Consider the following 57,671-nt stretch of genomic DNA (forward strand, 5'->3'; position numbering starts at 1 on the left):
TTTCGACCTCTGCCCAAAGCGAACACCCGACCGAGCAGAACTGGCAGATCGTCTTGTGATACGTCATGCCCAGCTTTGGCGGCATGGCACTTTGCGCCTGCGCGACGCGTCCGGCCGTTGTGGCCCCGATGGACCCTAGCGCCAAACCAGCAAGGCCAGAGTTGCGCAGAAAATCCCGGCGCGTCGTGCCCGTGCGCGGCGCGGGGGCGGTTATAGTGGTCGTGCGGCGGCGAAGCATCGCGGTCTTCCTCTTAGGGTCAGCTGCGGGCCAGCTTGTAATAGGTGGCGACGTGATCCGTCGTGTTAAACAGCGGCTGCTTTGGGTCTACGGGCGCGGGCTCTTGCACAGCAGCATTGGCCGTGCCCGCCAGCGCCAAACTGGCAGAGGCAAGCGGGACACCCGCAAGAAGGCGGCGGCGCATGGGATCGGGAGTATCGGTCATGGTGTTAACCTTGTCAGGACTAGACTTAGTTCTAGACCGGACGACGCGCGCAACAACCCTTGCGCCGATCACAACTTCTTACGGCCTTAACCTGCCGCAAGTTGCGCCGCTTTTTTCAGTGATCGCCTAGAAACTAGAAACCTGTCAAAGATCTAAGATACACGCCGTGCGTAAATCGGAACTGAAATGCACAACGTCGCAGGCCTGCCCGGCTACCAAGCGCCCCGCAGTTCCAGCCATACGCAGCACGCTGGCGGGGGCAGATGTTGCCATGGCAATTGCACGCTCGCACGTCACAGCGCCCTGCGCGACCATAAAGGCAATCGCCTGCGGCAGGCTTAAATCGGCGCCCGCCAAGGTGCCGTCCGCCAGCGTCAATTGACCTTTCGCACGTGTGATCAGACGGCCATTCAGCGCAAAGGCCGTCTGATCCGTGCCCGCAACCGCCATTGCGTCGGACACCAAAAACAACGCGCCCCGCGCCTTAGCCCGCACCGCCGCCCGCACGGCGGCAGGATGCACATGGATACCGTCAGCAATGATCCCCGCTGCCCCGTCCCCGTCAAGCGTCGCGCCGACAAGCCCCGGCGTGCGGTGGCCCAGTCCGCTCATGGCGTTGAACAGATGCGTTGTGCAGCGCGCGCCGGCGGCAAAGGCCGCCGCGCAGGTGTCGAAGTCCGCGTCCGAATGACCAAGCGAGACAATCACGCCTGCCGCCGTCAGCCGCGCAATCTGGTCCGGCGTGACCGTCTCTGCCGCGACCGTCACCATCAGGTTACGCAGCTCACCTGCGGCATCGCAAAGCTCGTTCAGGTCGCCCTGTGTCATCGGGCGGATCAGGCCGGCAGCATGGGCCCCTTTGCGGGCGACGCTAAGATGCGGCCCCTCTAGGTGCAGACCCAGCAGGCCAGACAATGAAACCCCGGCGGCAATCGCAGCGCGTGTCACATCGGGTGTGTCCGTAATCAGCGTCGGCAGCATCGCACTGGTGCCAAGTCTGCGGTGCGCGGCGATCATAGTACGCAGGGTATCTGCCGTCGGCGCATCGTTGAACATGACGCCCCCGCCGCCATTGACCTGCAAATCAACCAGCCCCGGTGCAAGGATGCCCGGCGGCATCGCCCGCACCTGCGCGCCCTTTGGCACCTGCGCTGCAATACCGCCGCAAACGCCGTCCTGTAACACAAGCACGGCAGCGGGATGCAACCGCGTGCCGTCATGCACGTCGCATCCTGTCAGCGCAATCAACCCCATGCGCCGCGCCGCGCCAGCAACAGCGCCCCGTCTAATGCGCTGCCCGCCGGATCAGAAAACTGCCGTCCTGCGCGCGCCATCCAAGGCCGCAATGCGTCACCCAGCCCGCCCGTCATCACCAGTGGCAAACTATCGTCATGGCCCAAGGCAAGCAGTGCCCGCTCTATCCACGTTGCCGCTTGCGCCATGATCGCGGCGGCTGCGGGATCGGCTTGCGCCGCCTCTGTCACAACCGGGGCCAACGCACCATAATCCGCCGGCCGCGCCGCCCCGGCAAAATCCACGATGGCATCCGTATCGCCATCCCAGCGCGCCAATACCGCCTGCGCCATTGGCCCCATCGACTGCATATCATCCACCGCTTCCAAGGTCGCGCTGAGCCCCGCACGCCCGACCCAGGCCGCGCTGGCGTGATCGGATAGCTGCAAGCCCCAACCGCCGACGGCCCGCACTATGCCGCCGCGCGCAATACCGACAAAGCTCCCTGTCCCCAGCGCGGCGACAGCGCCATCCCGGTCCCCCAGCGCGCCAGCGATCATCGAAGGGCGATCCTCTGTCACTGTGCAGCGTAGCAGTCCCAGCCGTGCTGTCATATCCTGCGCCTGGCACGGCTTTCGCATCCCGGCGAGCCCCAGAAAGCCCCCAGCGACATGGTTCATATCGGCACTTACAGCATCCATCGCCTGCGCAATTGCATCCGCAATATTGCTACAGGCACCATCAAAATCGCTCGTCGCGTTGGCGGGCCCGCCATGCCCCGTTCCAACGATGCGGCCCTGCGCATCGCACAGCGCCGCACGGCAGCCACTGCCGCCGCCGTCCACCCCAAGGCAGAGATTCTGTTTCACGCCTGCCGCCTCGCTTTTACACTACCGCGTATTTTGCGGCAGCGGCGCGGTGCGCACAAGCCCGCGCGTTAATACGTGGCGCGCCCGCCGGACAGATCGAACACTGCGCCTGTGGTGAAAGAGTTCTCTGGCGATACCGCCCAGACGATCATCTTGGCGGCCTCTGCCACCTCTAGAAACCGGCCGCGCGGGATCTTGGACAGCATATAGTCGATATGCTCTTGGCTCATCTGATCGAAAATCCGCGTGCGCGCGGCGGCGGGCGTGATGCAATTGACCGCGATATCCAGCGTTGCCAGTTCTTTACCCAGCGATTTCGTCAAGGCAATGACGCCCGCCTTGGACGCAGAATAGGCGCAGGCGTTGGGGTTGCCTTCTTTGCCCGCGATGCTGGCGACGTTTAGGATGCGCCCGTAACCCGCCGCCTTCATCCCCGGCACCACGGTGCGGTTGACGTTAAAGGTACCCGTCAAATTGACGTCGATCACCTTTTGCCACGCCGCCGGATCGTAGCTTTCAACAGGCGCGTTCGGCCCCGCGATCCCGGCAGAATTCACGCAGATCAGCGGAACACCAACCGCGTCGCAGGTTGCAGCATATGCCGCCTGCACACTGAACAGATCGGTGATGTCACAACTGATCGCTGTGCCGCCAAGCCCCTCCATCGCGGCGATGTTCGCCGCATCCATGTCCCAGCTGACAACGCGCACGCCGCGCGCGGTCAGCGCTTGCGCCACGGCATATCCGATGCCCTGCGCAGCCCCCGTGACGACGGCAATTTGACCCTGCATTTCCATCATCCGCGCCCGATAAAGGGCATGGCGCTGGCCATCACCGTCATGAATTGCACGTTTGCGTCCAGCGGCAGTTGCGCCATGTGCAGCACGGAAGACGCCACATGCGCCACGTCCATCACCGGCTCGACCGCCATGCTGCCATCCGCCTGCGGCACGCCCTTGGTCATCGCCACCGCCATATCCGTCAGCGCATTGCCAATATCGATTTGCCCGCAGGCGATGTTGAACGCGCGCCCGTCAAGCGACAACGTCCGCGTCAGCCCGGTAATCGCATGTTTGCTCAGCGTATAAGGTGCCGATCCCCAGCGCGGCACAGAGGCCGAAACGCTGCCGTTATTTATGATGCGCCCGCCTTGCGGGTCCTGCTTGCGCATGATGCCAAAGGCCGCCCGCGCCGCGATCACGGCCCCCATAACGTTCACGTCGATTAGGTTTCGAATGTCATCCACGGCCAGCTCGTCAATCGGCGCGCCTTTCAGGCTGACGCCTGCGTTGTTGAACAGCGCATCAATCCGGCCCCAAGCCGCCAGCGCCTTGCCGAAGGCTGCATCAACGGCCGCCGCGTCAGTCACGTCGCAGGGCAAGACCAGCGCGTTGCTGTCGCCCTTTGTCTGGGTCAAAGGTGCGCTTCTGCGGCCCACAAGACCCACATCCCAGCCCGCCGCGATAAACGCCTGCGCCGTCGCCCGGCCCACGCCAGAGCCTGCGCCCGTAATGATAATGCTTGGCATGTAAACTCCCCCTTAGTGATTGTCGCGCGGCAGATCATGGGCGATCCGCTGATAGGCCGTCGCCAGTTCCAGACAGCCGCCCTGGGCCAACTGCCCCACATGTTTGCGGTAGATTTCTTGCCAAGGCGTCTGGTGATGCAGGACCGGTTCCACCCAATCAGCGCGTCGCTGCGCCCATTCGGCGTCATCAACCAGCGCGTCCAGACGGCTTTCATTCAGGTCCAGTCGTACCCGGTCACCGGTTTGAAGCAGCGCAAGGCCCCCGCCAACAACCGCCTCTGGCGAGGCGTTTAGAATCGACGGGCTTTCAGACGTGCCGCTTTGGCGCCCATCCCCGACAGTCGGAAGATGGTTAATACCCTGCCGGATCAGCGCATCAGGCGGCTGCATATTCACCACTTCGGCGCTGCCGGGGTAACCGACGCAACCAACACCGCGAATGAATAAAACCGTCTCGGCGTCGATCCCCAGATCGGTATCGTTGATCCGGTCATGGTAATCCTCCGGCCCCTCAAACACGACGGCGCGGCCTTCGAAAATCCCCTCTGCCCCCGGCGTCGACAAATAGCGCGCGCGAAAATCAGGAGAGATCACAGAGGTCTTCATAAGGGCGCTATCAAACAGGTTGCCCGACAGAACAAGGAACCCCGCCTTTGTCCGCATCGGATCGCTCACAGGGCGGATCACGTCCAGATCCTCGCTCTCGATCCCGGCCAATGCATCGCCCACCGTTTGGCCGCTGGCGGTCATCGCGCCCATATGCAGCATCCCGGCTTTGGCCAACTCGCCCATCACCGCAGGCACACCGCCCGCGCGGAAAAAGCTCTCTCCTAGGTATTCGCCGGCAGGCTGCATGTTCACCAAAAGCGGCGCGTCAAAGCCGACGGTTTCCCAATCCTTCACGTCCAGCGCCACGCCCACATGCCGCGCAATCGCGGCCAGATGCGGCGGCGCATTGGTGGAACCGCCAATGGCGGTATTCACGACAATTGCGTTTTCAAAGGCTTCGCGCGTCATGATGTCCGACGGCTTTAGATCATCCAGCACCATCTGCACGATGCGCTTTCCGGTCTCATAGGCCATGTTCATCCGCTCGCGGAACGGCGCGGGAATGGCGGACGATCCGGTCAAGGTCATGCCCAAGGCTTCTGCCATCGCGTTCATCGTGCTTGCGGTGCCCATCGTGTTGCAATGCCCCAGCGACGGGGCAGAGGCGCAGGCGCGCTTCATGAACTCGGGATAATCAATCTTACCTTCCGCCAGCAATCGGCGGCTTTCCCAGATGATCGTGCCGGATCCTGCGCGCTTGCCTTTCCACCAGCCGTCCAGCATCGGCCCGCCATTCAGCGCAATCGCAGGTAGGTCCAGCGTTGCCGCCCCCATCAGCATCGCCGGAGTCGTCTTGTCACAGCCCGTCGTGAGCACGACGCCGTCGATGGGATAGCCGTGCAGCACCTCGACCAAGGACAAATAGGCAAGGTTGCGGTCCAGCGCCGCTGTCGGGCGTTTGCCGGTCTCTTGAATAGGGTGAACCGGAAATTCCATCGGAATCCCGCCGCCGTCGCGAATGCCCGCCTTGATCCGGTCGGCGAGGAAGACGTGAATCTTGTTGCAGGGGGCCAGATCGCTACCGGTCTGGGCAATACCGATAATCGGGCGGTCCGCTTGCAGCTCTTCCGCGCTGAACGTGCCGTTCTGATACTTTTCCAGATACAGCGCCGTCATCCCCGGATTGTTCGGATTATCAAACCACTCCTGCGACCGGAACCGCTTGTTTGCGCGTGTATCTGTCATGGCTTCACCTCTTCCCCAGATGTCTGTTTGCAAGCTGTCAATTTGGTATACCAAATGCAAGCGTAATTCGCGCAGCCCGCGCCCGCCCCTTTTTCTCGTCAGAAATATCCCGGGGCACGGCGCACAGCGCCGGGGGCTGGCCCCAAGATTTTTCGCAGAAAAATCGTTACTTCTTTGCCTCGGCCGCCATATCGAGCCCATTCAATGCCCCGACCCTATCCGTGATCGAGGGCACAAAATCAGCACCGTGACCCGACGCTTCGGCCTGCGCGAAAAACTGCTTTGCAGCAGAGGCCATGATCGTCGTCAGCCCCGCCGCATCCGCCATCGCCCCGACGTATCGCAGGTCTTTGGCCCCATTGGCGATGGTGAACTTGTGCACCTCTTCGCGGTCAACGGCATATGTCATGAAGCTTTCGAAGAACCCGTTGGTCAAACGGCTGCTCCCGATCACTTGCCGCACCTTGGCTGGCGGGATGCCCACTGCCGCACCCAGCACCGTGACCTCGGCATAGAGCGACGCATAGCCCATAGATATAAAGTTCATCAGCAGCTTCATCTTGTGCCCGGTCCCGGGCCCGCCAACATGACTGATATTCCCCGCCCAGCATTCAATCACAGGCAACACCTGCGCAAACACGGCCTCATCCGCGCCAACCATGGCGTCGAGCGTGCCAGCCTCAGCCTCTTTCGGCGTGCGTCCCAGCGGCGCATCAACCAGCGTGCCGCCCTTCGCCGCCAACGCCTCCGCCAGCTTGGCGGTGGACACCGGATCAGCCGTCGTCGTGTCGATCACGATCAAGCCGTCGCGCGCCCCTGCCAAAATCCCGTCTGGTCCGTCAAAGACCGCCTCGACCTGCGGCGAGTTACTTAGGCACAGGTGGATGATATCGCAGACCTGCGCCATCTCGCGCGCAGTGGCGACCTCGGTCGCGCCCATGCCGATCAAGCTGTCGATTGGCGCGCGATTGCGATTGCCTTTGACCCACAACGGGTAACCTTTTTGCACTAGGTTCTTAGCCATCCCGTGACCCATGTATCCCAGGCCAATAAACCCGATCTTTGGCTTACTCATTGCTCATCCTCCCTCGAAATCCGGCGCTTACAGGCTCGCCGTAATGCCGCCATCCACGAAAATCGTTTGTCCGTTTACAAAGCTGCTGGCCTTGGACGACAGGAATATTGCCGCGCCGACCAGCTCTTCGACCTTGCCCCAACGCCCGGCAGGCGTGCGCTTTTCCAGCCAAGCGCTAAAGTCTGCATCCGCCACCAGCGCCGCATTCAACGGCGTGTCGAAATAGCCGGGCGCGATCGCGTTGCAGTTCAGACCGTGCTTGGCCCAATCTGTCGCCATCCCCTTTGTCAGGTTCGCAATCGCCCCCTTTGACGCGGTGTAGGGTGCGATCCCGGGCCGCGCCAAAGCTGTCTGTACAGAGGCGATATTGATGATCCGCCCGGCGCCGCGGGCAATCATATGCCGCCCCACGGCCTGCCCGACATAAAACGCTGAATTCACATTGGTCCGCATCAGGCGGTCAAAAGCGTCAACTTCGAAATCTTCCAGCGGGCCGCGATGCTGCATCCCGGCGTTGTTAATCAGAATGTCGATGGGCCGCTCTTGTTCGTAACCGTCAACCGCGGCCTTTACCGCCGCCGCGTCCGTGACGTCGAACACTAGCGTATCAACTGCGAACCCTTCGCCGCGCAGCACCTGCGCTGCTTCGGCCAGCCGGCCTGCGTCCCGCGCATTCAGGACGATCCGCGCCCCCGCTTGTGCCAACCCGCGTGCCAGTGCAAAACCGATCCCCAATGAGGATCCAGTGACCAGCGCGGTGCGCCCGGTCAGATCAAACAATTCCATGGGACCTCCCCCGATTCATATCATTTGGCGCGCTTGACAACGCGTCGTCAAACCGCCTTGATGAAATGGTATACCATTATTTCCCCGATGCAAGGACGGCCCCCATGCCCCGCGCCCTCTTCGCCCACGCGGCCCGCGACCTGCGCTTGACTGACACCCCGGACGCCGCCCCCGGCCCGGGACAAGTGCGCATTGCCATGAAACGCGGGGGGATCTGCGGGTCCGATCTGCATTATTTCAACCACGGCGGCTTTGGCGCGATCAAACTGCGCGAACCGATGATTTTGGGGCACGAGGTCGCTGGCGAAGTGGCAGAGCTTGGCCCTGATGTGACCGGCCTTACCGTTGGCGATCTCGTCGCCGTCTCGCCCTCTCGGCCCTGCCGCGCTTGTACCGAATGCCTGCGGGGATTGCCCAATCAGTGCCTGAATATGCGGTTCTATGGCTCCGCTATGCCCTTTCCCCATATCCAAGGGGCCTTTCGCGACACCCTGATCGCCGATGCCGCACAATGCGTCCGCGCCACGGGGCAAGACGCCTCTCAAGCTGCCATGGCCGAACCTCTCGCCGTTGCGCTTCACGCGATCAGCCGCGCGGGCGACATGCTGGGCAAGCGCGTGCTGGTCACCGGCTGTGGCCCGATTGGCAACCTCGTGATCCTTGCTGCGCGCCGCGCCGGCGCAGCGCAGATCATCGCCACAGACATCACTGAGCCGGTGCTGGCCATCGCCCGCCAATGCGGCGCCGATGTGACCTTGAACACGGCGGCAGACCCCGATGCGCTGGCCCCTTACAGCACGGGCAAAGGGACGCTGGACGTGCTCTTCGAATGTTCCGGCGCGCAGCCTGCCCTGACCTCTGGCATCGCGACCCTGCGACCGCGCGGCAAGATCGTGCAGCTTGGCCTGTCCGGCGACATGAGCTTGCCGATGATGATGATCACGGCCCGCGAGCTGTCTCTGATGGGATCATTCCGCTTTCATGACGCCTTTGCGCTGGCGGTCAAGATGATGCAGGACGGGTTGATAGACACCGCGCCCCTGCTGACCCACAGCTTCCCGCTCGCCGACTTCCAAGAGGCGTTTGCCATAGCGAACGACCGGACCCGCGCCATGAAGGTGCAACTGGTCTTCGGCCAATGCTGACCTTTGCCGCCGCGGTCCTGTTCTTGGTCGGCACCCCCGGTCCGGGCGTCCTGTCGACCGCTGGCGTTGGCGCTGGCTTCGGCTTTCGCGCTGGCCTGCGGTACTTGACCGGGCTGTTTATCGGCACCAACCTTGTGCTTCTGGCGGTTATCACTGGCCTAGCCGCATTGATCCTCGCTGTGCCGTCCCTGCGCTACCTGCTGATGGCCGCCTCGCTGGGTTACCTGATCTACCTCGCGGCCAAAATTGCCTTTGCCGGATCGCGCATCGCCTTCATCACCGCAGACCGCGCGCCCGGCACCCGGTCCGGCATCGCGCTGCAACTGATCAATCCGAAGGCCTACGCCGTCAACACGACCCTGATGGCGAATTTCGCCTACGCCCCCGAAAACCTGATGTTCGAGACGGCATCGAAGCTCCTCATCATGAACCTGATCTGGATCCCGATCCATCTGGTCTGGCTTTACGCAGGTGCCAGCCTGCATCGCCTGAACCTGACAACGCGCACGCAGCGCCGCATCAACGGCGTTATGGCCGCAGCGATGCTGGCCGTCGTCATCCTCGCCCTCGTGGCAAACCTAAACCAAAGCGGAGCGACCCCATGAATATCCTCATCATCGGCGGCGGCGGCCTGATCGGTCAAAAACTAGCGCGCGCCTTGGCACAAAACGGCACCCTGCGCGGGGTGCCGATCACCCAGTTGACACTAGCCGATATAAACGACCCGGCCCCCATCGACGCGCCATTTCCCGTCGCCACCGCGCGCTGCGATATTGCCGATCCGGCATCCGTCGCCGCGACCGTCACCGACAAAATCGACGTGATCTACCTGCTTGCCGCCATCGTGTCGTCCCATGCAGAGGAAGACTTTGACGCCGGCATGTCCATCAACCTGTTCGGCACATACAACGTGCTGGAACGCTGCCGCATCCTTGGCACAAAGCCAGTTGTCGTCTTCACCTCTTCCATCGCGATCTATGGCGGCGAAGCGGTCGATCCGCTGGGCGATCACAGCTACCCGAACCCGCAAACCTCTTACGGCGCACAAAAGGCCATCGGGGAAATCCTGATCAACGACTACACGCGCAAGGGCTTTATCGACGGCCGCGCCTTCCGCTTGCCGACAATCTCCGTCCGGCCCGGCAAACCCAACCGTGCGGCATCCGGCTTCATGTCCTCCATCCTGCGCGAGCCGCTGAACGGCCAACGTGCGACTTGTCCCGTCGCGGCGGATTTCGAACACTACTACCTGTCACCGCGCAAATGCATCGAAAACCTGATCAAAGGCGCAAACCTTGACGCGGCTGACCTTGGCCAGAACCGCGTTATGCAGATGCCCGGCCGGACGTGGAGCATCGGGCAAATGATCGCCGCTATGACCGAGGTCGCAGGCCCCGGTCCAGCCACGCTGATCGACTGGACTCCGCAGCCGGACGTGCAGCGCATCGTGTCGGGCTGGCGCTGGGACATCCACGCCGAAAAGGCAAAGCGCCTTGGTCTGACCGCCGACGACAGCTTTCAAGACAACATCCGCCACTATCTGACCGACGATAAGCCGTAAGTCTTCTTCTGGTCAAAAATACCTCGGGGGGAAGGCGAAGCCGGGGGGCAGAGCCCCCCTCTTCCTTCATAACTTTCGTCAAAAGCTGCCTAAACCGCTCAGTTCACCGGTGTCAGCAGTGCCGCACCCTTCAGCTGCGCGGCGACGTTGTCGCGCTGCAACTGCGCCATCGCCGCGCGGGTCTGCACCGTGCCAGAGCCTTGATGCGGTTGCAGTACGACATTTTCCAAGGTCAGGAACCGCGGGTTGACCTGCGGCTCTCCAACAAACACATCCAGCCCGGCGCCTGCGATTGCGCCGCTTTCCAGCGCGTCCAGCAGCGCCTCTTCGTCGATCACCGATCCCCTAGAAATGTTGACGATCACGCCCTTCGGCCCCAGCGCGGCAATCACGTCGGCAGAGACGTATTTCTCTGTCGCGGGTCCGCCGACCAAAGCGACAAACATAAAGTCCACTGCCTTTGCCAGTTCCACCGGGTCCGCGTGATAGGTCCAGCCGGGCGTGTCTTTTTCACTGCGTGCGTGATAGTGGATGTCCATCTTGAACGCCGCCAAGCGGTCGGCAATATCGCGCCCGATCCGGCCCATGCCCATGATCCCGGCCGTCCCGTCAGACAGTTTTCGATTCAATGGCACCGGCCCGTTTTTGGCCCAGTCGCCGCTGCGTACATGCGCCTCTGCCGCGCGCATCTGGCGCCCTTGCATCAGCCACATCGCAACGGCCAAATCTGCCACGTCATCGTTCAGCACGTCCGGCGTATTCGTGACCTTAATCCCGCGCGCATCAGCTGCGGCGACGTCGATCGCGTCATAGCCAACGCCGTAATTGGCAACCAGTTTCAGCCCCGGTAGCAGATCCATCTGCGCCGCGCCAAAAGCGTGATGGCCCATATAGGCAACCGCAGTGATCCCGGCGCGCACATCAGCGTCCAAGTCGGCCAAACCAGTTGGCCCGTCCAGCACGGTGGCATCGAAAGCATCGACCAGCGCGGCGCGGTCTGCAGAGTTATAGGGGCCGATGGCCAGCGTCTGTGTCATGGAAAAACCTCTGGTAAAATGGTATACCATCGGTGGCAGGACATCGCTGCGCTGTCAACTCTGACCGCATGCCTTGGGTTCGGACCATTTAGCGCTTAGATGGCATCTGAGCACTGACCATATAGAAAGCCGCACCATGAAACGCATCGCCCTTGGCGCACGCCCCGACCTTGCGCAAAAGGCCAAAGACGCTGGTTTCACGTTTCATGCCATGTATGGCGAGCCTTATTGGGACGAGGACACGGCCTATGCCTTTAGGCTGCCCCAAGTCGAAAACGATATCGAGGACCCCGCGACCGAATTGCACGCCATGTGCCGCGAAGCGGCCGCGCATATCATCGCATCCGAAGAGCTGATGGAACGCCTTGCCATCCCGCGCGCGCATTGGGATTTGGTCGCTGACAGCTGGCACACCGCCCAGCCAGAACTTTATGGCCGTTTCGATCTGATCTACGACGGCACTGGCCCCGCCAAGATGATCGAATACAACGCCGACACCCCGACTGCTTTGTTTGAAAGCGCGTCGTTCCAGTGGGACTGGCTAGAGGACATGGTCGCCAGCGGCAGCTTGCCTGCGGGCAGCGACCAGTTCAACGGCATCTTCGAGGCGCTGACCGCCCGCTTTGCGCATCTCTACCCCAAAGACACAAACATCCACTTCACCGCCGTGCAAGAGCTGATCGAAGACTATGCCACCGTCGAAACGATGGCCTACGCGGCCCGCGCCGCTGAAATGGGCGCGCATTTTGTCGATCTGGCGCAGATTGGCGTCACGGATGCGGGCCAGTTCGCCGATGCCGACTCCCGCGTGATCGGCAAATTGTTCAAGCTTTATCCGTGGGAAGACCTGCTGCGCGACGATTTCGCGGATCACCTCGCCACCTCTGGCTGCCAATTCATCGAACCTGCGTGGAAGGCGACCGTATCAAACAAGGGCTTGCTGCCCGTGCTGTGGCGCATGTTTGAAGGCCACCCCAACCTGCTGCCCAGCTTTTTCGCGGACGAGGTTGCAGCAGGCACTGATGCTGTGCAGCGCGCGCAAGACGTCCTGTCCCAAGGCACCGTCACCAAGCCAATCTTTGGCCGCGAAGGGGCGAGCGTGACCATCCAGCGCGGCGATCAGATCATCGAGAAATCGACCGATCAGGACTACGCTGACTACCCGATGATCGTTCAAGCCTATGCGGAAATGCCCAATTTCGATGGCTTCCACCCGATTATTGGCGCGTGGATTGTGGGACAAACTTGCGTTGGCATGGGTCTGCGCGAAGACCAATCGCGGATCACGCAAAACCTAAGCCGGTTCAAACCGCATTTCATTCAGCCGTAAAGCGACCTATATCACCTCGGGACACAGACCGAGCGAGCAGAGGATAAACATCATGACGCCAGCACGCGCTTTGAAACGATCACGCATCATGCCCGCCATCTTGATTGGTGCCTCGGCCTTTGCGCTGGCGGCCTGCCAAGACGAGCAGGTCGACGCGAATGCATTCCCAGATTTGGCGTCCTGTGAAGAGGCCGCCAAGGATGGCACGCAGATCTTTACCGTCGAGGATTGCGATACCGCTTTCGCTGAGGCGCTGACCGAATACGAACGCACCGCACCGCGCTATGACGAACTTGCCTTGTGCGAAGAGCAGCATGGCGGCGAATGCGTCGCGCAGCAGTCCAGCAGCGGCGGGTCGATGTTCATGCCCCTGATGGCTGGCTATTTGATGGGCAGCATGCTGAGCAACAATCGCGCACAGACCCAGCCGCTATATCGCGATTCCGCTGGCAAATACGCGACCGCATCGGGGGGCACCGTGCTGAACGGCAACAAGGGCAGCGCCAAGATGTCCGCGTCAAACTTTCGCCCCGCAGCGGCCGCCTCTGCGCCGATGTCACGCGCGTCGGTCAAGGCGACAGGCGGGTTCGGATCGTCGCGCACAAGCTCCTTTTCCAACAGCCGTAGCTTTGGCGGCTGATACTGCCCTGCATTCGGCTACCTATGGCCCGGGGCAGTTTTTGGACGAGTGGTCATTTAGCGCCTGACAAAAAAGACAGCCTTTTCGTCGTTTTTCAAAGCTTTGCTGCGTTCTGCATATTCTCTGCACATCCAGGCCTTATCGGGTCTTGGATAGCAGCATTGGATGATGACGATGACACAGCAACAAATCGCACCCAGTCTTTTTGGCACGATCAAAGCAGCGGTGGCATGCGACGACATCCACCAAGCCTGCCAGATCGTCCAGAAACTGCTTGGCGTTTGCCACGGCGGACTTTCGGGCATTCATTTTCCAGAGCTTAGCGATGCGCCTGCACCCCAAGGCGCGCCGTGGTGCAAGATGGGCGCGAGCGATCGTTTTGACCGCATGGTGGACTATATCACTGCGGAAATCGACGTTATGGATCGCACCCTTGGCGGTGAAACCCTATCCATTCGCGGCTTTAGGCAATTGCGTACTGGAACAGACAGCATAGCGCTGGCTCATCGGTTCCCGCAGGGGAGTGTTTGGCGCATCACAGCAGATGATGGCGCATCGATCCCGCGACCCGGTGATCGCGTCCGCGTGGACCACCTTGATGTTGATGGCGAAACGGTACTGTTTGCTGCGGAATATGATTGGTCCAGCTTCAGTCCAAATGCCCTGATGGCCCGGGTCGCCGCGACCTATGGTGCGCTGACTTTCGGCTAAAGCTTCAGTATTCTTACGATTTCGTGACACGCGCCCCGCGCGGTATCCGGAACTTACCAGCCAGCCGCATCGTTCCTTTAGCAATTACTGAAGGAGACGTCATGTCTACGATCACAACAACCAATCCCGCCACCGGCGAAACCATCGCGACCTACCCCCTGATGTCCGAAGGCGAAGCAACCGCAAAGCTGGAAGCCTCTCACGCTGCATTTCTGGAATGGCGCAAGCTGTCCCACGCCGAACGCGCGCCCTATCTAAACAAAATCGCCCAAAAACTGCGCGACAACGCGGACGAGCTGGCCGCGCTGATGACGCAAGAAACCGGCAAGCTGCTAATCGACGGCCAGCGTGAAGTTGAAATCTGCGCCGCCATCTTTGAATACACCGCCAAGAACGGCCCGGACGCGCTGGCAGACGAAGACCGCACTTATGGCAAAGACGGCAAACGCGGCGTTGTCAGCTATCAGCCGCTTGGCGTGATCTATTCGATCCAACCGTGGAATTTTCCGCTTTATCAGCCGGTCCGCGTGCTTGCCGCCAACCTGATGACGGGCAACGGCTGCGTGCTGAAGCACGCCAGCATCTGCACCGGATCGGGCCTGCGCCTGCGCGAGCTATGCATCGAGGCGGGCCTGCCAGAGGATCTGTTTCAAGTCATCCTGATCGACCATGACACCAGCGACAAATTGATCGCGCACCCACTGGTCCGCGGCGTGACGCTGACCGGTAGCGACGGCGCAGGTCGCCACGTCGGCGCAGTCGCCGCCAAAGCGCTGAAAAAGACAGTGTTGGAACTGGGCTCGAACGACGCCTATCTGGTGCTAGAAGACGCAGATATTGAAACGGCGGTGAAGTTTTCGGTCATGGGCCGCCTTTATAACAACGGTGAAACTTGCGTGGCGGCCAAGCGGTTTATCGTGACAGATAAGGTCTATGACGCCTTTGTTTCCGCCTTTGTCGATCAGATGAAAGCAATCAAGCTGGGCGATCCAACCGCCAAAGAAAGCCAGCTTGGACCGCTGTCCAGCGAGGATCAGTTCAAGACGGTCAAGGATCAAGTAGACGACAGCATTGCCAAAGGTGCTCAGGCGCTTTGCGGCGGCGAGGCTCCCGACCGCACAGGTGCCTACTACCCTGCCACCGTACTTGTCGACGTTGCCCCCGGCATGCCTGCTTATGATGATGAATTCTTTGGCCCCGTCGCAGCCGTGATCCGGGCGAAAGATGACGCTGACGCCATGCGCATCGCCAATGAAAGCCGTTATGGCCTTGGCGGCGGGATCTTCTCTAAGGACGAGGACCGCGCGCTAAAGCTGGCCCGCGATCATTTTGAGACGGGAATGATCCGCATCAACTCTTATGGGGCTGCCGATCCGAACATGCCCTTCGGCGGCGTCAAAGACTCGGGGTATGGCCGCGAACACGGCGGCTTTGGCATGAAGGAATTCGTCAACGTGAAAGCGATTTATCTGCCATGATCACCCTACATGCCCTGAAATACTCCCGCGCGACCCGCGTGCTATGGCTGCTCGATGACCTTGGGCAGCCATGCAACCGGATCGATTATGACCGCACCGAAGAATTTCGTGCGCCGCCCGATCTGTCCAAGGTTCACCCCTTGGGCAAGTCGCCGGTGATCGTCGACGACGGTGACATGATTGCGGAATCCGCCACGATCCTGCGGTATCTGGCGGCAAAGTTTGACGATGACACCCACACGCCGCCAAAGGGCACAGCTGACTATTGGCACCACGAGGCGCTATTCGACTATGTCGAAGCCTCTTTCGCCGAAGTCGCCCTGCAAGCAATCATGCCCGCGTTTCAAGGCAAGCCCGTGCCGGATCAAGCAAAGGCTGCGCTGGACAAACACCTAAACTACATCACGCAGGCCATTGGCGATGGCCCGCTACTGTTTGGCGAAAAGGCCATGCTGGCCGATATCCAGATGTCCTACATCATCGCCTTGCTTGCGCGACTAAACCTGCTGAATGACCACCCTCGGATCGCGGCCTATTGGGACGCGCTGCAACAGCAGCCCGGCTACATCGCCGCGACACGCTCTGCCGGGCCAATGGCCCCGCCAGCGGAATGACACAGAAGGAAAACACAATGACTATGAATATTCTTATCGCCGGTGCGACCGGCAAAACCGGCCTGCTACTAACCCAAGACCTGCTGGACCACGGACATACCGTCACCGCGCTGGTGCGCGAAAGCTCTGACACGTCGGACCTGCCCGAACGCACGGCCCTGCGCCAAGGCGACCTGAATGACCTGCAAGAAGGCGTTTGCGACGGCGCAGATGTCGTGATCTTCGCCGCAGGCTCTGGCGGTAAAACGGGACCGGACATGACCGACAAGGTCGACCGGGACGGCGCGAAACGTTTGATTGATCTGGCGAAACAGGCCGGCGCGTCCCGCTTTGTGATGCTAAGCTCTGTTGGTGCAGACCAAGAAAATCCGTCGGGCGATCTCGCACATTATCTGAAGGCCAAACACGAAGCCGATGAACACCTAAAGGCGTCTGGCCTGACCTTTGCGATCATTCGCCCCGTCGCACTGACCGACGATGATCCCAGCGGCGACGTCATCCTTGGCGAGAAAGTTGATGTTTCGGCCAAGGCCGCACGTGCAGACGTTGCAGCCGTACTGGCCGACGCCGCAATGACCGGCACCTTTGACGGCCAAGCGTTGAACATGCAATCAGCTTAACCCCTGACTACGCCCGGTGCCCCGCACCGGGCATAGTCATCCCGATACAGTGTATCAAATATCAGACTGATCCGGAAAAATGCGTATGTTTTGAAAGTTACAGACGCAAAGCCGCCAACATCTTGCCGCAAACCACTGATACTGAACCCGAAGGCTGCGGTGCGAACCTGATTGAGACGAACATGGCGTTATGTTAGTTCCTCAAGTGAACAAGACTGTGGCCCCAGACGTTCGAAGATTGATCAAGCAGGAAGTAAGCGCGTGAAAACCCCATCTTTTGAGAATGTTAAGGCATCTGTCAAACTCGTGATCTGGGATCTGGATGAAACGTTTTGGCAGGGAACGCTTTCAGAAGAAGGTATCGTTCAAATTGAATCGCACATTGCGATGATCCGCACTCTAGTCGACCGCGGAATCATGTGTTCGATCTGTTCTAAAAACGATTTCGATCAGGCAAAAGCTGCCATTGAAAAACTAGGCATTTGGGATCTATTCGTTTTCCCCCATATCGCATGGTCGCCCAAGGGGCAGGCCATCGCAAAAATGGTAAAGGACATGGGTCTGCGCGATGAAAACGTGGTATTTCTAGATGATAACCACCTAAACCTCGAAGAAGCTGTGTTCTTTAGCCCCAAGCTTATGGCAGTCGAAGCCGTTGGCGATATGACCGGTTTGCTGGACTTGCCCGAATTTAAAGGCAAAGAAGATAGCAATCATTCCCGCCTTAAACAGTATAAGGTGATGGAGCAGAAGCAGTCCGAACAGTCCGAGACTGGACTTTCTAACACTGAATTTCTGAAACAATCCGAGATTAAGATCCGCATTGTGACTGATGTGGAAAACCACATGGACCGTGTGCTAGAATTATTGAACCGCACAAATCAACTGAACTTTACCAAAGTACGCGCAAACACCGCGCAAGAGCGTAAGGATTTCGATGATCTTCTTGCCGTCTCTGGGATGCATGCGGGACTGATCGAAGTCCAAGACCGATACGGTGATTACGGTGCCGTCGGCTTCTTTGCTGTGCGCACAAAGTTTTCCGGCACAACGGTGCACCACCTTACGTTTTCCTGCCGCACCCTTAACATGGGTGTGGAACAATGGGTCTGGGATTATCTTGGTCGGCCTGAATTTAAAATCGTCGGTCCTGTAGCGGGCGAATTGACGGAGCCGGTAGATTGGATAACGCAAGTTACCGATTTCGAAACAACAGCAGACCCACAAGAAGAGCGCCGTCTTTGTATGGTTGGCGGCTGCGACTTGTTGCAAGTCTCTTTTTACTGCGGAACGAACCGTGACGAATACGTCAACAAGCAGGATGATCAGGGAATGCTTGTGCGCTACGACGATGTTGGTTTCTTTATCAATCCCCGCGACATGGCATTGAAGCACAATAAGTCCCTGCAACGCTTTATTGGCTACACTTATGAGGAAATGCTAGATCTCGATAAATCGTTGGCGGCGGCCGACCTCATACTGCTGTCTATGTATTTTTCGATCCCTTCCGACTTGCTGTTCACTTATGGCGGCAATGAATTCGGCGGTAAATACTGGGGCACTGTTCCGCCTCGCCGTTTTAAGAAGTTGATGAAGGATCCCGACACCGCGATGCGGTTCTCGAAAGAAATGTTCCATCGCCGATTAGCGCTAGAAGAAAGACTTGAACTTACGAGACAATCCTTTGTTCACGCTGATGCTTGCAGGACGCCAGGTGTGCCGTTGTTCATTCTAGGATCTGCCACACAGCATGGACAACAGGCAGAGCGTACGCAGGACATGCGCCTGGCGTTTAATGCAATGTGCCGCAATTTCTGTGAAACGACGGAGAACACTCATTTCATTGACGTAGACAATTTACTGGAAGCGGACGAATTTGCTGACAGCGATCACTATACGCGCACCGGATATTTCAAAATTGCGGACTTCGTTAATAAACAGACCGCCCTTTTAGAAAAAAAAGACATAGTAGAGACCACTAAAAGGTTAAATGAAAGCGCGTCTGCTTAACAGGATGCAAAAGTAGCTTCACTGCAGAATATCAACGATATTGTCGTGGCATGCATGTAAGTTTTTTTGCTCTGGCAGCTTAACGTTAACGTTGGGTGGCTGGGGATTAAAACCTTCCCGACGTAAGCCATGACGTTATGCATACGCTTTGCGAAGAGGACCTGACATGAGCCGCAACATCGAACAGGTCTCTGCAAAAGAAGCCTACGAGCGCGCAAAATCCAATCCACAACGTCGATACCCATCACCAAATCTTGGTGCAAACAGGTTGCGCCCTACAGCGACACCCATCGGTCGACCTTCGTTTAAAATTTCTGCTGATGAGTCATTTTTCACCATTGGGTCCTGCTTTGCGCGCAGTCTTGAAGTGGCTTTGATCAATGCTGGCATGCAGGTCACTAGCCATGAAGTCGATCTAGGCATCATTGGAGATAGCCGAGGATTTACGCCAAACTTTTTCAACAAGTACTCCGTCCACTCCATATATAACGATCTGAAATGGGCGCTTGAAAGGGAGACCTTTCCCGGCGCCGACATCCTCTATCAAGTCGAGGGAAAGAGCTGGTATGCAGATCTACAATTAGGACTGGCAAAGCTCGAATTTCCAGTCGAAGCTATATTGGCTTTTCGCACACAATATCTTGATGTACTTGCACGCGTTGCCGACGCCGATATTGTCGTCGTGACTCTCGGCTATGTAGAAACTTGGTTTGATACTAAGCTTGGCATTTACATCAACACCTCTCCACCTCTTGCGCTCGTAAATGCAGAGCCGGACAGATTTGAATTCCGAGTATTAAGTTACGAGGATGTACTAAGCGGCCTGCATGATATTCGAAAACTTTTAGAAAAACATCGCACAAAGCCGCTGCGCATGTTGCTAACCGTATCACCCGTTCCGTTACTATCGACGTTTCGTGACATGGATGTTTTGGTCGCCAATACATATTCAAAGTCAGTCCAACGCGCTGCAATTGATGCTTTTACTCGGGATTCCGATAACATTGATTACTTCCCATCCTATGAATTTGTGATGCTTTCAAATCCAGACGTTGCATGGCAGGATGACGATTTTCGTCATGTTTCGCCAGACCTTGTTGCATCCATTATGGCAAACGTCATTGATCAATACATAACGGACCCGACAAACATCGACGGCGAACAAAGTATAGCCCATAATGTAGCCGCGACCATGCGGCTTTCGGCCAAGGCCAAGGATTACCACGGCGTCATTACCGCTGCGGAAGGCGCACCTGATCTTGTGACACGATCAACGGATTTGATGCTGTTATTGGCGCAGGCTCACGTCCAAATTGGGGACACAGGAACAGCTATCGACCTTTTGGTTGACGCCGACAATCTACCAACATCAAAAGGTGGCCCGCTAGAAGCGCTTATAAACTTAGCGCTTGATGTTGGAGAGATAGAAGTTGCGCGCCATTACCTGAAAGAACATGAGCAGCGCTATCCTAAACGTGCAGGATTTCGAAACCGCACGCTACGCGCAAATAATCTAGGTTAGGTCAATTAAATGCAAATGTTCAGTAGGACCTATAAGCTTAAAGAGATGATCATATAATGTTTAGAAATATAAGTTCTTAATGCGCGCTCATTTTTACCTTTATAAGTTAGGGTATCTGTAGTCGCACCTTACTTGTGACATGTCGAAACGCGGCTTCGCCAAAACGATCTTAAACATATTTAGTACACAATATTCCTCCGCCGAAAATGAAATGCCACGTCACCAAACCACGCTCAGCAATAGATTGAGAAACGCGATATCCTCAGATTAATTGTACATAGGCATCAGCCCTATACAGGCAACTGGCGAAAATATTAATTTGCCTCCGCTGCTCACGACAACAGCTTCTTTCGACTTTCAAAAATTAGGCACAGTATCGCGTTTTACGGCTTGTTCTATAAAGTGTTGATTTTGGGACTCCCAATAACACTACAACCAACTGAAACCTGCCGTCCCGGACGGCCCAGCAGGCCGCCCGGGACGTAGTTTTATTTAGACGGTCTGTGGGTCCAGGTCGACCGACCACAGCTCTATGTCGGCGCTGTCCATCAGACGCACGGTCATCACGCCGGTATCGGCCGCAATATCGACCTGGCCAAAGAACTGCATCCCGTCGCTTGGTGGCAGGTTTGCTTGGCCCGGCTCTGGATGCTTAGCGAAACGCACTTCGGGGCCAAAGGTATTGTCATAATCGCTGGGCCCGAAAGTGCCCGCGTGCAGCGGACCAGAAACGAATTCCCAGAACGGGTCGAAGTCCTGAAACACCGCGCGATCCGGGGAATAGTGATGCGCGGCCGTGTAGTGCACGTCAGCCGTCAGCCAAACGGTGTTTAGGATCTGCGCCGATTTGATGAAAGACAACACAGCCGCGACGTCTTTTTCACGCCCCAGAACCGGACCGTCGCCATTAGCACCGTTTTCCATGGCCGTTTCGCCATCGCGCACCATCATGCCGATGGGCATGTCAGCGGCAATAACCTTCCAAGTCGCGGTCGAATTGACCATCTCGCGCTTCAGCCAGGCCAGCTGTTCGGCCCCCAGAAATGGCGTACCTTCTGCTTCGGTATTGGCGGTGTTGTCGCCGCGATAGGTGCGCATATCGATCAGGAAAATGTCCAGCAGAGGGCCGTAAGATACCTTGCGATAGACACGCATCGGCTCTGCCAGATTTTGCCGTGTGGGCATCATCTCGTGGAATGCATGGGCCGCGCGGGCAGACAGCAGCTGCATCGATTTGACCGTATAGCGGTCGTCGCTGGCCAGCACCTCGTTCGGGTACCAGTTGTTCGTGACCTCGTGATCGTCCCACTGGGCGATCATCGGCACGGCGGCATTAAAGGCGCGTACATTGGCGTCCATGTAGTTGTACAAATGCTGCCCGCGAAATTCGTCCAGCGTCTCGGCTACCTTGGACTTGGCGGGCGTCACAAGGTTCCTCCACATCGTGCCATCGGCCAATTCGACCTCTGGTGCGATCACGCCGTCCGCGTAAACCGTATCGCCAGAGTGAAGGAAGAAATCAGGCGCGTGGCCCATCATCGTGGCATAGGTCGTCATGCCACCGCGATCTTCGTCGATGCCCCAGCCCTGCCCTGCCGTATCGCCGGACCAGACAAAGCTGATATCCCGGCGGCCCATCGGTGCTGTACGGAACGTGCCCGTGGTCGGCTCTGACAAAGTGCCGTCAGCCAGATCGGCCATGGTCACGCGGTAAAAGATGTCTTGATCACTGGGCAGTCCGGTTAGCGCTAGTTTGCCGGTGAAATCGCTGGGCGTGCCGACGGCCAGTGCTGGCACCATGCGCGCATCTGACATGTCCTCGGTCGTGGCCCATTCGACCAGCATCTTGGCCTCGCGGTCGGCGCGGCCCCAGATCATTGCGCCGTCATGGGCGACATCGCCAGACATGACACCGTGCGTGATCAGGGGACGCGACTGCGCGCGCGACAAGGACGGCATGGCAAGGGATACGCCAAGGGCGGCACTGCCAAGCAGGGTCTGGCGACGGTTAAAGGAAATCCGGGGCATCTGGGCTTCTCCGCTGATGAGTTAATACAGCGGGTGGTGAGGCCGCCGCGTAACAAACCAGTGCGGATGATGCGACAGTTTCATGAAAACATGCGGGACGGCGCGAGCTGACTGTACTGACACCTGGGCAAACAAAAGCCCCCGGCGATGCAGCACCGGGGGCTTTATCAGTCATCTGCAGCAGGCCTTAGCCACCGATGCTTTTCGCAGAGGCCATGCCCGGTGCCTTGGACTCGCCGCCCAATTTTTCGCGCACGCCTGCTTCGATCTTTTCGCCGGTTGGCCCGTCGATATTGCGCCAGTATTCAAAGGCGCGCAGCAGCACCTTTTCGCTGACACCGTCCGACAAGTGCCCGACGACGTTGCCGACCAGACGTTCGCGCGCGGCATCGTCCATCACGTCGCGAACCAGAATACCAGCTTGCGTCCAGTCGTCATCATCTTCGCGCAGGGTATAGGCCTGCCGGACCATATCGCCGTCCGCATGCCAAAGCGGCTCGTCATGGGCCTGCGGTTGCGCGGCCGGGCCGCCATAGGAGTTCGGTGCATAGACCGGATCGGCGACATTGACCGTGCGACCTGCGCCATCCTTGGAATAGCTGTGCACAGGGGCCTGCGGGCTGTTCACCGGGATCTGTTTGTAGTTCACGCCAAGGCGCGCACGGTGCGCGTCGGAATAGGCAAAACCACGCGCCAGCAACATCTTATCCAACGACAGACCGACACCCGGGACGATATTGTTCGGCTCGAACGCCGCCTGCTCGATCTGCGTGTGGAAATCGGTGGGGTTGCGGTTCAGCGTCAGTTTACCGACCTCGATCAGGGGATAATCGGCATGCGGCCACGTTTTTGTCAGATCGAACGGGTTGATGCGATAGGTCTTTGCATCCTCGAACGGCATGATCTGCCACTTCAGCGTCCAGCTGGGATTATTTCCCTTGGCAATGTTGTCGAACAAATCGCGGCGGTGATAATCGCCATCCGAGCCCGCCAGTTTGTCAGCCTCGTCCTGCGACCAATAAGCGTTCCCGTCACCTTGATCGGTGTGGTAGTGGAACTTGACCCAGAACTTCTCACCCTCGGCATTAATTAGCGAATAGGTGTGGCTGGAATAGCCGTTCATTTCGCGCCAGGTTTTTGGGATGCCGCGATCGCCCATCAGATAGGCCACCTGATGCGCGCTTTCTGGCGACAGCGTCCAGAAATCCCACTGCATATCGTGGTCGCGCAGGTTGTTGTCGGCGCGGCGCTTTTGGCTGCGGATGAAGTGCTGGAACTTCATCGGATCGCGAATAAAGAAGACGGGCGTGTTGTTGCCAACCATGTCGAAGTTGCCATCTTCGGTATACATTTTGACCGAGAAACCGCGCGGGTCGCGCCATGTGTCAGGGCTGCCGCGCTCGCCCGCGACAGTCGAAAACCGCATGACAACATCGCATTTCGCGCCCGGCTGGAAAATTTTAGCCTTGGTATAACGCGACACATCCTGCGTCGTCTCGAACGTGCCAAAAGCACCAGAGCCCTTGGCGTGGGGCTGACGTTCGGGTATCCGCTCACGGTTAAAGTTCGCCATCTGCTCTAGCAGATAGTGATCGTTTAGCAGGATCGGACCGTCTGGGCCGATGGTCAGCGAATGCTCGTCGCTTTGCACGCGGATACCGGCGTCAGTCGTGGTGGGGGGCACGGATTTGTTGTCAGTCATGTCAGACCCTTTCGCAGCGGATGCTTTGTTTTGTCTGACGGACAAACGCACCCTGCTGCGAAACAGTTCCGCATGGAACTCAACCTGCGGCCTATGTTGTCGGCCGCAGGTAAGAAAGGGTTACAGCCCCAGCTTGTCGCGCAGCCCATAATACCAGCTGCCCATCACCGAATAGGGCACGCGCAGCGCACGCCCGCCGGGGAACGGATACCATTTTAGCCCGGCAAAGACGTCGAACCGCGATAGATCGCCGTCAATCGCCTCGCTCAAGATGCGGCCAAACAGGTGCGAACCTGTCACGCCATGGCCAGAATAGCCGTGTGCGTAATAGGTGTTCCGCCCAAGGCGGCCCATCTGCGGCACGCGGCTAAAGGACAGTGCAAAATTGCCCGACCACGCATAGTCGATCTTTACGCCCTTTAGCTGGGGAAAGACCTTGTCCATGTTACGCCGCAGCTTCGCCTCGATATCCGCAGGATCAGCGCCGCCGTAGACCGTGCCGCCGCCGAACAGCATCCGTTTGTCAGCCGATAGGCGATAGTAATCAAGTATATAGCGGATATCTTCGATGCAATCGTCGCCAGGCATCAGTTCCTCTGCCAGCGCAGGGTCCAGTGGCTCTGTTGCCATGACCTGCGTCGACACGGGCATCACGCGCGGTTCCAGATCCGGCACGGCATGACCCAGATAGGCATTGCCGCACAGCACCAGCGTCTTGCAGGTGACAGAGCCTTGCGCCGTCTTGACCACTGGCTGCGCCGCCTCGGTATCGGCGGACAGGATCGGCGACATCTCGTAAATCTTGCCGCCAAGGCTCTCGATTGCGGCGGCCTCACCTAGGGCAAGGTTCAGTGGGTGCATATGACCACCGGTGCGATCAATCAGGCCACCACTGTAAAGGTCTGATTTCACATGCTTTTGCAGCTGATTGCGGTCCAGCATTTCCTGATTGTCGATGCCATAGCCGCGCCACAGCGTCTGACGCGCTTCCAGCTCTTTCAGGTGGGCATCCGTCAAGCCGACAAAGACATTGTTCGGCTTCAGATCACACTGAATATCGTATTTTTCAACGCGCTGGCGGATGATCTCTCCGCCCTCTTGCACGATGCCTGCGACAAACGTTGCGGTGTCCTTGCCATAGCGCCGCTCAATCGTTTGCAGCGATGCGTTCAGCCCGTTCACCACCTGACCGCCATTGCGGCCAGAGGCGCCCCAGCCGACGCGCGCGCCTTCAATCACGACAACGGAATAGCCTTTTTCCGCCAGATGCAGCGCAGTGGACAGGCCGGAATAGCCTGCGCCCACGACACAGATGTCCGCCTGAATGTCGCCCTGCAGCGCAGGCCGATCCGGCGATGGGTTCGCGGATGCCGCGTAATAGCTTGTCGTATGGGCGCCGGTCCCGGCGTATGGGTGATTTTGCATCACACCGTCTCCAAATAGGTATCGTATTCAAATTCAGTGACATGCCGGTTAAACCGGTGCTGTTCCTGCCGTTTGCAATCGACCAACATGCGCTGCAAGCGCGGCGCATAGATGGACTGGATATGCGCGCCGTTTTTGAACGCCTGAATAGCCGTCGCCCAGTCAAGCGGCAGGTGAGCTAGCTCTTTTTCCTGCGCATAGGCGTCGCCGACCAGTGCCTTTGTCGGCTCCCATGCGCCCTCGATCCCGAGCAGGGCACCGCCAAGAATGGATGCGAGCACCAGATAAGGGTTCGCATCCGCGCCAGCGACGCGGTGTTCAATCCGCCGCGCCTTGTGATGGCCGCCCGGAATACGCACGGCGACCGTGCGGTTCTCGTAGCCCCACGCGACCGAGGACGGCGCATGCGTACCCGGCAGCAGGCGCCGGAAAGAATTCTCGTGCGGCGCAAACACCAGCGCGTTTTCCTGCATCGTGTGCAGCAGACCCGCAACGGCGTGCATCATGATCGGCGTGCCCTCTTCGCCGCCGTTGTCAAAGACGTTGTTGCCGTCTTCATCCTCGAGCGAAAAGTGGACGTGGAAACCACTGCCGGCGCGGTCGCCGTAGGGTTTCGCCATAAATGTCGCAGCAAAGCCGTGCTTGCGGGCAATCCCGCGCACGAGCCGCTTGAACAACACGGCGTCATCGGCCGCGCGCAGGGCGTCGCCAACATGGCGCATGTTAATCTCGAACTGGCCGGCGCCGTTTTCTGAAATGGCGCTGTCGGCCGGGATACCTTGGGCGTAGCAGGCGGCATAGACGTCGTTCAGGAACTCGTCGAAATGCTCTAGCTCATCAAGGCTAAGCGCGCCGTCGCTATCCAAACGCTTGCCGGTCACCGGGGACAGGGGCGGCTGGGGGATCGTCTCGGTCGGATCGACAAGGTAAAATTCAAGCTCTGTCGCGACGACCGGCGTCAGTCCCTTTTCGGCATACCGCTTCACGACCGCATCCAGCGCATGACGCGGATCACCCATAAACGGGCGGCCATCTTCGTTATAAAGGCTCAGCGGGATCAACGCGGTGGGCCGCGACGTCCAGTTGATCGGCAAAATGCCGCGCCCCGTATATTGGCAAATGCCGTCAGCGTCGCCGGTTTCAAACACCAGCGCCGATACCTCAATATCCTCGCCCCAAATATCCAGACCCGCCAGCGACAGCGGCATACGGACAGAGCCTTCAAGGATCTTGCTCGCTTGCGCGACGTCCAAACGCTTGCCGCGCAGGGTGCCGTTTAGATCGCAGATGCAGGCAAAAATGTTTTCGATATCAGTCTGTTCGTTCAGCCATTGCAGGTGCTCGGCATGGTCCATGAAAAATGGCCTTTAAGTTGCTCAGATATGACTTGGATTTAGTGTGATAAGGCAGCTCAAGTCAATGAATCGCAGCGGCGGCGTCATTTGTCGCCGCGTCAGTGATTCATGGGGCCGCGGGCATGCACATTCACCGGGGTCACGGTACGCGACAACTGGCGTTCGCGGTGCCAGATATAGATGCCAGCGGCGATAATGATCGCCCCGCCGCCCAGCGTCCAAACGGTCGGCCACGTGTCAAAGAAAATGATGCCCGAGACTCCGGCCAGAACGATCTGAATATAGATTACTGGCGCAAGGATGCTGGCATCCGCCAGCCGGTGCGCCGCCACCGCTAGAATATGCGCAGTGCCGCCAAAGATCCCGATCAGCAGGAAAAACGTCCAATCCACAGCGCCGTGCGGCCAAACCCACGTCGACATTGCAAAAGGCGCAAGGCAAGCCGTTGCAAGCCCCGCAGACCAAAGCTGGCTGGTTGCGTTGCTTTCAATGCCAGCCAGTTTACGCGTCAGGATAAAATACAGCGACGCCATACAGAGCGCGCCGATGTTCAGCAGCATTGCCGGGTGAAAGGCCAGCCCCCAAGGTTGCATGACTACGATCACCCCCAGAAACCCGACGCAAACCGCAACGAGGCGGTGCCGCCCGACCTTTTCGCCCAGCATCGGGATCGCCAGTAGCGTGACCACAATCGGCCCGGCGAACATGATCGTCGTCGTCACCGTGATCGGCAGAAACTTGAGCGCGGTAAAGTTCAGGATCGTCGACAGGAACAGAAAGATCGATCGCAGAAACTGCACCTTTGGCCGCTGAGAACGGAACAGCGACGGCCCGCCTTGCGGCATGAACACCACCAGCGCCAACACGAAATGCATCGCATAGCGGGCAAAGACCACCTGCAGCGCAGGCAGCCCTGCGGTCACCAGCCATTTGGCCGATGTGTCGATCATCGTGAAAAACACGACCGTCATGACCATCAACCCCAGCCCAAGCGCCGTGCGATCCACCCTTGGCGGGACGGCCCCGGCCATCACCAACGCCTTTGGTGAGGCCATGCCATCACAAGAACAGCGTGACGATAGGCGGCCAGATCAGCAACACGCTCAGCGCAATCAGCTGCAGCACGATAAACGGTAGGAACCCCTTAAAGATATCCGTCAGGCTGATATGCGCAGGTGCCACGGACTTTAGGTAGAACGCAGCCGGACCAAAGGGGGGCGACAGGAAACTGACCTGCATGTTCATACAGAACACCACACCGAACCAGATCGGAATATAGCGCGCATCGACAGAGCCAAGAAAGCCGATCTCTTCTGCGGGAAGCCGCACCACGATGGGCAGGAACACCGGCATGATCAGCAGTACAATGCCGACCCAGTCCATGAACATGCCCATGATCAGGAACACGAACATCATCACCAGAATGATCCCCATCGTCGGCAGATCAGCGCCCACAATCAGGTTCGCGACATAAGTCGGCCCGCCCACTAGTGTGTAAGCGGCGGCCAGCGCAGCGGCACCGATTGTGACCCAGATGATCGCACCCGTGGACCGCAGCGTGCGGATCAGACTGTCCCAGACGATTTCAAACGTCATCTCGCGCCGCAGCGCGCCAATCACGAAGACCGCGATCACGCCCATGCCTGCGGCCTCTGTGATGCCAGTGATGCCGCCATAGATCGACCCAAGCACGACGCCGATCACAACGGTTGGCGCGATCAGGCCCTTGCCCATTTCCCAGCCTTTGGCCGTGCGGTCACGGCCGCAGACAAAGAAGATCAGGATAAGGCACAGCACGAATGTGCCAACGATCCATGGAATATCGCTGACCATCCCCAGCGGGATCGGGTCCTGCCCTTCGCGGATCGCATTGTCGCCAGTCACAGTGAAAAACACAGCCCGCACAAACAATACGCCTGCGACCCAAGCCGTGAACCGCGACATAAATCCAAGAAACATCAGCCCCTTATCGCCGCCCTTTGGCTCTCCTGGGACCTCTGGCGGCAGCGGGGCCATCTCGGGGTTTATCTGGGTGCGCACGACGATATAGATCAAGAAAAACGACGCCAGCATGAAGCCGGGTAGGAACGACGCGGTAAACAGCGCCTTGATGCTGGTCTCTGTCACCAGCCCGTAAAAGATCAACACAATCGACGGCGGGATCATGGTGCCAAGCGAGCCTGACGCGCAGATCGTGCCAATCGCAAGGTTCTGGTTATAGCCCAGCCGCAACATTTGCGGCAGCGCAATCAAGCCCAGCAGAACGACTTCGCCGCCAATGATGCCCGACATCGCCGCCATGATGACGGCCATGATAGAGGTGACGACCGCAATGCCGCCGCGCACGCGGGACAGCCAGACATTCAGCGACGAATACATATCCCGCGCAATGCCGGATCGTTCCAGCAAAGCGGCCATAAAGATGAACAGCGGGACAGAGATCAGAACATAGTTCGTCATCTGGCGGTACACCGCCTGCCCCAGCACCGACATCGGTCCGCGGCCAAAATCACCCCACAGTAATTCAGGCGAGAATTTCAGCGACAGCGTGACGACCGCCAGAAACGCACTGGCAAAACCCAGCGGCATGCCGATTGCCAGCAAGGCGAACATGCCAAGCAGAACAATCAGGCTTAGGGTGCCGATATCGACCATTACTTCTGCTCCTCAAGCGTGCGGCGAATATTCTCGATTTCGACCTCGTCGATATCGTCGTTAGAGCCCATCTCTGACGGGTCTTTGTGCCAATCTGCGAACAGGTTCGACACGGCCTGCAACGCCACCAATACGATGATCAACAGCAACGCGGGTTTTACGATACCCGGAATGGGAGGATCCCACGCTGTGCCGAAGGTTTCCATCCGCATAAAGCGGTTTTCAGCGTCGGTATAACCGCCCCAGACCAGTGCCACGGCAAAGCCAACAATCAGCAGGACAGAGATACAGTCAGACAATTTCTGCGCCCATCGCGGCATCATGTCGTAGATCACATAGATGCGGATGTGGCTGCGCTGCTGCATGGCATAAAGCCCCGACAGCAGGAAAACAAAGGCGGCGATCCAAAGGCTTAGCTCGTTCGCCCAAAGGGTCGGCTTGGAAAAGACATAGCGGGACACGACCTCGTAGAACATGACCAGCACGATAAAAGTGGTCATGATCATCGACAGGCGGCCCAGCACGACGGACACAAGGTCAAAGACCCCCTCGGGCGGGGATTCAATCGCGCCCTTTGTGTCCGATAGGAACAAAGACGCGAAAAACAGCGCAAGGCTAAAGATAATCAACATCACCAGCACCAGCGGGCGCCCCGCGGGGCGGATCATCTCGAACATGCCGTAGGCGGTGTCGCTGAATAGGTGCTGCGCGATCAGCCAGACATATAAGGCCAGCGTCAGTCCGATAAAGACCATCATCGCGGTCTTTACAGGCCCGCGCATCCGGCCCAGCCAAAGCGAATTGTCGTGCATCTGTGGTCTCCCCCCACGTGGTGTGCCTGCGGTCGTGCGCGCTTAGAAAGGGCGGGTCCATAACCGGACCCGCCCAAATCTGTCGTGGCTTATTCGGCCAACAGACCCAGCTGTTTCAGGTAGGCTTTGTGGCTGTCGACCAGCTTTGCGGCCTCTGGCGAACGTGTCGCCCAATCAGCCCATGCGACCTGCGCACCAGCACGGAACGCAGCGCGATCCTCTGGCGTCCAGTCATACAGCGTGACGCCGGCGGCGGTCAGCTCTGCCGCAGCTTCAGAGTTTGCCTTCTCGTTCGACAATGCGATCTGAAAGCCCAGCTTTTGCCATGCGGTGTCGATGATCCGGCGCTGACCTTCGGTCAGGCCATCCCAAACGGCTTTGTTACAGGCCAAATGGTCGGACGGCATCGAATGAAAGCCGGGATAGGTGGCATGCTTAACGATGTCATACAGACCCAGACCCACGTTATTGGCCAGACCTGACGCATCAGCCCCGTCGATGATTCCGGTTTCCAGCGCCGTAAAGATTTCAGTGAAATCCATCACGATGGGTGTCGCACCCAGTTCTTGGAAAATCTCGGTCTCCATCCCCGGAGGCGAGCGGAATTTCCAGCCCTGCAAATCAGCTAGACCAGCAATCGGCTTAGAGGACGACAGCGATTCCTGGCCATAGATCGACCAGCCAACCAACTGCATGCCCTGGGCATTATACAGCTCTTGTGCGGCATCATATCCGCCGCCGTAATACAGCCAGCTATACTGCTGCCACGGCGTGTCATAGCCGCCCATGATGTCACCGACGAATTGGAACGCAGGGTTTTTGCCGGTCTGATAGGCACCGCCCGTCGCGTCGCAATCCAGAATGCCGTTGATCGCGGCGTCAAACGTCTCTGTCGTGGCAACGACAGAGCTGGAATAGAACATTTCAATCGTCAGATCACCGTCCGACATGACAGTTACATCATCCGCGAACTGCGCCAGCATTTTGCCGCTGGGGTGTTCAGTCGCATAGTGAGTCGAGATGCGCAGGTTAGTCTGCGCGAACGCCGGGGCCGCAACAGCAGCCACAGCAACGGCAGACAACATGATTGTTTTCAATGACATCGTGGTCTTCCTCCCTTAGCAGTCCCGAAGGCTGCCATTTTATCATTTCTACGCGCCCTCCCCGGCACGCAAACGAAGATGGTATACCATCTGAAGAAACGTTAGCGAGGTGCTTCTCGACACGCAACAAATTTCGGTATACCAAATTTGAACGCCGCCTCGGGGTGCCTTGAAACCCCGCCAACGCGACTCAAACGCCAAAGGATAACATGGCCGATCAGACCCTGCCCGCCCAGATAGCCGATCAATTGCGCCGCGACATCCTGCGCGGCATCCTGCGTCCCGGCATGTCGATCAAGGAACGTGATAACGCCGATAAACTCGGCGTTAGCCGCACGCCCCTGCGCGAAGCGGTGCGTATCCTTGCGACCGAAGGGCTTGTTGAACTGCGCCCCGCGCGCAGCCCCATCGTATCCATCCCATCTGTCAAACAGGTCGCCGACGATGTTGAAGTCCTGCTTGCTATCGAAAAGATGTCCGCCGAACTTGCCTGCGCCCGGGCCACTGAGGCGGAAATTGACGCCCTTGCTGCGATCGTGGACGTGATGGCCGATAAATTCGACACCGTCGACGCGGTCGAAATGTTCGAGATCGACATGAGCTTTCACGCCGGCCTAGCCCGCGCAGCGCATAATCCGTCCTTAGCCGACATTCACAGCACATTCCTGTCCCGGCTGTGGCGTTCACGGTTCTTATCCGCGATCCAGCGCCGTAACCGCGAACGTGTTGTCGATCATCACAGCCAAATCGTCGCCGCCCTGCGCGCCCGCGACACGGATGCCATCCGCACAGCGCTTGGCGCGCATCTGGACCGGCTCGCGCCGGACATTATCAACGTTATCACCCAAGAAATCGAACAAGCCTCAGCCACGGCTGACAGAAAGGACGACCTATGAAACTGCTACGCTTTGGACCAGTCGGACAAGAAAAGACCGGTATTATGGATGCAGACGGCCAAGTCCGCGATCTGTCCGCCCATGTCCCCGACCTGTCCGGCCCAGCTGTCGCCCTTGAGGCGCTGGATAAAATCCGCACCATCGACATCAACGCCCTGCCCGTCGTGACTGATCCCGGCCGCATCGGATCTTGCCTGTCGTCCGTGCCGAACTTTTTCTGCATTGGCCTGAACTACGCCCTGCACGCCAAAGAGTCCGGCATGGATGCCCCGGCAGAGCCGATCATTTTCTCCAAGGCGACCTCTGCCCTGTCCGGCCCTAACGACGACGTCATTATCCCGCGTACATCCGAGAAGGGCGATTGGGAGGTCGAATTAGGCGTCGTGATCGGCAGAACCGCGCTTTACGTGTCGGAAAAAGACGCGCTGGACTATGTGGCAGGCTATTGCACGATCAACGACGTGTCAGAGCGTAGCTTTCAGACCGAACGCGGCGGCCAGTGGATTAAGGGTAAATCGGCGCCGACATTCGGACCCACCGGCCCCTATCTGGTGACGGCGGATGAAGTGGGCGATCCGCAAAACCTGCGCGTCACGCTGAAACTGAACGGCGACACGGTGCAGGATTCCAATACATCCGACATGATCTTTAGCGTGCGCGAGATCGTCAGCTACATGTCCAGCTTTATGGAACTGCGCCCCGGCGACATTATCGCCACGGGCACGCCCTCTGGCGTGGGCATGGGCATGAAGCCACAACGCTTTTTGCGTCCAGGCGATGTGATGGAGGTCGAAGTCGAGGGTCTTGGCGCGCAAAAGCAGACTGCGGTCGCGGCAAAGTAAGCATTGGATCGCCGCGCAAAGCGCGCCGATCCCGTGGGGGCGCTGCCCCCACACCCCCAAGATATTTTTGACGACAAGAAGGGGGGACAGCGAGGGCTGTTCCCCTTTTTAATATTTAGTCAGTGCGCCGCGCCGCGGTCCTTGTGGAGCCGTTTTCCCGATCCCATCTAACCACGGGGCGCGCGGATGCTCTTGGGGATCATATCTTGGATTACATCTACGTCGTAGCTGGCCTAATCGGCTTGTTTTTGGGCGGCGAAGCGCTGGTGCGCGGCAGTGTCGGCATTGCGCGGCGCATGGCAATTCCGCCCCTGCTGATCGGCTTGACCGTCGTCGGGTTCGGGACATCAACGCCAGAACTGTTGGTCTCGGTCCAAGCGGCCATGCGCGGCGTACCTGACATTGCCGTTGGCAATATCATCGGATCAAACATCGCGAACATTCTTCTGATTGTCGGCCTGACCAGTCTTGTCTGGCCCATCCGCGTCTCTGGCGCGACGCTGCGGCGCGATACGGCCGTTATGGTCGCAGCAGCGCTGGTGTTGGTGCCAGTATTTGCCACTGGCGAAATCGGACGCCTGCCCGGTCTGTTACTGGTCGCAGCCTTGGCAGGATACTTAACTTGGGCCTATCTGCAGCCCGGACCCGCAACCGACGATGACGACACCGCAGTCCCGACGTCGATGGCGAAATCAGCCCTTTGGGTCGCGGTGGGACTTGTCGCGCTGATGTTTGGTGCGCGGTTTCTGGTCGATGGATCGGTGTCCATCGCCCGTAGCCTTGGCGCGTCAGAGGCGTTTATTGGCCTGACCATTGTTGCGGTCGGCACATCGCTGCCAGAGCTTGCGACATCTATCATCGCCGCCTTTCGCCGTCAGTCCGAAATCGCCATCGGCAATATCGTGGGATCAAACATTTTTAACGTGCTCGGCATCCTTGGCGTGACTGCCATCATCAAGCCGGTCCCCGTAGCAGACCGCTTTTTGGCTTTCGATCTGCCCATTATGATTGCCGCGACACTTGCCCTGACAGCCCTGCTACTGACCCGCCCGGTCATTGGGCGCGGCATCGGATTGGTCGTGCTTGCGGCCTATATCATCTACGTCTGGTCAGCGCAGTAGCCAGCCCAAGGTCGGCTCTGTCGGCCCGCCGGGCTTGTATTCTGCGCCAAGCGGCAGCGGCCAGCCAAGGCGTTCTGCGACGGCAAAGATATGGGGGTAGTTCAACTCTCCGTGGTCCGGTGCGCCGCGGTCTGGGACAGATGCAAATTGTATATGACCGATGATCGGCAGCAGGCGTTCCAATTTGTGCGTGACGTCCCCTTCCATCAGCTGCACATGATAGCAGTCGAACATCAGCCGCAGATTGGGCGCGGCGACCTTCGCGATGATGCCTTCTGCCTGCGCTGTCGTTGTCAGGAAATAGCCCGGCGCGTCGTAGCTGTTCAGCGGCTCGATCAGGATCGTGCGCGTGGTTGCGGCGCAGGCATAGCGCAGGGTGTCGATAAAGGCGGCCTCTGCCTCTTGCCCTGTCGCGAAACCAGCCATGACGTGGATCGCGCCTGCATCAATCGCATCGGCGTAGGCAATCGCCTCGTCTACAGCGGCGCGTGCCTCGGCCCCGCGCGCAGGCAAAGCGGACAGGCCGTTTTCACCAGGGCCGCCCCGCCGGGTATTCAGGCCAAGCATCCGCAGGCCGGTGCCTGACAAAGCCGCCGCGACCTGCTGCGCCGGCACGTCATAAGGCCAGTGACATTCCACTGCCGCAAATCCCGCCCTATGTGCCGCCCGGATTGCATCTGGCAAAGGCAACTCTTGCCACAAAAACCCAAGGTTTGCTGAAAACGTCAGTCCCATTGCACACCAAACTCCTGCACCACTTGGCCCACCTGCGCATCCGTCAACGACCGTGCGCCCATGCCGCGCGTCAGCAGCGCCAGCCGCGCGGTGTCCTCTAATTCTTCGATTGCGTAACACGCAGCCTCGATATCCTTGCCCGCCACGACGGGGCCGTGATGCGCCAACATGACGGCCGCGCGTTTGCCCGCCAGCCCGCGCACTGCCTGTCCCATCGCCGGATCACCGGGCAGGAAAAACGGCAGCAGTTGCACCTTGCCCAGCTTCATCACCGCATAGGGCGTCAGCGGCGGCAGCCAATTGTCGGCAGGGCCGCCATCCAGCAGCGACAGCGCGACAGAGTGGCAAGAGTGCAGATGCACCACCGCCCCCGCCGTGCTGCGGGTGTCGTAAAATGCGCTGTGCAGCGGCATTTCTTTCGTCGGCTTGTCACCACTGATATGCACACCTTTGGCGTCAAACCGCGCCAAACGCGCCGGATCAAGGCGACCAAAACTTGACCCCGTGGGCGACACCAGCAGCCCGCCGTCTTCGGTCCGGGCAGAGATATTGCCCGACGATCCCCCCGTCAGCCCGCGATCATACATCGACCGGGCCAGATCGCAGATCAGCTCGCGTAGCTTCGCCTCGGTCATGCCAGCGCCCGCGAGAAGAAGTCTTCCGTCCCAAAATTGCCTGACTTCAACGCGAGTGCGACGCGGGCACCGCCGCTGTCTGCGGCGCACCACGGCACGCCGGGCGCGATCTCTGGCCCAACGTGCAGGCGCGTAACGCCAAGCGCCTGCGTCACCGCGCCGCTACTTTCGCCGCCCGCGACAACAAACCGTCGCACGCCGGCATCGCGCCGGGCAACGGCGATGGCTGACAGCGCCTCTTCGACGATGCTGCCTGCGCGGGCGCCGCCCATGGCGTCCTGCGCGGCCCGCACCTTGTCCGGGCTTGCAGTGGCATAAACGAGTGGCGCGCCGCTTTGCTGCGCGAGCCAGTCCAGCGCCGGCTGCACCCCTTCCGCATCCAGCACCAAAGGGTCAAGCTGATAGCTTGGGTTCGCCGCGGCATAGGCGGCGACTTGTTTCTGTGTCATCGCCGAACATGACCCCGACAGCACCAAGGCCGGGCCATCCGGCATGGTAAAAGCGTCGCTGCCAACCGCATCGATCAACCCCGCCGTGCGGTACAAGTCAGGCAAAGGCATGGCCACCGCGCTGCCGCCCGTCAACAAGACATCGTCTTGGCAGGCCGCCGCAATCACATGCAGATCATCATCCGCCACGGCGTCGACGATCACATGCGGTGCTTCCGTTTTATCAAGCGCAGCGCGCAAAGACTGCGCCCCCCGCGCCACGGTCAAACGATCTATAAGGGCGACGTCACCGATGACCTGCGGCGCGAGCAACCGCATCAGGTTGCTATCGCGCATTGGGGTCAGCGGGTGATCCTTCATTGGGCTTTCCGCCAAAGGCTGCTGCCCGACAAACAAATTGCCCATAAACACGGCCCGCCCGTTTTCGGGAAACGCGGGGCAATAGATTGTCTGTTTTGCCCCCAAACGCGCCATGATCGCCTCGGCCACGGGGCCGATATTGCCCTGCGGCGTGGAATCGAATGTGCTGCAATACTTCCAGTAAAACCGTTGAACGCCCCGCGCCTGCAACCAGTCAAGCGCTGCCATCGCCTGCGCGACGGCCTCTTGCACGGGCAAGGTTCTGATTTTCAGCGCGATCACCTCGAACGGTGCGGCATCGCCGCCATCCGGCACGCCGATGCGCAAGGACACAGGCTGGCCAGAGCGTGCCAGCAGGCCTGCAAGGTCCGTCGCCCCGGTGAAATCATCCGCAATCGCGCCAAAGAAGCCGCCCTGCATCATGTGCGTTCCGGCAAGGTCAGCCCGGCATTGCGCGCATAGACTTTTGCAACGGCGGCATCATCTTCGCGGCCCAGACCAGAGCCGCTGGCCGCCATAAACTGCTGCAACGCCGCGGCCGTAATCGGCGCGCCAAACTTTTCAGACTGGGCAATCTCTAGCACGATGCCCAAATCCTTAGGCCAGATATCAACCGCGCTCAGCGGCGTATAATCACCATCACGCACATGCGGGCCGCGGCTTTCCAGCGCCCAGCTGGTGCCGGCGCATTGGGGAATAACCTCTAGAAATTGCGCGGGGCTGACGCCTTGGGTCATGCCAAAGGTCATCGCCTCGGCCATGGCCGCGATATGCACGCCCACCAGCATCTGGTTGATCGCCTTCATCGACGAGCCTGCGCCGGCGGCGTCGCCCAGTTCGAACACCTTCGATGCCATGGCATCCAGCGCGGGCCTCGCTTTGGCAAAAGCCTCGGGGCTGCCGCTGGCCAAGATCGACAGTTCGCCATCGGCCGCGCGAAAAGTGCCGCCCGACACAGGCGCATCTAAATACAGAAGGCCCAAGTCGGCGCAGCGCTGCGCCAAGTCGCGGGCCAAAGCGGGTGCCATTGTCGCGCAAGCAACCACGACCGCCCCTTTGGCCATTTGGACAGCAATGCCGCCGGTCCCGAACAAAACCGCTTCGGTCTGTGCGCCGTTCACGACGACCACGATTACTGCGTCCAGCGTTGCTGCCACGGTCGCAACATCGCCCGGCGCGCCGCCAGCGGCCTGAAACCGAGTGACCGCATCTTGGTTCACGTCAAACCCGTGCACGGTCAGGCCAGCGCGGTGCAACGCACCCGCCATACCAAACCCCATGGCCCCTAAGCCAAAAATTCCGACCCGATTGTTCGCCATGATAATCACTCCCGCGTAGCGCTTTTTTAAAATGGTATACCAAATTTTTAAACCTGCCAAGCGTTGCCGTCCGCTGAAAACACAAAGGGCGCGGCAGATGACCTGCCGCGCCCTTTACGTTGATGTTTGACCGGCATTAGGCGCGCAGAAACGCCACGACAGAGCCGCCCTGTTTTTGCATGGCGCGGTTTTCAGCAAAGTGGATTGCCCGGCTGCTGGCCAAGGCCGCGCGCTGATCCTTCGTCCCTTGCAACGCCACCGGGGCACCGACCGCAATCAACTGACCCTGCGCCGCATCTGCCATATCGGCAAAGCCCGCCGCCGCAAGCTGCGCATTGATCGCAGCCTCCAGATCTCGCGCCTCGGGCAGTGCGTCCGATACGGATGCAACCAGCAAATCGCCATCCTCGGTAAAGGCCATGACGGTCTGATCAATGCCAAGATGAGCGGCAACAGCAATAGCGATTTCTTCAAGCATGATAGCGCAGCGCTGCGGCGCGGGATCGGCGTGATAGGCCGCAATCAGATTGATGTTCACAGCCAGCACCTGCACCGATGCCACATCCTTGCGCGGCAGCTGCGTCAGGTAATTCGACATCGCCACAGCATCAATCGTCGGCAAAGCCGTGCCGCGCGCTTTTGCACCGACCTGTGCAAGGCTGCTTATCGCGAACTTTTGTGCGACGGTGCCAGCCCGGCCGCGATACCCGGTGATGCGACCCTGAGCGGCAAAGGCAAGCTGCGCGGCTTCAAGCCGCTCTACCAGCTGATCTACATCAAACGGCTTGGTCGCATAATCATCGGCGCCAGCCCGGAACGCATCGCTCATGTGTTCCACATCGCGCATCGCGGTCAGCATTGTGATCGGCGTCTCGCGGTAGGCAGGCAGATCGCGCACAGCGCGGCACAAATCGATGCCGTTCATCACGGGCATGCTGATATCAAACAGCAGGTTGTCAAAAATCGTATGCGGATCGGACAGCAGCGCCAAGGCAGCCTCGCCAGAGGCAACAGTCACGACCTCTCCGATCTCATTGGACTCGCCAATCATCGTCAGCAGATCAAGGATGAATGGGTCATCATCCACCACCAGCGTGCGCATGCCGCGCGACCGAATGACCGGGCCGGGCAGGTTCGCAGGCACGGGCAGACCAGCGTAAAGGATTGGCTGCGCATCTTCGGCTGGCACAATGAATGTACCCGTCTTCCCGCGGGCCTGATGCAGCAGTTCTAACCCGGCAAACGTGGCGGCGCAAAAGCTGCCGACCAGCGTGTAAGCCGCGCCGACCATCCAGAAAGATGCCCCCATCACCGCCGCGGTGATCGCGCCGATCAGCCCCGTCACGATGCCGATAAAGATATACCCAAGTACCATCAGACCACTTTCGATTTTCCTCGTCTGCAAGGCGGCGTGCAGCTGACACGCAGACGAATTTTTAATGCCTCACGAGCCAACCTGAACGTGTGTTGCGGCTAAATTATGGCTCTTCGCGGGAATAATCATTTTAAAATAAGGCGCCCATGTCCTGTTTGCGCCGCAACGCAGAAAGCCGGGCGCTGCATGTGCACCCGGCTTTCGTTAACTCAGTCACCTGATTTTAGCTTAGTCAGCGCGCCGCCCGGCACCGGTCAGCCGCGCGATCACGACAAAGAACAGCGGCACGAACAGCACGCCGATCACCGTTGCGCTGATCGTGCCGCCCAGCACGCCTGCACCAATCGCTTGGCGTCCGCCCGAACCTGCGCCCGTGCTGAGCACAAGCGGCACGACACCCAGCGAAAACGCCATTGATGTCATGATGATAGGCCGGAACCGCTGGCGCGCCGCATCAATTGCCGCCTCAACGACGGGTGATCCCGCCTCGATTTGTTCGCGGGCAAATTCGACGATCAGGATTGCGTTTTTACCCGTCAAACCAATGACTGTCAGCAGGCCCACCTGAAAGAAAACGCCGTTTTCAAACCCGCCCAGCCATGCGGCAAGCAGGGTGCCCAGCACACCAATCGGCATGGCCAACATGACCGCAAAGGGGATCGACCAGCTTTCATAAAGAGCAGCCAGCGCCAAGAACACCGCCGCCAGTGACAGCGCGTACAGCAGCGGCGCTTGATTGCCGCTTTCCTGCTCTTCCAGCGACAGACCCGTCCAAGCGGCCCCGAACCCTTCGGGCAGTTGCGCGACCAGCCGTTCAATTTCGGCAATCGCCTCCCCGGTGCTGACGCCCGGCGCAGGCGAGCCTTGGATCTGCATGGCAGAGATGCCGTTGTAACGGTTCACGCCCTGCGGGCCGAAGACCCACGACGCCTCGGCAAAGTTCGAAAACGGCACTAACCCTCCGCTGGCATTGCGCACGCGCCATTTATCAAGGTCCGACGGCGCCGCCCGCGCCTCTGCCTCGCCTTGCACATAGACGCGCTTGATCCGGCCGCGGTCGATGAAGTCGTTCACATAACGCCCTGCCCAAGCGGTCGTCAGCAAAGCGCCAACATCCGTGGCCGACACACCCATCGCGCCCGCCTTGCGCCAGTCGATATCCAGATTGAATTGCGCAGCGTCCTCTAGCCCGCTTGGCCGCGCCGAGGCGATCAGCGGGCTTTGCGCCGCCATCCCCAGCAGTTGATTACGTGCGGCTAGCAGCTCTTCGTGGGTCTGCCCGGCGCGCGCCTGTAAGAAGAAGTCAAAGCCAGAGGCATTGCCAAGTTCGATCACCGATGGTGGCACAATCGGGAACACCATGGCGTCCTGAATTTGGCTGAACGCACCAAAGGCACGCCCTGCCAGCGCTTGCACGCTTTGACCCGGCTCTGTCCGTTCTTCCCAATCCTTCAGTCGCACAAAGGCCAGCGCTTGGTTCTGCCCCTGCCCGCCAAAGCTGAAGCCGACAACGCCGAACACGGATTCAACGATGTCCGATTCCTGCTCTAGGAAATAATTCTCGGCCTGCTCTAGCACGGCCTGCGTCCGTTCTGCCGTGGCACCGGTTGGTGTCTGGATCAGCGTGAACAGGATGCCCTGATCCTCTTCCGGCAGGAACCCGCCCGGCGTGCGCAAGAATAGAAACACCGTCGCCGCGATGATCGCGATATAGACGATCCCCATCCGGAACGGACGCCGCACAATCCAGCCCACGCTGGCCGCATAGCCCGCCAGCGTTGCGCCAAATCCAGTGTTGAACCATGCAAACGGGCCGCGCGCCTTGGTATGACCCTTGGGTTTCAGCAGCGTCGCGCATAGGGCGGGCGTCAGCGTCAACGCCAGCACCACCGACAACACCATTGCCGAGATGATAGTGATGGAAAACTGCTTGTAAATCACGCCTGTTGAGCCCGGAAAGAACGCCATCGGCACGAACACAGCCGTCAAAACCACCGCGATGCCGATCAGCGCCCCGGTGATTTCGTCCATGGACTTGCGCGTCGCCTCCAGCGGGGTCGCGCCTTCTTGCTCCATGATCCGTTCGACGTTTTCGACAACGACAATCGCGTCGTCCACCAGCAAGCCAATCGCTAACACCATCGCAAGCATCGTCAGAGAGTTAATCGAGAACCCGAACATCGCCAGCACGCCAAAGGTGCCCAGCAAAACCACGGGCACGACCAGCGTCGGGATCAGCGTTGCCCGCAGATTCTGCAAGAACAGCAGCATGACAAGGAACACCAGCACGACCGCCTCAATCAGCGTCTTGACCACTTCCTCGATCGAAATCAGCACGAAAGGTGTCGTGTCGTAGGGGATCACGTATTCGACGCCCTCTGGGAAAAAGCGCGACATCTCCTCTAGTCGGCTCTCAACCGCCGTGGCGGTATCAAGCGCGTTCGCGCCCGGTGCGAGCGAGATTGCCATGCCCGTCGAATTGGACCTGTTGTAACGGGTAATCGTGGAATAATTCTCTGATCCGATCTCGACCCGGGCAACGTCATTCAGCAGCACAAGGCCGCCGTTCGTGCCCGCGCGAATGACGATCTGGCGGAAATTCTCTGGCGTGCGTAGCAAAGATTGCGCGGTGATCGTCGCGTTCAATTGCTGCCCGTCCAGCGCCGGTAGCGCGCCAAAGGAGCCAGCCGAGATTTGTGCGTTTTCCTCTGACACTGCAGCCACAACATCCGACGGCGTCAGATTGAAGGCCGCCAGCTTTGCCGGGTCCAGCCAAATGCGCATGGCATATTGCGACCCAAAGACCTGCACGCTGCCCACGCCGTCCACACGGCTGATTTCGTTGACCATATTTGACGACAAGTAATCCGACAGGTCCGTCGCGCTATAGCTGCCATCCTCTGAAATTAACGCGACAACCATCAAGAAGCCGGACGACGATTTCTGCACCGTCACACCCTGCCGCTGCACCGCCTCTGGCAACAACGCCGTCGCCTGCGCCAGCTTGTTCTGCACCTGCACCTGCGCGATATCCGGGTCTGTGCCTGTCTCGAACGTCAACGTAATGCTCGCTCCGCCAGCAGAGGAGGAGCTGGACGAGAAATAGCGTAGCCCGTCCAGACCCGTCATTTGCTGCTCGATCACCTGCGTCACCGTATTCGCCACCGTCTCGGCCGAGGCACCGGGGTACACCGCGCGGATCGCGACAGAAGGCGATGCGATCTGCGGGTACTGCGCAATCGGCAGCGACAGGATTGATAAAATCCCAAGGCCAGAGATGAACAGCGCAATGACCCAGGCAAAGATCGGGCGGTCGATAAAGAAACGGGCCATGAGAGGTCTTTCGAAAATAGATAAAGGCTGCAAAGCCGGGTGTCAGTCAGACACGCACCCCAACGAATGGGCGCGTGCCATGACTGATCGCATTATTCAGTGGGGGCAGCGTCCGCAGGTTCCGCATCGCTGGATTGCTCTGTCGGCGTGACCGTCGCACCGGGGGCGACCTTTTGCAGGCCCGCCACGATAACGCGGTCGCCCGCCACCAGACCGTCATCGACGATCCAACTAGGACCCCGATCGGTGACGACATTCACGATCTTGGACTGCACCACGTTATCCGCATCCACCGTCATGACCGTCGCTTGGCCCCGCTGGTCACGGCTGACCGCTTGCTGCGGCACCAAAAAGACATCATCCAGCGTGCTGGTCGGAATTTCGACCTGCACATACATCCCCGGCAACAACAGCTTGTCCGGATTGGCAAATTCCATCCGCAGCAGGACCACACCGGTCTGCTCGTCCACGTTCGGCTCTGCCGCTGTCAGGCTGCCGGTCTGATCAAAGATGGACCCATCGGCCAACGTCAGCGTCACTGTCGGGTCAAAGCGGTCAACCTGTCCCGCCCCTTGATCGCGTCGCCAGACCAACAGATCCGCCGCCGACTGGGTCACGTTGACATAGACCGGATCAATATTGCGGATCACAGCCAGCGGTGTCGCCTGACTAGCGGTCACCAAAGCACCGGCGCTTGTCTCTGACAGACCAATCTCGCCGGACAGGCGCGCCTTGATCGTGGTGCGATCCCGTTCGATCTGGGCCACGGTGCGCTGCGCCTCGGCCGCTTGCAAATTCGCCTCGGCGCCGGCGCGCGCGGCATCGGCGTCGTCTTTTGTCGCGGTGCTGGCGACGTTACGCGATTGCAACTCGTCTGCGCGCGCCGCCGCTTTGCGCGCCGCATCCAGCTGGGCCTGCGCCTGCGCCACCGCCGCATCAGCCTGCGCCAAAGCTGCGTCATAGCTGGCCGGATCAATGCGGTACAGCGCGTCGCCTTCGGTCACGGGCGCGCCTTCGGTAAACAAGCGCTCTGTGATGATCCCTGCCACCTGGGGCCGCACTTCTGCCATGGCAGAGGCCGCGACGCGGCCCGGCAACGTCGTCGTCAATGTCGCCTGCTGCGGCTGCAAGGTCACGACTGTGACGGCAGTAGGCGGCCTGCCTTCTTGCGCTGCGGACTGCGTTAAAATCCCCGCCCACGCCAACGCGGCAATCAGAAGGGGGGCGTAGACGGGACGCGTTAACATGACAGAAACCTTGTTATTCAAATTGCTACCGCGCCGAAAACACAAATTGCTTTAGCTATCAATCCAGCGATAGACGCGGCACGTCTGTGCATCACGATTTTGCGCAACCCCCTTGCCAATGCGGATCAGCGGCCCAGACGCGGCGGGCTAGCAAAGGGCAGAAGTCAAATCGGGGCACCATGATGCCCTCTTGCGGAATCATTACAGTGGCCGGTTCGCACTCAGATCAATGGCCGGCGCGGCCACTGTCCAAAGACTTTGCAGCATCGGATAACGCACCACGGAACAGTCCCACCAATGGTGATGGGTTCTCCTCGGACCGTGCCATAATACCGACGGCGCCTTCTGTTGGCCCCATGTCCAAATCCAACGCAACCAGCCGCCCTGCGTCCAGATCGTCCGCGACAACCCCGCGCGAGATAAACCAGACCGGCCGCAGCGCACCAAGCGTCATGGCGCGCCCCAGCGCCCCTGATACACATTCGATCCGGTCCGCAAACAACGGCACGCCGCGTGAAATCATCAGCCGCGCCATCAGCGGGCGGATCGCCGAGGCTTCCGGCGGATAGATGATCAAGTCGCCTTCCAACTGCTCTAACCGCGTCGCGCCGCGCTGGGGATGGTCGGGCGCGACGACCGCAACCACCCGCTCTGCATAAAGCGCCGTAAACGATAGCCCCCTCATCGTGGCGGCATCGCCTAGCCGGCCAACCACCAGATCAAGATCACCGGCGCGCAGGCAATCCGTCAAAAACCCGTGCGATCCTTCGACGACATGCAAGACCGTCTTGGGCGAGGCACCGCGAAATATTTCGATGGCAGCGGGCAAAACCTGCGCCGCAACGCTTGGCAAAACGCCAATTTTTACAACGTGACCGCCTGCCTCGCTATGCGATGCGATGCTGCTGATCCCCTGCCGCAGCGCTGCTGTGCTTTGTTCGGCATATTGAAGAAACACCTGTCCTTCGGGGGTCAGGCGCACGCCAGCCCGGTCGCGGGTCATCAAGGTGACGCCAAGGATGTTTTCCAGATCCCGCAGCGTTTTTGAAATCGCAGGCTGGGTCAGGTTCAACTGCTCTGCCGCGCGCTTCAACCGGTTTGCGCGGGCAATCGCGACAAAGGCTTCAAGATGGCGGAATTTGATCCTGCGATCCATTTGGTTTCCATTTAGGGCAACTAAGACGGCGATCTTATCAATTTACTTTCCATTTTCATAAGCCAGAATGAAGAGGCGGGGAAGTTTCAATCAAAAAAGGCGTGATATGCGAACTCAGGTTGCGATCATCGGGGGCGGACCGTCCGGGCTTTTGCTAGCTCAACTTTTGCAGCGCCGCGGCATCGACAGCATCGTATTGGAACGCAAAACCAAAGACTACGTGCTGGCCCGCATCCGCGCCGGCGTGTTAGAGCAGGGCCTTGTTGGCCTGCTAGAAGAGGCCGGTTGCGCTGACCGGCTCCACGCCGAAGGGTTCAGCCACGATGGCACCTTGATCGCCTATGGCGACGAGATGTTTCGCATTGATTTCAAGGAACACACCGGCACGCCGGTGATCGTCTACGGCCAGACAGAAGTGACCCGCGATCTTTACGAGGCGCGCGAAAAGGCGGGTGGGCCCATCGCATTCAACGTCGAGGACGTGGTGATCCACGGGGCCGACACCGACACGCCGCATGTGACCTACACGGTGGACGGAACCACACAGCGGGTCGATTGCGATTTTATCGCGGGATGCGATGGCTTTCACGGGATCAGCCGCAAAACCATTCCAGCGGACCTGCGCCGCGAATACGAAAAGGTCTATCCCTTCGGCTGGCTTGGCATCCTTAGTGAAACGCCGCCCGTCAGCCACGAGCTGATCTATTCAAACACACCGCGCGGCTTTGCGCTCGCCTCGATGCGCAACGAAAACCTGTGCCGATATTACATTCAGTGCTCTGTTGATGACAGCATTGAGGACTGGTCGGACGACGCCTTTTGGGACGAGTTCAAAAAACGCCTGCCTGCGGATATGGCGGCCAAGCTTGTCACTGGACCAAGCATCGAAAAGTCCATCGCGCCGCTGCGGTCGTTCGTCACCGAACCGATGCGCTGGGGGCGGCTGTTCCTGTGCGGCGACGCAGCCCATATCGTGCCGCCCACGGGCGCCAAGGGCCTGAACACCGCCGCCTCTGATGTGCACTATCTTTATAACGGGCTGCGCGAATTTTACGAAACAGGCAGCGCTGACGGGATCGACGCCTATTCTGCCAACGCCCTGTCGCGGGTCTGGAAGGCCGAACGGTTCAGCTGGTGGTTCTCATCCCTGATGCACCGCTACCCGGATCAATCCGACTTTGATCAAAGAATGCAAATTGCCGAGCTGGAGTTTCTGCGCAGCAACAAGGCCGCGCAAAAGGCGATGGCCGAAAACTACGTGGGCCTGCCCTACTGATGGAGAGCGATGTGACCAACAGATATGACGCCGGCATGCAGACCCGCCGACAGGTTTTAGGTGATGCGCATGTGGACAGGGCCGAGGCGACAAAGGTTGCCTTTGACGCGCCCTTTCAAACGATGATCACCGAAGGCGCGTGGGGCACGTTGTGGTCGGACGATACGATTACCCGCCGCGAACGGTCTATGCTGACGCTGGCAATACTGGCCGCAACTGGGAATTTTGACGAAATTCCAATGCACATCCGCGCCACGCAAAACACCGGGGCCGCGCCGCAGGATGTGTTGCAAGCTTTTATGCATGTCGCGGTCTATGCAGGCGTGCCAGCGGCGAACCATGCCATCAAACTTGCCAAACAGACCTATGCCGAATTGGGAGTAGAAATATGAGCCCAGCCAAAACCACACCCCCATCAGGCGGTTTCATCCCGCGGGACCGCGACTGGCAGCCGGATGCCCTGACCCCCGGCTACAAAACCAGCATCAAACGCAGCCCGCAGGCGGCCTTGCTGTCGTTTCCGTCGTCCTTGTCAGAAGAGACCTCTCCGGTTTTTGGACACGGATTGCTGGGGGCTTTGGACAGCGACCTGATCCACAACTACGCCCAGCCCGGTGAAAGCGCGATCGGGCCGCGGATTATTGTCTATGGCCGTGTGCTGGATGAAATGGGGCGCGGTGTGCCCGGTGCCTTGCTGGAGTTTTGGCAGGCCAATGCGGGCGGGCGGTATCGGCACAAAAAGGAAAGCTATCTGGCCGCCCTTGATCCGAATTTCGGCGGCTGCGGTCGCACGATTACGGCCGAGGATGGATCATATGAGTTTCGCACGATCCAGCCCGGCCCCTACCCGTGGCCGAACGGCATGAATGACTGGCGCCCCGCACATATCCACTTTTCAGTTTTTGGCCATGGCTTTGCCCAGCGTCTGATCACCCAGATGTATTTCGAAGGCGATCCGCACATCCCGCTGTGCCCGATTGTCGGCATCCTGAAATCCCAAGACGCCGTCGATGCCCTGACAGCCGTGCTGGACATGCACCGCACAGTGCCGATGGACAGCCGCGCGTACAAGTTTGACATTGTGCTACGTGGGCGGCGTCAGACCTACTTCGAAAACCGCGAGGACGGGATGTAATCATGGTGCAAAAGCTAGACTATTTGCGCGAAAGCCCCAGTCAAACCGCTGGCCCCTATGTCCACATTGGTTGCACGCCAAATTTTACCGGCATTGATCTCTATGGCGGCGATCTTGGGGCCGTCATGAAGACCGGTCCGGTGCAAGGCAAAGAGATCGTGATCAGAGGCATCGTTTTTGATGGCACCGGAACGCCGCTGCGCGATGCGATGATTGAAATCTGGCAGCCTGACGCCGCCGGCCTGTTTGCTTCTGCGAACGAAACGCGCGGTGCGGCGGACCCAAACTTTACCGGATGGGGCCGTTCGCCCAGCGATATGACGACCGGTGAATTCAGTTTTGATACCGTCAAACCCGGCGCTGTTCCTTGGCCCGACGGCCGGATGCAAGCGCCGCATATCACCGCTTGGATCGTCGCGCGCGGCATCAACATCGGCCTGCACACACGCATCTATTTCGAGGATGAGGCAGAGGCCAACGCCGCCGATCCGATCCTGAGCAGGATCGAACATCAGAACCGCATCCAAACACTGCTTGCCAAACGTGAAGGCGACGGCGTCTATCGCTTTGATATCCATCTGCAAGGTCCGACCGAGACCATCTTTTTTGACATCTGAGGGCCCTATGACCACTCCCTGCATTATCTGCGTCGCCATAACCGGATCGGTTCCAACCCAAAAGGACAACCCAGCGGTACCGATCACCATCGCTGAACAAATCGAAAGCACCCAAGACGCCTTTGAGGCGGGCGCCTCGATCGCCCACTGCCACGTGCGCGGCGACGACGGCAAACCAACGGCAGATCCGGACCGCTACGCGCAGCTGAAAGAGGGGCTGGAAAAACACTGCCCCGGCATGATTATTCAGCTGTCCACGGGCGGGCGGTCAGGTGCGGGCAAGGACCGTGGCGGCATGCTGTCGTTGGCGCCTGACATGGCCTCGCTCTCGGTCGGGTCGAACAACTTTCCGACCCGCGTCTACGACACGCCCCCCGATCTGGTGGATTGGCTGGCGTCAGAGATGTTAAAGTATGATGTGAAGCCCGAAGTCGAAGCCTTTGATCTGTCACATATTTTCAAAGCGAAAGAGATGGCCAGCAAAGGCCAGATCGCGGGCACGCCTTATGTGCAGTTTGTCATGGGCGTCAAGAATGCGATGCCCGTCGATCGCGACGTGTTCGACTATTACATTCACACGGTGCACCGTCTGTTTGGTCCAGATGCGCCCTGGTGCGCGGCGGGGATCGGCGCTAATCAAATCGTGCTAAACGAATGGGCGATTTCATCCGGCGGCCACGCGCGCACTGGACTAGAGGATAACGTCAGACTTGACCGTGATACGCTTGCGCCGTCCAATGCCGCATTGGTCAAACGCGCGGTCGCGCTGTGCGAGACATACGAGCGCCCCGTCGCGACATGGCAACAGGCCCGCGACATCCTTGGCCTGTGCAAAACGGCCATGTGAAAGATGCCGTTTTAACTGCTGCCATCTGTCGTCACCCGCTCAACCGAGTGGCACTGCGCCAGCCACCCAACGATGCATGAGGCCCTAAATTGACCAGCCCCTTCGATCACCCGTGGCTTGGCGGCCTGTTCGGCGACCAAGAGGCCGCTGACATCTGGGCCCCGCAGCGCACCATCGCCCATATGCTCGCGTTCGAGGCAGCGTACACTTGGGCCCTTGGCAAGGTCGGCAAGATTGACGAAACCTTAGCAGATCAAGTCGCGCAGCAGATCGCGGCGTTCAAGCCCGACATTGCGGACCTGCGGGATGGCGCCGCAAGAGACGGCGTCGTCGTCCCCGCTTTGGTCACCCAGTTGGAAACTGTGATAAAGCCAAACACCGACAGCATTCATACCGGCACGACGTCCCAAGATGTTATCGACACGGCGCTGGCCCTGACACTGCGCGACTTCAGCGACTTGCTTGACGTCCGCCTTGCCGCATTGACCAGCGCGTTTGACGTCTTGGCGGATCGGTTTGGGGATCGCCCCATGATGGGGCGAACGCGGATGCAGGCGGCGCTACCGATTAAGGTGTCTGATCGGCTGGTGACGTGGTCACAACCGCTCGCGGCGCACCGCAAACGCCTAGCTTCCTTGCGGCCAGAGGTCGCGCGCCTGCAGCTTGGCGGCGCCGCGGGCGACCGCGCCGCATTGGCACCAAACGCGGCACAGATTTCACGCGAAATGGCCGCGGAGCTTGGCCTGCAAAACCCGCCGACAGCGTGGCATTCCATGCGCGCCGACATTGCGGATTATGCCAACCTTTTATCACTGATCAGCGGCGCGTTGGGCAAATTCGGGCAGGATATTTGCCTGATGGCACAGCAGGGCGTTGACGAAGTGACCCTGAAAAGCGGCGGCGGATCATCCGCAATGCCGCACAAACAAAACCCGATACTGGCCGAACTGCTGGTGACACTGGCACGCTTCAACGCCACGCAGGTGTCAGGCATGCACCACGCGCTGATCCACGAACAAGAACGCTCTGGCGCGGCCTGGGCATTAGAGTGGATGATCCTGCCGCAAATGGCCCAAGCCACAGCGCGAAGCTTATCGGCAGCAACGCAGCTTTGTGAAAAAATCACTTCGATCGGCAAGCAGTAGGCTTCGTTGTCGTGCAATTCTGCCGCGCACGCGGGCCGACTTTGCCAAAGCCGGCACAGTGGCAATGAGGCGTGTTCGTGCCTGCATCAATCCATTGAGTTTACTTTGGAACGGGCAGTCGCGGGAAGGCCACCGTCGCGGTCGTCGGCACGTTTCAGCTGTCGCTCGCAGCATCAACCGTGGATCCAAAAACCTATTCATTTGCGCCACGTTTTCAACGACGCAAACTTACAAAGTCACGTTGGACCGATAAACAAATCCGCACATTTTAAACATAACAGGACGCGGCTTTGTGGAATACGAACCATCGCCTAGGCCGCAGCCCGCCCAGCATGAATGATCGGTGGCAGATTATGATACATCTCGACCGCGCATGCGTTGCACAAAAATACGGCTGACATATACTTTTGGACAGAACTCGAAATATGGATTGGCAGCCGACGAAACATTATGCTACGTCAACACAATTATTACGTGAGTATTTAACTTTTCACATTCGTCGCCTTCTTACGAAGGCATACTGCTCAGCCACCGAATTTTCAGGAGCGAGCCTAAATATGAGTTTCGATAGAACGCCGCTTATGCGCCGGCTTGGCGGAGCCGTTCCTGAAGAGGAATTGGAGCTGTTTGATTCGCTGGGGCGTATTGGAAAAAAATACGCAATCGGTCACGACCTTGGCGAAGAATGCCGGGCCGATGAATCGATCATGATCCTGCAACATGGCTGGACCATGACCTATAAAATACTACGCGGCGGTGATCGACAGGTCATCGACGTCAACTTGCCCGGCGACGTACTCGGCATGCGGCAAATCCTGTTCAATTACGATGACTACCGCATTGAACCCATTACCGAGGTATTTGCGCAAAAACTGCCCGCTGATATTATTCTGCGTTCTTTGGGGAAATCGCCTGAAATTGCGGCGCAGGTTATGTGGGCGATGATGTCAGACTCTGCCTTTTCGCCGGAACGTTTGGTCAGCATGGGCCGCCGCGAGGCCCCGAAAAGGGTCGCGCATTTTTTGCTAGAACTTGGGGCCCGACTGGATCGGGTGCATTTATCTAATAAGAATGGGTATTTATGCCCGCTTTCGCAGACAGACCTAGGTGATATCTTGGGCATGAGTGCGGTCCACGTGAACCGTGTTCTGCGCGATTTAAGAGAGCGGGACCTGCTAACTTTTCGTATTGGAAAAGTGAAATTCCATGACCGGGAAGAGCTTAATCGATATGCCGAATTCGAGCCATCCTATATGGAGCGCCGTTTGCATTAAACGGTCGCGGGATACCTATTTCTGGAATGTCTTGCACCGCAGCACATATCCCCGGCTTTCGCTGCGACCAAGCCACGGATGCGTCGAGATAACGTGGCCCAAATCCGGGATATTCCAGCTATCCAGAATGTCATATCCCATGACATTGATTTGCGCCTCGAATATGCTTCGGTTGCGCATGCGATAGGGCACGCAGCCTGCTCCGATCTTTTCGATCGTATAAAGCTCTGGCCCGTCTCGTAGAGCCACCTTGTTAAGAATGATATATTCGGGCCGATCGGGCAAGGTTGCGACGAAGTCTGGAAATGCGATATCCTGATATTGCAGCAGGCCTGAACACAGCAGGATCTGCGCCGCTGGCAGCGTTGTCACATCAGTATGAAACGCGATTTCGACTGGCAGGCCGCCGCGACCTTGGCGGCGACGGGCGGCGTGGACGATTGCGGGCAGATCGTAAACATTCCAGCGGATCGGCCGCAGATCTATCAGGTCTTGGAACGCGATATATTTCGTGCCGAAATGTCCGCCTGCATCAATCAAAGCGTCGGCATCAGGCAGAAAACGTTGCAGCCAGAACATCACCGGATAGTCCCACGCGGTGCGCTGACACATCAGATCGAATGACACTTCTGAAATGGCCGCGTCGTCGTACCCTTGCCCGCCGCGCCGGATGACCGCCTCTTGCGCGGCAGCGCGGGTGTCAAAGGCACCGGAAAAGTGCCGCGCCCGCGGCGTGCGCGTGACCGCCCGCGCGATGGCGGCACCTGGTAGGGCCCTCGCTTGGCGCAGGACCGCGCGCAGACGTTTGCCAAGGCGGGGCGATGCGGAAACGGTCATGACAAAGTTCCTTGCTGTACGGGATCAGGGCGAAAAGCCGCCGCGATTTGGTCCCAGAAAGGCCGGTCCAGCAGCATGAGCGCGATCACATAGACACCGCCGCTCATAAGCCCGAAGGCCACCGCGCGCACCAACTGGGGCCAGTCAACGCCAATTGGGCTGGCGCGCAGGACAAGAAGCGTAATCAGACCCAAAGTCAGGGGCAAAACCGTGCTGCGCAAGGCCTTCGCAATCCCGGCTAGCCCAATATTGGCATGACGCGTAAACAGGTGCAGCGTCAGCAGCATGATCCCACTATTCACCGCCAGCTGCGACCAGGCCAACGTCATAACCCCCAGCGGGGCTGCGACGCAGGTCGCCCCAACCGAGACCGCAAAAATAATCGCCGTAAAGGCCGGCAGCCGCCGCGTCTGGCCGCAGATCGACAACAGCGGTTCAGTCAGGATACCCGGCAGCATCAGAATCGGACACAGCGCTAGAATAGCGACCAGAACGCCTGCAGGCTGCCATTCCGGCCCCAGCAACCCGGCGACGATTTCGCCATGCATGACGCTAAGCCATAGGAACAGCGGTGTGCCGATGGCCATCAGGACCTTTAGGTGCCGGGCGACCTGCTGCTCTATCCGCGCGGCGCGGCCCTCGACCTGGCCAGCGTCACGGGCCCGGCGCAGCAGGGTCCAAGCCAAAAGTTGTCCGGGCACAGCGACTAGCTCATAGGCCGCACCGACCAGACGCTCTGCCACGCGGAAGTAGCCGACAGCGATCGGTCCTAGGAAAGCGCCTAGCGCCAGCGTTATGAAATGAAGTCGCACGTTGATCAGCATCCGCGATGACAAAATCTGCACCGAGAAGGTCCAAAGCTCTTGCCGCACGGTGGCAGGCAGGCCCCATGCGGGGATGCGGCGCGTGATGGCAAAACTTAGGATCAGCGCGGTCCCTTGATAGGTTAGCCGTCCATAGACGAGCGATAGCACCCCGGCTCCTTGAAACAGGCAGATCACTGTCACTGCACCGCCGACCAACTCGCTTGTGATTTCGATAATGGCGGCGGTTTTGATCCGGTTCAGCCAGATCAAAACCCCCTTTTGCGCGGTGAAAACAGTCGCCAACGCGATCCACAGGCAAAAGAGCATGGATAGCGCGGTCAAATCAGGCGCAAGCCCGAAGCCCTTTGCCGCCTGCGTTCCCGCAAAGCCGACAGCGGCGAAGGCAAAGCCGCTTAGAACTGCGATCATGACGACCTGATAGGGCGTATTGTCCCCGTCGGACCGCGTCATGATAAAGGGGGCCCACCCCGCCTCGGCCAGACGCAACAGCAAGATGGCGCAGGCCGACACGATAGCGAAGGTGCCAAATTCCACCGGCCCCAACAAACGCGCGGCGAGTACAAACACCGCGAATTGAGAGACTTGGGACACCAGACGCTCTGTCACCGTGACGGCAATGTCGCCCGCTGTCTTGCGGCCCGCATTTAGGGCTGGGCCCTGCCCTTTGGGCGAGCGATCAGTATGCACCGCGTCCCCGCAAAACAACGCCAACCGTACGCAGCAGGATTTTCAGATCCCCCCAAAGGGAATGCTGCCGTGCGTATTGCACATCAAGCGCGACCCGTTCGTCATAGCTGGTATCGCTGCGCCCGCTGACCTGCCACAGGCCGCTGATCCCCGGCCGCACCGACAAGTAGTGACAGAAATCGTCGCCATAATTCACGATCTCGCTCGTCGTGATAGGTCGCGGCCCGACAAGGCTCATGTGGCCCATCAGCACGTTAAACAGCTGCGGCAGCTCGTCCAGACTGGACCGGCGCAGATAGCATCCAATAGGCAGGATGCGCGGATCATGGCGTAACTTTTGGGTCTGCACCCATTCGCGCAAATCGTCGGGATTGGCCTTGAGATGGGCGGCCAGCACGTCGTCTGCGTTCACACACATGCTGCGGAATTTCAGGCATTGAAAGCGAACGCCGTGGCGTCCGATCCGGGTGTGGCGAAACATGATGGGACCGGGATGGAAGATCGCAAGCACCGCTATGATCAACAGCATCGCCGGCAGAAAAAGTAAGAGCAAAAGGCTAGACGCGATGACGTCAAAAGCCCGCTTTCTGCGGTCAGCTTTGCCCCAATCTGCTCTGGCCTGATCGGTCGGAGACACCGCCTGAAGTGGAGCAGACGGCAGCGGGACAGAATGGACGACTTTTGCTGTCGTCATAATCGTTCGTAGGTTTAAATTAGTAGACACTTTGTAAATTCCCCCAAGTAAATTTCTTCATTTCGGGATGCGATCCGGGTAATTCCGGACAGTGCAGCAGTTATCCCGATCAAACGTGCAGAATAGATTTCGTCATAAATGGTGCCATCGACACCTCTTTGTTGGGCGTGATGTGCGGCGTAAAAACCGCGTTCAGGCAGGGATTTTTGGCGTAGCCGATGAAACGTTGCCCGGTGACGGGTCCTGCTTTATGTCCAACCACACAGATAAAACCCACGGTACCATCAGATGGAGGCATGCTGCGTGCGTCAGACAAATCGCGACACGGCCTTAGCGCCAGACGCCAAGCCGCAAGTGGCCTTGGCGGGTTGGACAGCGCAGCGCGGGTTTGCCCTGCGATTGGCAGCCGTCGTGTTTTGCGTCGCTGTGTGGTCTGCTGTGATCTATTGGGCATTGGCCTGATCCTTTTCACCGGACGCAGCATCGTCGAACGTCTGCAGCAACGCTTCGATTTTTGTGGCCGCGTCAGCAATACCGCGATTGCGCCCCTGCTCGGCCGACACATCGGGCAGATAAACCGTTTCCATCGGACCGGTGATCAGATCGCCCCAGCCCATCGTCGTGTCAAACCCTGCGCCGCGCGGTGAATCGTTCGTGACAATGTGCAGCACCCGCCCGTTATACGGCTTTGGTTCATGGACATCGCGCGCATCTGTCAAATAGGCGATAAAGGCTTCCTGTTCGGCCTTCAGGTCAGTGTAGCGCACCCGTTCCATCAGCCCCAGGCGCACGGCCGCATTCAGCAAACCGGTTGCCCGGATCAGGCGAAAGGTGCCAAGGAACGCCGGCACGGACATCGTACCCTGCGCCACGCGGTGCAGGCGCACCTTTAGGAAATGCAGCCGATTGCGCCAACGCGTTGACCAGCTTGCATCGACATCGCGGGCATATTGCGGGGCCCAGACGTCTTTCATGATCACGGCGGCGACCTCTTCTCCCTTGGCCTGCAATTGGCGTGCAACCTCGATCGCAAGGTTGCCGTGCACGCAGATGCCGAACAGGGCGTAGGGACCGTGCGGCTGGGCAGCTTGCAGCGCCTCAAGGAACTGGGTCGCGATCTGTTCAAACGGGCGCGGGTCTAGTGTGTGCCCCTGTGCCTTATCGTAGATGCGCAGCGACATGGCCGGACGCGGCACACTCATGTTATCGGCCAGCGCATAGGTGATGTTGGCGTTGTTGATCGCCACAAGCGGGATCCCCGTGCCATCCTCTTGCAAGGTGACCACGCGCCAGTCCCGCTCTGCCGCGAGGCGAGAGGCTGGCTTTTGGCCTCGCGCCAAGTGGCGAGCCAAGGTGCGCAAAGTTGGGTTCTGGAAAACGTCGGCCAAGGTCATCCGGTGGCCAAATTCAGCCTCGATGCGCGCCAGAAGGCGGACAATCAGCAACGAATGGCCGCCCAGATCAAAGAAGCTGGTCGTCTGCGGTACGTCCTTGATGCCCAGAACATCGGACCAGATCGGAACCAACCGCGCGGCAATATCAGCGACGCTATCGCCGGAAACCGCCTCTGCCCCTTGCACGCCTGCGGGCGCCGCCCCGACGGCGGCGGCCAGTGGCAACTGCGCCTTGATGACACGCCCGCCCGCATCGCGTGGCAAAGACTGCAAAATGCTGATCCCGTCCACCGACAGGGCTGCGCCAAGGTGCGTGTGCAGCAGCCCCGGCAGCACCTCTAGCGGCATCAGCGCTGCGTCCGGTGCTAGGGTGACAAAGGCATGGCGTGCACGGCGGCCGCCTTGCGCCGCATAGGGCACGACGGCGGCAGCTGCGACGCTGTCATGGGTCTGCAAGGCGGCCTCTATCCGCGACAACTGCAGCGCGTCATCGGTCCGGGCTTGCGGGCCCTGCGACAGGTGCGGCATATCCGACAACAGGCAGTCTGGATGATCGAAGGCCAGCGCAAAGCACGATTGCCACAGATCAATAAGCTCTTGCGCCGTGGCGGCATCGAACATGTCCGAATTGTATTCTAGCGTCATCCGCCAGCCGCTGCTGCGGCCGATTAGTGAAAAATTCAGATCGTGCAGCGCGCCGGGCGCGTGGGAAGGTGCGCTGGATAGCGTAAAGCCGCCGTATTGCGCCGTTTCCATAAAGACGTTCTGAAGCAAATAGTTAACCGACACCAATGGCGTGCGAGACGCATCGCGGGCGGGGTTTAACGTCTCAACCAGTTTGTTGAACGGCACTGTTTGTCCGATCAGCGCATCGGTGACCGCATGGCGGGCGCGGTCCAGATGATCGCCTAGCGATGTGTCGCCCGCTGTCGCAAAACGCAAGACGACGGTGTTGATGAACACACCGATCAGCGGCTCCAGCTCGACTTCGCTGCGTCCAGCGACCTGCGATCCTAGCAGCACCTCTGGCGCATCAGCGCAGCGGGCCAGCAACGCGCTTAGAACGCCCGCGCCATAAGCAAAGGTCGACATGCCGCGCTTGCGGGCTTCGGACTCCAGCCTTTTGCCCCATGCGGGTGACAGATCCGCTGTTACGACCGCACAGGCGGTGCTGCGCTGAAGGGGCCTTGGAAAATCTGGTGGCACCTCGAAATAAGGTGCGTCGCGCAGTTGATCACAGACCGGGCCTAGTTCGGCAGCGAAAGCCTCGCTGTCGAAATAGTCGGCCTGCCACAGGGCGTAATCGCCAAATTGCAGGGCCAGTTCCGGCAGTTTTGCTGTCCGCCCCCCATCCAGCGCTGCGGCAAAAGTGCCAACTTCGCGCCCAAGCACCCCGATGGACCAGCCGTCAAAACAGATGTGATGCACGGTGATCGCTAGCACCGCATGGTCATTGCCAAGGCGGATCAGGACCACGCGCAGCTGACAAGGCTCTGTCAGATCAAAAGGTTGCACGGCGCTTTCGCTGGCAATCTGATCAATGCGGCTTTGCTGCTCTGCTGCCGGCGTGTTGCGGATGTCGATGTCCGACAGTTTAAAACGGGCTTGCGGGGCCACCTCTTGGACCGGGCGATCCTGATCCGCGACAAACCGTGTCCGCAGGGATTCATGGCGGGCTATGACTGCCTGAAACGCGGCCTCGATTGTGGCGGCGCTAAAGGTGCCGTTGATGTTCCACCGAAAGGCCACGTTCAGGGCCGGATCCCCGGGGTTCATCTGATCCAGAAACCAGAACCGTTCCTGGGTCGCGCTGCAAGGAAAGCGCAGCGGTGCAGCCTCTGGCGCGGGGGTCGTTAATGGCATGGTATCGACAGGGGCGGTCATGCTGTCGCCCCCGCGCCGCGCCGCGCGCCATTGCGGAAATCCTTCAAGGACGGTGCCTTAGGTTTTGCCGCGCGGGTTTGCATCAAGGCCGCAGCCCCTGCGATGGTCGG

Annotated in this window: 53 protein-coding genes (2 of these 53 cut by a window edge); 22 read left to right on the forward strand and 31 right to left on the reverse strand. The window is 59.3% G+C overall.

Annotation, left to right across the window (positions count from 1 at the left end; genetic code table 11):
* The 9 genes from BM131_RS09730 to BM131_RS09770 all read right to left on the reverse strand — a co-directional run.
* Positions 1-238, reverse strand: the 5' end (the start) of a protein-coding gene (locus BM131_RS09730; RefSeq protein WP_245754200.1) for a formate dehydrogenase subunit alpha. 2,879 nt of this gene lie to the left of the window's left edge; only the first 238 of its 3,117 coding nucleotides appear in the window; the start codon lies at positions 236-238; its stop codon lies beyond the left edge, outside the window.
* 19 nt (positions 239-257) lie between these two features.
* On the reverse strand, positions 258-443 hold the full coding sequence (locus tag BM131_RS09735) for a hypothetical protein (protein WP_090188944.1): 186 nt from the start codon (positions 441-443) through the stop codon (positions 258-260).
* Between the two features lie 144 nt (positions 444-587).
* The gene (gene nagA, locus BM131_RS09740) at positions 588-1,697 is read right to left on the reverse strand and encodes an N-acetylglucosamine-6-phosphate deacetylase (protein WP_090188945.1); all 1,110 of its coding nucleotides are present in this window, start codon (positions 1,695-1,697) and stop codon (positions 588-590) included.
* Entirely contained in the window at positions 1,688-2,545 is an 858-nt protein-coding gene (locus tag BM131_RS09745; RefSeq protein ID WP_090188947.1) for a glucosamine kinase nucleotide-binding domain-containing protein, read from the reverse strand. The genes nagA and BM131_RS09745 overlap by 10 nt, the downstream gene beginning before the upstream one ends.
* 68 nt (positions 2,546-2,613) lie before the next feature.
* Entirely contained in the window at positions 2,614-3,345 is a 732-nt protein-coding gene (locus BM131_RS09750; RefSeq protein WP_175499262.1) for an SDR family NAD(P)-dependent oxidoreductase, read from the reverse strand.
* Positions 3,342-4,073, reverse strand: a complete 732-nt coding sequence (locus BM131_RS09755) for an SDR family oxidoreductase (protein WP_090188950.1) — start codon at positions 4,071-4,073, stop codon at positions 3,342-3,344. Before BM131_RS09755 ends, BM131_RS09750 begins: the two co-directional genes overlap by 4 nt.
* 12 nt (positions 4,074-4,085) lie before the next feature.
* Positions 4,086-5,867 (reverse strand): IlvD/Edd family dehydratase, encoded by a 1,782-nt coding sequence (locus tag BM131_RS09760; RefSeq protein ID WP_090188951.1) that lies wholly within the window; start codon positions 5,865-5,867, stop codon positions 4,086-4,088.
* Between the two features lie 166 nt (positions 5,868-6,033).
* A complete protein-coding gene (locus BM131_RS09765; RefSeq protein ID WP_090188953.1) occupies positions 6,034-6,942 on the reverse strand; it encodes an NAD(P)-dependent oxidoreductase in 909 nt (302 codons plus the stop codon).
* A gap of 27 nt (positions 6,943-6,969) precedes the next feature.
* The gene (locus BM131_RS09770; protein ID WP_090188954.1) at positions 6,970-7,728 is read right to left on the reverse strand and encodes an SDR family oxidoreductase; all 759 of its coding nucleotides are present in this window, start codon (positions 7,726-7,728) and stop codon (positions 6,970-6,972) included.
* 104 nt (positions 7,729-7,832) lie between these two features.
* Here BM131_RS09770 and BM131_RS09775 point away from each other — a divergent pair, with 104 nt between their 5' ends.
* Genes BM131_RS09775 through denD form a run of 3 tightly spaced genes read left to right on the forward strand, consistent with a single transcriptional unit; the run spans position 7,833 to position 10,434 of the window.
* The gene (locus BM131_RS09775) at positions 7,833-8,873 is read left to right on the forward strand and encodes an L-idonate 5-dehydrogenase (RefSeq protein WP_090188956.1); all 1,041 of its coding nucleotides are present in this window, start codon (positions 7,833-7,835) and stop codon (positions 8,871-8,873) included.
* On the forward strand, positions 8,867-9,478 hold the full coding sequence (locus BM131_RS09780) for a LysE family translocator (protein WP_090188958.1): 612 nt from the start codon (positions 8,867-8,869) through the stop codon (positions 9,476-9,478). Before BM131_RS09775 ends, BM131_RS09780 begins: the two co-directional genes overlap by 7 nt.
* Positions 9,475-10,434 carry a D-erythronate dehydrogenase gene (denD, locus tag BM131_RS09785; protein WP_090188959.1) on the forward strand — a complete coding sequence of 320 codons (960 nt, stop codon included), beginning with the start codon at positions 9,475-9,477 and terminating at the stop codon, positions 10,432-10,434. Before BM131_RS09780 ends, denD begins: the two co-directional genes overlap by 4 nt.
* Before the next feature lie 98 nt (positions 10,435-10,532).
* On the opposite strand, the gene BM131_RS09790 is transcribed toward denD, so the two are convergent.
* Positions 10,533-11,471 (reverse strand): 2-hydroxyacid dehydrogenase, encoded by a 939-nt coding sequence (locus BM131_RS09790; RefSeq protein ID WP_090188961.1) that lies wholly within the window; start codon positions 11,469-11,471, stop codon positions 10,533-10,535.
* A 136-nt stretch (positions 11,472-11,607) separates the two neighbouring features.
* Here BM131_RS09790 and BM131_RS09795 point away from each other — a divergent pair, with 136 nt between their 5' ends.
* From BM131_RS09795 to BM131_RS09830, 8 genes are all read left to right on the forward strand, one after another.
* Entirely contained in the window at positions 11,608-12,801 is a 1,194-nt protein-coding gene (locus BM131_RS09795) for a glutathionylspermidine synthase family protein (protein ID WP_090188962.1), read from the forward strand.
* A 52-nt stretch (positions 12,802-12,853) separates the two neighbouring features.
* Positions 12,854-13,441 carry a DUF1190 domain-containing protein gene (locus tag BM131_RS09800; RefSeq protein WP_090188964.1) on the forward strand — a complete coding sequence of 196 codons (588 nt, stop codon included), beginning with the start codon at positions 12,854-12,856 and terminating at the stop codon, positions 13,439-13,441.
* 174 nt (positions 13,442-13,615) lie between these two features.
* The gene (locus BM131_RS09805) at positions 13,616-14,152 is read left to right on the forward strand and encodes a hypothetical protein (protein WP_139222611.1); all 537 of its coding nucleotides are present in this window, start codon (positions 13,616-13,618) and stop codon (positions 14,150-14,152) included.
* A gap of 101 nt (positions 14,153-14,253) precedes the next feature.
* Positions 14,254-15,630: an NAD-dependent succinate-semialdehyde dehydrogenase gene (locus BM131_RS09810; protein ID WP_090188967.1), complete on the forward strand. Its 1,377-nt coding sequence runs from the start codon at positions 14,254-14,256 to the stop codon at positions 15,628-15,630.
* Positions 15,627-16,244, forward strand: coding sequence for a glutathione S-transferase family protein (locus tag BM131_RS09815; protein ID WP_090188969.1), 618 nt, complete (start codon positions 15,627-15,629; stop codon positions 16,242-16,244). Before BM131_RS09810 ends, BM131_RS09815 begins: the two co-directional genes overlap by 4 nt.
* A 23-nt stretch (positions 16,245-16,267) precedes the next feature.
* Positions 16,268-16,864 (forward strand): SDR family oxidoreductase, encoded by a 597-nt coding sequence (locus tag BM131_RS09820; protein ID WP_090189106.1) that lies wholly within the window; start codon positions 16,268-16,270, stop codon positions 16,862-16,864.
* 261 nt (positions 16,865-17,125) lie between these two features.
* Positions 17,126-18,874: a hypothetical protein gene (locus tag BM131_RS09825; protein WP_175499264.1), complete on the forward strand. Its 1,749-nt coding sequence runs from the start codon at positions 17,126-17,128 to the stop codon at positions 18,872-18,874.
* A gap of 166 nt (positions 18,875-19,040) precedes the next feature.
* The gene (locus BM131_RS09830; protein WP_090188973.1) at positions 19,041-20,396 is read left to right on the forward strand and encodes a GSCFA domain-containing protein; all 1,356 of its coding nucleotides are present in this window, start codon (positions 19,041-19,043) and stop codon (positions 20,394-20,396) included.
* A gap of 492 nt (positions 20,397-20,888) precedes the next feature.
* Here BM131_RS09830 and BM131_RS09835 read toward each other — a convergent pair whose 3' ends face one another.
* The 8 genes from BM131_RS09835 to BM131_RS09870 all read right to left on the reverse strand — a co-directional run bounded on the left by BM131_RS09835 (position 20,889) and on the right by BM131_RS09870 (position 31,476).
* Entirely contained in the window at positions 20,889-22,424 is a 1,536-nt protein-coding gene (locus tag BM131_RS09835) for an alkaline phosphatase D family protein (protein ID WP_175499266.1), read from the reverse strand.
* 187 nt (positions 22,425-22,611) lie between these two features.
* The gene (locus tag BM131_RS09840; protein ID WP_090188974.1) at positions 22,612-24,126 is read right to left on the reverse strand and encodes a catalase; all 1,515 of its coding nucleotides are present in this window, start codon (positions 24,124-24,126) and stop codon (positions 22,612-22,614) included.
* Between the two features lie 120 nt (positions 24,127-24,246).
* The gene (locus BM131_RS09845) at positions 24,247-25,551 is read right to left on the reverse strand and encodes an NAD(P)/FAD-dependent oxidoreductase (RefSeq protein ID WP_090188976.1); all 1,305 of its coding nucleotides are present in this window, start codon (positions 25,549-25,551) and stop codon (positions 24,247-24,249) included.
* Positions 25,551-26,906 carry a glutamine synthetase family protein gene (locus tag BM131_RS09850; RefSeq protein WP_090188978.1) on the reverse strand — a complete coding sequence of 452 codons (1,356 nt, stop codon included), beginning with the start codon at positions 26,904-26,906 and terminating at the stop codon, positions 25,551-25,553. The genes BM131_RS09845 and BM131_RS09850 overlap by 1 nt, the downstream gene beginning before the upstream one ends.
* 98 nt (positions 26,907-27,004) lie before the next feature.
* Entirely contained in the window at positions 27,005-27,937 is a 933-nt protein-coding gene (locus BM131_RS09855) for a DMT family transporter (RefSeq protein ID WP_090188979.1), read from the reverse strand.
* A 28-nt stretch (positions 27,938-27,965) separates the two neighbouring features.
* Positions 27,966-29,561: a TRAP transporter large permease gene (locus tag BM131_RS09860; protein ID WP_090188981.1), complete on the reverse strand. Its 1,596-nt coding sequence runs from the start codon at positions 29,559-29,561 to the stop codon at positions 27,966-27,968.
* Positions 29,561-30,373, reverse strand: a complete 813-nt coding sequence (locus BM131_RS09865; protein ID WP_090188982.1) for a TRAP transporter small permease subunit — start codon at positions 30,371-30,373, stop codon at positions 29,561-29,563. Before BM131_RS09865 ends, BM131_RS09860 begins: the two co-directional genes overlap by 1 nt.
* Positions 30,374-30,462: 89 nt before the next feature.
* Complete coding sequence (locus BM131_RS09870; RefSeq protein WP_090188984.1) at positions 30,463-31,476, reverse strand: TRAP transporter substrate-binding protein; 1,014 nt, start codon at positions 31,474-31,476, stop codon at positions 30,463-30,465.
* A gap of 209 nt (positions 31,477-31,685) precedes the next feature.
* Here BM131_RS09870 and BM131_RS09875 point away from each other — a divergent pair, with 209 nt between their 5' ends.
* The 3 genes from BM131_RS09875 to BM131_RS09885 all read left to right on the forward strand — a co-directional run bounded on the left by BM131_RS09875 (position 31,686) and on the right by BM131_RS09885 (position 34,335).
* The gene (locus BM131_RS09875) at positions 31,686-32,372 is read left to right on the forward strand and encodes a GntR family transcriptional regulator (RefSeq protein WP_090188986.1); all 687 of its coding nucleotides are present in this window, start codon (positions 31,686-31,688) and stop codon (positions 32,370-32,372) included.
* Positions 32,369-33,214: a fumarylacetoacetate hydrolase family protein gene (locus BM131_RS09880; RefSeq protein ID WP_090188988.1), complete on the forward strand. Its 846-nt coding sequence runs from the start codon at positions 32,369-32,371 to the stop codon at positions 33,212-33,214. The genes BM131_RS09875 and BM131_RS09880 overlap by 4 nt, the downstream gene beginning before the upstream one ends.
* 206 nt (positions 33,215-33,420) lie before the next feature.
* A complete protein-coding gene (locus BM131_RS09885) occupies positions 33,421-34,335 on the forward strand; it encodes a calcium/sodium antiporter (RefSeq protein ID WP_090189110.1) in 915 nt (304 codons plus the stop codon).
* On the opposite strand, the gene BM131_RS09890 is transcribed toward BM131_RS09885, so the two are convergent.
* The 8 genes from BM131_RS09890 to pcaQ all read right to left on the reverse strand — a co-directional run bounded on the left by BM131_RS09890 (position 34,324) and on the right by pcaQ (position 44,944).
* On the reverse strand, positions 34,324-35,064 hold the full coding sequence (locus tag BM131_RS09890) for a hydroxypyruvate isomerase family protein (protein WP_090189112.1): 741 nt from the start codon (positions 35,062-35,064) through the stop codon (positions 34,324-34,326). The genes BM131_RS09885 and BM131_RS09890 overlap by 12 nt on opposite strands.
* The gene (otnC, locus tag BM131_RS09895) at positions 35,061-35,705 is read right to left on the reverse strand and encodes a 3-oxo-tetronate 4-phosphate decarboxylase (protein WP_090188989.1); all 645 of its coding nucleotides are present in this window, start codon (positions 35,703-35,705) and stop codon (positions 35,061-35,063) included. The genes BM131_RS09890 and otnC overlap by 4 nt, the downstream gene beginning before the upstream one ends.
* Positions 35,702-36,937: a 3-oxo-tetronate kinase gene (otnK, locus tag BM131_RS09900; protein ID WP_245754201.1), complete on the reverse strand. Its 1,236-nt coding sequence runs from the start codon at positions 36,935-36,937 to the stop codon at positions 35,702-35,704. The genes otnC and otnK overlap by 4 nt, the downstream gene beginning before the upstream one ends.
* Entirely contained in the window at positions 36,934-37,833 is a 900-nt protein-coding gene (gene ltnD, locus BM131_RS09905; protein ID WP_090188991.1) for an L-threonate dehydrogenase, read from the reverse strand. The genes otnK and ltnD overlap by 4 nt, the downstream gene beginning before the upstream one ends.
* Before the next feature lie 136 nt (positions 37,834-37,969).
* On the reverse strand, positions 37,970-39,208 hold the full coding sequence (locus tag BM131_RS09910) for a response regulator transcription factor (RefSeq protein ID WP_090188992.1): 1,239 nt from the start codon (positions 39,206-39,208) through the stop codon (positions 37,970-37,972).
* A 228-nt stretch (positions 39,209-39,436) separates the two neighbouring features.
* On the reverse strand, positions 39,437-42,541 hold the full coding sequence (locus tag BM131_RS09915) for an efflux RND transporter permease subunit (protein ID WP_090188994.1): 3,105 nt from the start codon (positions 42,539-42,541) through the stop codon (positions 39,437-39,439).
* Between the two features lie 92 nt (positions 42,542-42,633).
* On the reverse strand, positions 42,634-43,788 hold the full coding sequence (locus BM131_RS09920) for an efflux RND transporter periplasmic adaptor subunit (protein WP_090188996.1): 1,155 nt from the start codon (positions 43,786-43,788) through the stop codon (positions 42,634-42,636).
* A gap of 226 nt (positions 43,789-44,014) precedes the next feature.
* A complete protein-coding gene (pcaQ, locus tag BM131_RS09925) occupies positions 44,015-44,944 on the reverse strand; it encodes a pca operon transcription factor PcaQ (RefSeq protein ID WP_090189012.1) in 930 nt (309 codons plus the stop codon).
* Between the two features lie 106 nt (positions 44,945-45,050).
* On the opposite strand from pcaQ, the gene pobA reads away from it, so the two are divergent.
* From pobA to BM131_RS09960, 7 genes are all read left to right on the forward strand, one after another.
* Entirely contained in the window at positions 45,051-46,220 is a 1,170-nt protein-coding gene (gene pobA / locus BM131_RS09930) for a 4-hydroxybenzoate 3-monooxygenase (RefSeq protein WP_090189013.1), read from the forward strand.
* Positions 46,220-46,612: a 4-carboxymuconolactone decarboxylase gene (pcaC, locus tag BM131_RS09935; RefSeq protein WP_372804620.1), complete on the forward strand. Its 393-nt coding sequence runs from the start codon at positions 46,220-46,222 to the stop codon at positions 46,610-46,612. The genes pobA and pcaC overlap by 1 nt, the downstream gene beginning before the upstream one ends.
* Positions 46,609-47,355: a protocatechuate 3,4-dioxygenase subunit beta gene (gene pcaH, locus BM131_RS09940; protein WP_090189015.1), complete on the forward strand. Its 747-nt coding sequence runs from the start codon at positions 46,609-46,611 to the stop codon at positions 47,353-47,355. The genes pcaC and pcaH overlap by 4 nt, the downstream gene beginning before the upstream one ends.
* Before the next feature lie 2 nt (positions 47,356-47,357).
* On the forward strand, positions 47,358-47,972 hold the full coding sequence (pcaG, locus tag BM131_RS09945) for a protocatechuate 3,4-dioxygenase subunit alpha (protein WP_090189017.1): 615 nt from the start codon (positions 47,358-47,360) through the stop codon (positions 47,970-47,972).
* A gap of 7 nt (positions 47,973-47,979) precedes the next feature.
* Positions 47,980-48,819, forward strand: a complete 840-nt coding sequence (locus BM131_RS09950; protein WP_090189018.1) for a 3-oxoadipate:acetyl-CoA acetyltransferase — start codon at positions 47,980-47,982, stop codon at positions 48,817-48,819.
* A gap of 89 nt (positions 48,820-48,908) precedes the next feature.
* The gene (locus BM131_RS09955) at positions 48,909-49,964 is read left to right on the forward strand and encodes a 3-carboxy-cis,cis-muconate cycloisomerase (RefSeq protein WP_090189020.1); all 1,056 of its coding nucleotides are present in this window, start codon (positions 48,909-48,911) and stop codon (positions 49,962-49,964) included.
* 425 nt (positions 49,965-50,389) lie between these two features.
* Positions 50,390-51,238 (forward strand): Crp/Fnr family transcriptional regulator, encoded by an 849-nt coding sequence (locus BM131_RS09960; RefSeq protein WP_090189022.1) that lies wholly within the window; start codon positions 50,390-50,392, stop codon positions 51,236-51,238.
* 15 nt (positions 51,239-51,253) lie between these two features.
* Here BM131_RS09960 and BM131_RS09965 read toward each other — a convergent pair whose 3' ends face one another.
* The 3 genes from BM131_RS09965 to BM131_RS09975 are packed head-to-tail and all read right to left on the reverse strand — an operon-like array spanning position 51,254 to position 54,283.
* Positions 51,254-52,075 carry a methyltransferase, TIGR04325 family gene (locus BM131_RS09965; protein ID WP_090189023.1) on the reverse strand — a complete coding sequence of 274 codons (822 nt, stop codon included), beginning with the start codon at positions 52,073-52,075 and terminating at the stop codon, positions 51,254-51,256.
* Positions 52,072-53,589 (reverse strand): oligosaccharide flippase family protein, encoded by a 1,518-nt coding sequence (locus tag BM131_RS09970; RefSeq protein ID WP_175499268.1) that lies wholly within the window; start codon positions 53,587-53,589, stop codon positions 52,072-52,074. The genes BM131_RS09965 and BM131_RS09970 overlap by 4 nt, the downstream gene beginning before the upstream one ends.
* Positions 53,579-54,283, reverse strand: coding sequence for a sugar transferase (locus tag BM131_RS09975; RefSeq protein WP_090189026.1), 705 nt, complete (start codon positions 54,281-54,283; stop codon positions 53,579-53,581). The genes BM131_RS09970 and BM131_RS09975 overlap by 11 nt, the downstream gene beginning before the upstream one ends.
* Positions 54,284-54,586: 303 nt before the next feature.
* On the opposite strand from BM131_RS09975, the gene BM131_RS20255 reads away from it, so the two are divergent.
* Positions 54,587-54,745, forward strand: a complete 159-nt coding sequence (locus BM131_RS20255; protein ID WP_175499270.1) for a hypothetical protein — start codon at positions 54,587-54,589, stop codon at positions 54,743-54,745.
* On the opposite strand, the gene BM131_RS09980 is transcribed toward BM131_RS20255, so the two are convergent.
* Both BM131_RS09980 and BM131_RS20415 read right to left on the reverse strand, forming a co-directional pair.
* Positions 54,727-57,561 (reverse strand): condensation domain-containing protein, encoded by a 2,835-nt coding sequence (locus tag BM131_RS09980; protein WP_090189028.1) that lies wholly within the window; start codon positions 57,559-57,561, stop codon positions 54,727-54,729. The genes BM131_RS20255 and BM131_RS09980 overlap by 19 nt on opposite strands.
* A protein-coding gene (locus BM131_RS20415; RefSeq protein ID WP_342713963.1) for a non-ribosomal peptide synthetase crosses the window boundary here: on the reverse strand, positions 57,558-57,671 show its 3' end. It continues 1,716 nt past the right edge of the window; only the last 114 of its 1,830 coding nucleotides appear in the window; the start codon falls outside the window, past its right edge; it ends in the stop codon at positions 57,558-57,560. The genes BM131_RS09980 and BM131_RS20415 overlap by 4 nt, the downstream gene beginning before the upstream one ends.

It is taken from the genome of Loktanella salsilacus, from assembly GCF_900114485.1.
Classification (GTDB): Bacteria; Pseudomonadota; Alphaproteobacteria; order Rhodobacterales; family Rhodobacteraceae; genus Loktanella; species Loktanella salsilacus.

Excerpts from the sequence above, each read along its gene's own strand:
- BM131_RS09855 (WP_090188979.1), bottom strand. The coding sequence starts at position 27,937 with ATGGCCGGGGCCGTCCCGCCAAGGGTGGATCGCACGGCGCTTGGGCTG.
- BM131_RS09790 (WP_090188961.1), bottom strand. The coding sequence starts at position 11,471 with ATGACACAGACGCTGGCCATCGGCCCCTATAACTCTGCAGACCGCGCC.
- BM131_RS09830 (WP_090188973.1), top strand. The coding sequence starts at position 19,041 with ATGAGCCGCAACATCGAACAGGTCTCTGCAAAAGAAGCCTACGAGCGC.
- BM131_RS09770 (WP_090188954.1), bottom strand. The coding sequence starts at position 7,728 with ATGGAATTGTTTGATCTGACCGGGCGCACCGCGCTGGTCACTGGATCC.
- BM131_RS09965 (WP_090189023.1), bottom strand. The coding sequence starts at position 52,075 with ATGACCGTTTCCGCATCGCCCCGCCTTGGCAAACGTCTGCGCGCGGTC.
- BM131_RS09920 (WP_090188996.1), bottom strand. The coding sequence starts at position 43,788 with ATGTTAACGCGTCCCGTCTACGCCCCCCTTCTGATTGCCGCGTTGGCG.
- BM131_RS09910 (WP_090188992.1), bottom strand. The coding sequence starts at position 39,208 with ATGGTACTTGGGTATATCTTTATCGGCATCGTGACGGGGCTGATCGGC.
- otnC (WP_090188989.1), bottom strand. The coding sequence starts at position 35,705 with ATGACCGAGGCGAAGCTACGCGAGCTGATCTGCGATCTGGCCCGGTCG.
- BM131_RS09845 (WP_090188976.1), bottom strand. The coding sequence starts at position 25,551 with ATGCAAAATCACCCATACGCCGGGACCGGCGCCCATACGACAAGCTAT.
- BM131_RS09875 (WP_090188986.1), top strand. The coding sequence starts at position 31,686 with ATGGCCGATCAGACCCTGCCCGCCCAGATAGCCGATCAATTGCGCCGC.
- pcaG (WP_090189017.1), top strand. The coding sequence starts at position 47,358 with ATGGTGCAAAAGCTAGACTATTTGCGCGAAAGCCCCAGTCAAACCGCT.
- BM131_RS09805 (WP_139222611.1), top strand. The coding sequence starts at position 13,616 with ATGACACAGCAACAAATCGCACCCAGTCTTTTTGGCACGATCAAAGCA.
- BM131_RS09960 (WP_090189022.1), top strand. The coding sequence starts at position 50,390 with ATGGATTGGCAGCCGACGAAACATTATGCTACGTCAACACAATTATTA.
- BM131_RS09865 (WP_090188982.1), bottom strand. The coding sequence starts at position 30,373 with ATGCACGACAATTCGCTTTGGCTGGGCCGGATGCGCGGGCCTGTAAAG.
- pcaQ (WP_090189012.1), bottom strand. The coding sequence starts at position 44,944 with ATGGATCGCAGGATCAAATTCCGCCATCTTGAAGCCTTTGTCGCGATT.
- BM131_RS09975 (WP_090189026.1), bottom strand. The coding sequence starts at position 54,283 with ATGACGACAGCAAAAGTCGTCCATTCTGTCCCGCTGCCGTCTGCTCCA.
- BM131_RS09915 (WP_090188994.1), bottom strand. The coding sequence starts at position 42,541 with ATGGCCCGTTTCTTTATCGACCGCCCGATCTTTGCCTGGGTCATTGCG.
- pcaH (WP_090189015.1), top strand. The coding sequence starts at position 46,609 with ATGAGCCCAGCCAAAACCACACCCCCATCAGGCGGTTTCATCCCGCGG.
- BM131_RS09950 (WP_090189018.1), top strand. The coding sequence starts at position 47,980 with ATGACCACTCCCTGCATTATCTGCGTCGCCATAACCGGATCGGTTCCA.
- BM131_RS09750 (WP_175499262.1), bottom strand. The coding sequence starts at position 3,345 with ATGATGGAAATGCAGGGTCAAATTGCCGTCGTCACGGGGGCTGCGCAG.
- pobA (WP_090189013.1), top strand. The coding sequence starts at position 45,051 with ATGCGAACTCAGGTTGCGATCATCGGGGGCGGACCGTCCGGGCTTTTG.
- denD (WP_090188959.1), top strand. The coding sequence starts at position 9,475 with ATGAATATCCTCATCATCGGCGGCGGCGGCCTGATCGGTCAAAAACTA.
- BM131_RS09835 (WP_175499266.1), bottom strand. The coding sequence starts at position 22,424 with ATGCCCCGGATTTCCTTTAACCGTCGCCAGACCCTGCTTGGCAGTGCC.
- BM131_RS09775 (WP_090188956.1), top strand. The coding sequence starts at position 7,833 with ATGCCCCGCGCCCTCTTCGCCCACGCGGCCCGCGACCTGCGCTTGACT.
- BM131_RS09795 (WP_090188962.1), top strand. The coding sequence starts at position 11,608 with ATGAAACGCATCGCCCTTGGCGCACGCCCCGACCTTGCGCAAAAGGCC.
- nagA (WP_090188945.1), bottom strand. The coding sequence starts at position 1,697 with ATGGGGTTGATTGCGCTGACAGGATGCGACGTGCATGACGGCACGCGG.
- BM131_RS09880 (WP_090188988.1), top strand. The coding sequence starts at position 32,369 with ATGAAACTGCTACGCTTTGGACCAGTCGGACAAGAAAAGACCGGTATT.
- otnK (WP_245754201.1), bottom strand. The coding sequence starts at position 36,937 with ATGATGCAGGGCGGCTTCTTTGGCGCGATTGCGGATGATTTCACCGGG.
- BM131_RS09840 (WP_090188974.1), bottom strand. The coding sequence starts at position 24,126 with ATGACTGACAACAAATCCGTGCCCCCCACCACGACTGACGCCGGTATC.
- BM131_RS09760 (WP_090188951.1), bottom strand. The coding sequence starts at position 5,867 with ATGACAGATACACGCGCAAACAAGCGGTTCCGGTCGCAGGAGTGGTTT.
- ltnD (WP_090188991.1), bottom strand. The coding sequence starts at position 37,833 with ATGGCGAACAATCGGGTCGGAATTTTTGGCTTAGGGGCCATGGGGTTT.
- BM131_RS09815 (WP_090188969.1), top strand. The coding sequence starts at position 15,627 with ATGATCACCCTACATGCCCTGAAATACTCCCGCGCGACCCGCGTGCTA.
- BM131_RS09735 (WP_090188944.1), bottom strand. The coding sequence starts at position 443 with ATGACCGATACTCCCGATCCCATGCGCCGCCGCCTTCTTGCGGGTGTC.
- pcaC (WP_372804620.1), top strand. The coding sequence starts at position 46,220 with ATGGAGAGCGATGTGACCAACAGATATGACGCCGGCATGCAGACCCGC.
- BM131_RS09765 (WP_090188953.1), bottom strand. The coding sequence starts at position 6,942 with ATGAGTAAGCCAAAGATCGGGTTTATTGGCCTGGGATACATGGGTCAC.
- BM131_RS09850 (WP_090188978.1), bottom strand. The coding sequence starts at position 26,906 with ATGGACCATGCCGAGCACCTGCAATGGCTGAACGAACAGACTGATATC.
- BM131_RS09780 (WP_090188958.1), top strand. The coding sequence starts at position 8,867 with ATGCTGACCTTTGCCGCCGCGGTCCTGTTCTTGGTCGGCACCCCCGGT.
- BM131_RS09800 (WP_090188964.1), top strand. The coding sequence starts at position 12,854 with ATGACGCCAGCACGCGCTTTGAAACGATCACGCATCATGCCCGCCATC.
- BM131_RS09755 (WP_090188950.1), bottom strand. The coding sequence starts at position 4,073 with ATGCCAAGCATTATCATTACGGGCGCAGGCTCTGGCGTGGGCCGGGCG.
- BM131_RS09870 (WP_090188984.1), bottom strand. The coding sequence starts at position 31,476 with ATGTCATTGAAAACAATCATGTTGTCTGCCGTTGCTGTGGCTGCTGTT.
- BM131_RS09820 (WP_090189106.1), top strand. The coding sequence starts at position 16,268 with ATGAATATTCTTATCGCCGGTGCGACCGGCAAAACCGGCCTGCTACTA.
- BM131_RS09860 (WP_090188981.1), bottom strand. The coding sequence starts at position 29,561 with ATGGTCGATATCGGCACCCTAAGCCTGATTGTTCTGCTTGGCATGTTC.
- BM131_RS09810 (WP_090188967.1), top strand. The coding sequence starts at position 14,254 with ATGTCTACGATCACAACAACCAATCCCGCCACCGGCGAAACCATCGCG.
- BM131_RS09980 (WP_090189028.1), bottom strand. The coding sequence starts at position 57,561 with ATGACCGCCCCTGTCGATACCATGCCATTAACGACCCCCGCGCCAGAG.